The following is a 57,671-nucleotide window of genomic DNA, read 5'->3' as shown; positions in this document are numbered from 1 at the left end:
TCGAAACCGAGGCCATAGCCGGCGTGCTTGCAAGAGCCATAGCGGCGAAGGTCGAGGTAGTACTTGTACTGCTCGGGGTTCATGCCAAGGTCGGCGATGCGCTGCTCAAGCAGGTCGAGGCGCTCCTCGCGCTGGGAGCCGCCGATGATCTCACCAATGCCGGGAACCAGGCAATCCGCCGCGGCGACGGTCTTGCCGTCGTCGTTCATGCGCATGTAGAAGGCCTTGATCTCCGCCGGATAGTCGGTCACGAAGGTCGGGCGCTTGAAGTGCTCCTCGGTGAGGAAGCGCTCGTGCTCGGTCTGGAGGTCGATACCCCAGCTGACGGGATAGTCGAACTTGTGGCCATCGGCGACGGCCTTCTCGAGGATCTCGACGGCCTCGGTGTAGGTGACGCGCGCGAAGTCACTCGTCGCGACGTGGCGCAGGCGGTCGAGCAGGCCCTTGTCGACGAACTTGTTGAGCATGGCGAGCTCGTCCGGGCAAGTCTCCATGACGGTGGTGAGGACGTACTTCAGCATGGCCTCGGCGTTGTCCATGTAGTCGTTGAGGTCTGCGAAGGCCATCTCGGGCTCGACCATCCAGAACTCGGCCGCGTGGCGCGTCGTGTTGGAGTTCTCGGCGCGGAAGGTGGGGCCAAAGGTGTAGACGTCGCCAAAGGCCATGGCGAAGTTCTCGGCGTTGAGCTGGCCGGAGACGGTGAGGCTTGCGTGCTTGCCGAAGAAGTCCTGGCTCCAGTCGACATCGCCGGCGACGAGCACGCCGTTACTGGCAGCAGCCTGCTCCTCGGTCACGAGCGGCGGGTTCTTCGGGTCAAGCGTGGTGACGCGGAACATCTCGCCAGCGCCCTCGCAGTCGCTCGTGGTGATGAGCGGGGTGTTGACGTAGACGAAGTCTCTTCCCTGGAAGAAGCTGTGAATGGCCGCGGCAGCCACGGAGCGGACGCGGAACACGGCGCGGAAGAGATTCGTGCGCGGGCGGAGATGCTGCTGGGTGCGAAGGAACTCGACCGTGGCGCGCTTCTTCTGAAGCGGGTAATCCGCGGCGCAGGCGCCCTCGACGGTGATGGTCTCCGCGGTGAGCTCGAAGGGCTGCTGCGCCTCGGGCGTGAGCTTGACGGTGCCCGTGCAGACGAGGGCCGTGTAGCCGGAACAACGCGAGATCTCGTCATAGTTGGCGAGGGCTTCGCGGTTCATGACGACCTGGAGGTCCTTGAAGCAGCTGCCGTCGTTGAGCGTGACGAAGCCGAAGTTCTTCATGTCGCGGACGGACTTGGTCCAGCCGGCGACGGTGACGGTCTTGCCGTCAAGCTGCTCCATGTTGCGATAGAGCTCGACAATCTTGGTGCGATTCATGTTCTCTCCCTTATTGAGCTCGCTCGAGCGAGCGCCCATTCCGAGAGAAGATGATAGCAGGGTACGGCAATTGTTCGGCGGGGCGCGGGCCGGCACGGGCCGACGCACGGGGCGTCCGCAGCGTTTTGGCCGAGGTGGCCCGCCGGCGGCCACGGACGGCGCCTAACCGTGGTAGCGCTCGAAGAAGTTGAGGGCGTTTTCGTAGCAGAGCTTCGCGGTGACGTCCTCGCCGAAGCGCCTTTCGAGCAGGCCCTGGAAAACGGGCATTTTGTCTGCGCCGTCGAGCAGGTCTGGGACATCCGCGCCGTCGAGATCTCCGCCGAGTGCGATGGCGTTCTCTCCGCCAAGGTCGAGCCAGTGCTCGATGTGGGCGGCGACCTGATCGAACGTGACGGACTTGCCCGTCTCGCCCTTTGCGCCCTCAGAGAGGAAATAACTGCAGTAGTTGAGGCCAACGACGCCACCGCGGGCGCAAATCTCGGCAAACTCGGCGTCTGTGAGGTTGCGCGGGTGGTTGCAGACGGCGCGGGAGTTTGAGTGGCTCGCGACGAGCGGCTCGTCGGTCGCGCGGGCGACGTCTGCGAAGGACTCGTCATTCAAGTGGGAGACGTCCACGGCGATGTTATGGCGGCCCATCTCGGCAAGCGCTTCGCGTCCGAGCGCGGTGAGACCCTCGTGGGTGTCGTTGCCGCTTGCGAGGGGGCCTGCGGCGTTCCATGTCAGCGAGGCCATGAGGAGGCCGTCTGCGGCATAGAGCTCGATGAGCCCGAGGTCCGCGGCAAACATGCGGGCGTTCTCGATTGTGTGAACGGCCGCCACGTGTGGCTCACCGCCGCCCTCGAGCACGCCGCGGAGCTGAGATGCCGATGCCACGGGGGTGACGTGCCCGGCGTTGCGCTCGACCTCGTGCGCGAGGTGGGACATTACGCTCCCGTGAAAGCCCGTGGCCTGCTCGGGCGAGAGGGCATCGGGCACATAGCAGGCAAAGCACTGCGCCCACGGCGTGTCGCCGATTTTGTCAAGCGAGATGTGGCAGTGGCTGCTCGCGAGGTCTCGACACGCGGATGGGTCGTCTGCGTCTCCAGATCCATAGAAGTCCATGCCGCATGTCTGCTTGATGTCATCCGGGAGGAACTGCCAGGTCAGGCGGTCTGCCGTGTCGCAGTGCATGTCAAAGACGGGATAGCTCATCGTGTGCTCCTTTTGTCCGAGCCGCTTGCGAGCTTGCGTTGCGGGCGCGTCCGGCTCGATGCCTGGGACAGTTTTACTCCGTGGGCGCACTCTCGCCAAACAGCGGGAGGATTGCATTGAGATAGTCGGTTGCGAGGTCGCGCGGCGTGGCGGCAAAGTCGTTCCATGCCCACCAGCGCACCATGCCCACGAAGCTCGCGGCTATGTGGTGCAGCAAAAACGAGCGGTTCATGCGTGCTGCCGCGCCCCTGGGGCAGGCGGGGACGGCGGCGTCCGCGCGGGTGACGATGGCGTGGCGCAGACAGTCTGCGAAACGCTCGGAGCCCTCGTCGACGATGAGGGCATGCAGCCCGCCCCTGCGGTCGAGGAGGTTCTCCAGCACACGCTCGGTCTGGACGAGCGGCGAGACGGGCGTTGCCGCGCCCATGTCGAGCGCGTGGTCGCACAGGGCGCAGACCTGGGCTTCGAGCAGGTCGTCTTTGCTGTGGAACTGCGCGTAGAACGTGGCGCGCCCCACGCCGGAGCGCTCGAGGATGTCCTGGACCGTGGTCTTCGCATAGCCCCGCTCGTCGATGAGCTCGACGAATGCGGTCTCTATGGCCTCGCGGGTGCGCTGGCGTCTCTTGTCCATCTCTAGGCCTCTCGTGCGTCGCCGCTATGCCCGGTATCCGTGGCCGCCTGCGTGGCACGGAACACGTCCTGGAACGACGCACCCGTGCGCTCGCACGCCTCGACGACCGAGGAGTACTCGGGGTAGGCCCGTACGTGGCCGTCCGGCATCACGACGAGCTTTGTGGCGACGCGCCCATAGGGCGTCTCGATGCCGTCGGGCGTGCGTGGAAGGGCATGGCGACGCATGTCCATGGAGCGGATGCCGATGGTCGTGGTGTTCTCGAAGATGATGCGCTCGAGCGCGGGCGCGAGCTCCCCATCGCAGATGACCTCGAGCTGGTGGCCCGGGCGCCCCTTCTTCATGACGATCGGGATGGCGTGCGCCTCGCGCGCGCCGGCAGCCATGAGCAGCTCGATGACGCGGCCGAGCGCCTCGCCGGTGCAGTCGTCGAGGTCACTCTCGAGTTTCGTGACGGTGCTGCGGTCGCCGTCGCCCGCGTCGCCGCTGACCGCGGATGCGACGAGGACGGCGCGCAGCACGCCCGAGCAGTTCTCGTAGGCGCGCTTGCCTGCGCCGTAGCCCACGCGCTCGATGGCGTAGCTCACGGGAAGGGCGTTGCCCGTGCGCAGCGCGGCGACGATGGCGGCACCCGTGGGCGTCACGAGCTCGCCGGTGACGGGCGCGGGCACAAGGGCGATGCCGGCCGCCTGGCACAGGTTCACCACGGCGGGCACGGGAACGGGCATGATGCCGTGGGCGCAGCGGATCGTGCCGTGCCCCTCGGCAAGCGAGGGCACGATGACCTCGGTGACGTCCAGGTCGTCGAGGCAGATGGCCACCGAGCAGATGTCGACGATGGAGTCGATGGCTCCCACCTCGTGAAACATCACGGTCTCGGGTGTGGCGCCGTGCGCCTTCGCCTCGGCCTCGGCGAGCTTCCCGAACACGGCGTGGGCGAGCTCCTTGGCGCGCTCGCTCATGGCCGAGGCGTCAATGATCGCGCAGACGTCCGCGAGCGAGCGGTGCTCGTGATGGTGATGATGGTGAGCGTGATCGTGCTCCGCCGAGTGCTCGTGCGCGTGATCGTGTGCGTGATCGTGCTCGTGTTCGTGTGCGTGCTCGTGCTCGTGATCGCTGGCGTCGAGGTGGCCGTAGAGCCATGCCATGTCATGGTCATGGTTCTCGTGCGCGGCATCGAGGCGAACGTCAAAGTCGCAGGCGTCCAGCCCGCTTTTCCTCACGCGGGTTACGGCCACGTCGAATCCGTGGGTGGGCAGCGTGGAGAGCGCCTCGCGCAGACGCTGCTCGCTCGCGCCGAGGTCGAGTAACGCCGCGACGGTCATGTCTCCGCTGATGCCAGAACTGCAGTCAAGGTAGAGGGTCTTGCCCATGGTGCTCCTATCGCTGGGCGTCCGCCGGGCGGGCGTCGTGGGTCTGTGCCGGGGCTCGCCCCGGCAGGTGGTTGATGAGGCTCGCTTGGTAGCCGGCGCCGAACCCGTTGTCGATGTTCACAACGCTTACGCCGCTCGCGCATGAGTTGAGCATCGAGAGCAGGGCGGAGAGGCCGCCGAGGTTGGCGCCATAGCCCACGCTCGTGGGAACGGCGATGACGGGACATGAGACGAGTCCGCCGATGACGCTCGCGAGCGCCCCCTCCATGCCGGCCACGGCCACGATGACCTGCGCGCGGGCGAGCTGGTCGGCATGGGCGAGTAGTCGGTGCAGGCCCGCCACGCCCACGTCGCGCACGCGCTCGACGCGGTTGCCGAGAAACTCGGCCGTGAGTGCGGCCTCTTCGGCCACCGGCAGGTCGCTCGTGCCCGCGCAGGCCACGACGATGGTGCCGTTGCCGCTCTGCGCGGGCATGCCGCCCGCGATGGCGATGCGGGCGTCGGCGTGGTACTCGAGGGGCGTGCCGCTCTCCATGAGCTCGCGGGCCCGCTCGAACTTCTCGGCGGACAGGCGCGTGACGAGCACGTGGCGCTGGCCTGCGGCGATGAGCGCGTCCACGATACCGGCGACCTGCTCGGCCGTTTTACCCTCGCCGTAGATGACCTCGCCCGCGCCGCACCTGGCGCCACGCGTAAGGTCGAGCTGCGCATAGCCGATGTCTGCCACTTTGGGTGTGACGGTTGACCCCGGCACCTTTGTCATCTCCGCTACGCCTTCTCTCGGGCGAGCGCGGCGGCCTCGGCCGGGCTCGGCTCAATGTTGCCGTCCGTGCGCACACGGTCTGCCGCGTCCGGGTGGGAGGCCATGAACTTGTCGACCGTCTTTTTCAGCGACTCAGGCGTGATGGCCTCGCCCCTGTCGAAGTAGGCGCCGTAGCAGGCGTAGCTTGGCTTGTTGGCCGTAGGCAGCCCCAGCTTGGCGGAGTTCTCGCGCACCTGGTCCTTCGTGAGTCCGGCTTCGCGCAGCGGCGAGCGCACGCCAAGCTCGTGGATAGCGCGGAATCCCGGCCTGCGGTCCTCGCGGTCGCTTGCGTTCGTGCCGTCGAGCAGGACGGTGCGGCCGTCTGCACGCATGTGCTCGAGGATGGTGCCGAACACCATGGACTTGCAGCGGTAGCAGCGGTCCCAGGGGTTGGCGCGCAGGTCCTCGTGGCCGTCCCAGATGTTGATGGGGATGATTTCCTGCTCGGCGCCGAGCATCTTGGCGATGGTCACTGAGTCGTCGGTGTCTCGCGTGATCTGAAGGTCGTCGAGGATTGTGTAGGCCTTGACGTCGTAGCCCTCGCGGAGGAGCTCCGCGAGCAGGTAACACGAGTCGACGCCGCCGGAGTAGGCGAGGCCGTAGCGAATGTCCTTGTCGAGATCGAACTGCATGGACGATGCCTCCTGCATGCTAGTTACGGAACAGTCTGTTCAATCCGTTCGGATACCATTGAACGATAGTACTCTTCTGTTCGACAAGACAGACCTTTTATTTCCATGTGCGCGCCGTCGTGGCGCGCGGGGAAGGAGTTTCAAGTGAGCGGTGCGAATGTGACGAGGCGTGCCTTCGTGGGCGGCGGCATAGCGGCGGCGCTTGCCGCGTGCGGTCTTGCAGGCTGCGGCAACGGAGATGAGCGCGCGGACGCCGCGACCGCCTCGGACGTGGACGCCACCCATCAGGTCACGATCGCGATGAGCGCCGAGAACGAGCCGGACGCCGGGTTTGACCCTTGCGTCGACTGGGGCTGCGGCGAGCACGTGCACGAGCCCCTTATCCAGTCGACCCTCATCGTCACCGACGAGGACATGAACTTCACCAACGACCTCGCGACGGACTGGTCATGCTCGCCTGACAAGCTCACCTGGACGTTCAAGATCCGCGACGACGTCACGTTCTCGGACGGCCAGGCGCTCACGGCCGCGGACGTCGCGTTCACCATCAACACGATCCGCGGCTCCAAGAACGCCCAGGCAGACCTCTCCATGGTCGCCGATGCCACGGCGCCCGACGATACGACGGCGCTCATCACGCTCTCCAAGCCCTGCAACACGCTGCTATACACGCTTGCCAACATGGGTATCGTGCCCGAGCACGCCTATGGCCCCGACTACGGCGCCAACCCCATAGGCTCGGGGCGCTACAGGCTTGTGCAGTGGGATCGCGGCCAGCAGGCCATTCTTGAGGCCAACCCGAGTTACTACGGCGAGAAGCCCAACATAGAGCGCGTTGTCGTCGTGTTCATGGCCGAGGACGCTGCCCTGGCTGCCGCGCGCGCCGGCCAGGTCGACATGGCCTACACCTCTGCCACGCTCGCCGACCAGACGATTGAGGGTTACTCGCTCGAGGCCTACGACACCGTGGACTCTCGCGGAATCCAGCTGCCCGTCATTCCGGCGGGTTCCGAGCGTGCCGATGGTGACGCCACCTACCCGGCGGGCAATGACGTGACATGCAACGTCGAGGTGCGCCGCGCCATCAACTTGGGCGTCGACCGCCAGGCGATCGTGGATGACGTCCTGGGCGGCTACGGCAAGGTTGCTTACAGCATCGGCGACGGCATGCCGTGGGCAAGCGACGGCATGCGTTGCGACTATGACCCCCAGGCCGCTAAGGCCCAGCTCGAGGGTGCGGGCTGGGCGCTCGGCGAGGACGGCGTGTATGCGCGTGGGGACTTGCGCTGCTCGCTTGACCTCTACTATCCCGCCAGCGACTCGGTGCGCCAGTCCATGGCCAACGCCTTCGCGAATCAGATGGTCCAGATCGGCATCGAGGTCAACACGCACGGCGGCAGCTGGGACGACCTCTACCCCCATGAGTTCAGCGACCCCATCACCTGGGGTTGGGGCTCCAACTCGCCCTCTGACGTCTACGAGCTCAGCCACAGCTCGGGCACGATGAACTACTCGTGCTACTCAGACGCCACCGTGGACGCCTATCTCGACGAGGCGCTCGCCGCCGATGACGTCGAGGCGTCCTACCCGCTGTGGCAGCAGTCCGAGTGGGATGGCGTGGGCGGCATCGCGCCCGCCGGCGACGCCACGTGGGTGTGGCTCGCCAACGTGAGCCACCTGTACTGGAAGCGCGACGGCCTCACCGTGGCCCGCCAGAAGCTACAGCCCCACGGTCACGGCTGGTCCGTGCTCAACAACGTCGACCGTTGGAGCTGGCAGTAGCCGATGGGAAGGGGACTGCTGGAAAGAGGGTCTGCGGAGACGGGCCCGACGGGGGCGAGGCCGACAAGGGCCCTGCCGAGATGGGCGAGGGCGCTGCTGCGCCTCGCGGCGCTGCTCGTGGCCACGGGCGTCGTGACGTTCGCGCTCGTGGGGGCCTCGCCCGTTGACCCGGTGAGGGCCAACGTGGGGCAGGCGTCCTACGCCCACATGAGCGTCGGGCAGCGCGAGGAGCTCGAGCAGTACTGGGGTTCCTCGACGCCCATATGGCAGCGCTATGCCCACTGGGCGGCAGGCGCCCTTCGCGGTGACCTCGGGGAGAGCCTGCGCTTCGCTCGGCCCGTGACGGAGGTCGTGGGGGAACGTTTCGCGAGCTCGGCCGCGCTCATGCTCGCCGCCTGGCTGCTCGCCGGGGCCGGTGGGCTTGTGCTCGGGATCGCGATGGGGACACGAGAGGGCGGCGCCCTTGACCGCGTGGCCCTTGGCATGTGTTACCTGCTCTCCTCCACGCCGGCCTTCTGGCTGGGCCTTCTGGCCCTCATGGTCTTCTGCGTGTGGCTCGGGTGGTTTCCGCTGGGCTTCTCGGTGCCTGTGGGCGTGGCGGCCTCGCAGGTGAGCTGGGCTGACAGGCTCCACCACCTCGTGCTTCCGGCCCTGGTGCTTGCCGTGTCCAACATGCCCGGCATCGCTCTGCACACACGCGAGAAGACGATTGACGTCATGGCGAGTGACTACGTGCGCTTTGCGCGCAGCCGAGGCGAGTCTGGCCTCGCGCTGCTTGCCCGTCATGGGTTGAGAAATCTCGTCGTGCCCGCGCTCACGATCGAGCTGTCGAGCGTGAGCGAGGTGTTTGGCGGCTCGGTGCTCGTGGAGCAGGTGTTCTCCTACCCCGGCCTTGGCCAGGCGGCTGTCACGGCTGGCCTCGGCGGGGACGCGCCGCTGCTCGTGGCCATCGCGCTCGTCTCGGCGCTCGTCGTGTTCGCGGGCAACGCCCTTGCGGACGTGCTCTACGGCGTCATCGACCCGCGCGTGCGTGGGCAGGAGGCGAGGTCTCGTGGGTAGTGTCGTTAGCGCGTCCCAGGCGTGCGTGGCGTGCCCCGGGCCCCGCGACGAGGATGGGCGCCATGGCGAGGACGGCTCCCGCACCGTGTTCCACACGCCCGAGCGGGGCCGTCTGGGTAATCGGCGCCTCATGCTCGTCGGCCTCGTGGGGGCCTGCGCACTGCTCGCGCTCGTCGTGGTCGCGGGCAGGTGCCTTGCGGGCGTCGCCGTGGCGAGCGACTTTACGGCCAAGAACCTCGCACCGTGCGCCGCGCATCCCTTTGGTACGGACTGGATGGGCCGAGACATGCTTGCCCGTACGCTTGCGGGCCTTTCCACCTCGGTATTCGTGGGCCTGCTCGCGGCGGCGTGCTCGGGCGTCATCGCGTTTGCGCTCGCCTGCGTGGCGGCCCTCGGCGGTAGGGTGGCAGACGCCGCCGTGTCGTGGCTTGTCGACCTCGTTATGGGCATCCCGCACATCGTGCTCCTCATCCTCGTGAGTTATGCGCTTGGCCGCGGCGCCGTGGGCGTCACGGTTGGCGTGGCCCTCACGCACTGGCCGAGCCTCGCGCGCGTCCTGCGAGCAGAGATCGTGCAGCTGCGCGAGCAGCCCTGGCTCGCCTCGGCGTGCGCCGCGGGCGCCACGCCCTGGCAAGTCGTGCGCGGCCACGTGCTGCCGGCGGCGCTCCCGCAGCTGCTCGTGGGTGTCGTTCTGATGTTCCCGCACGCGATCCTGCATGAGGCGTCTATCACGTTCCTCGGGTTTGGCCTCTCGCCGGACGAGCCTGCCGTGGGCGTGATTCTTTCGGAGTCCATGCAGTACCTCTCCGCGGGGTACTGGTGGCTCGCGGCGCTGCCCGGCGCGGCGCTGCTCGTCGTTGTTCTCGCGTTCGCATGTTTGGGCTCGCTGGCGCGCGCCCTCGCGTCGGCGCGTTCGTCGCAGAGATAGGGGAGGCTCATGGACGCTTTGCAGACGGGTGGCCACGCCGTGGCTCACGTGACCGACGAGCTGCACCACCATCACAGCCATGCGGGCTCCTCGTATCATGCCGGCGGGCACCACCTGCTCGCCGTGGAGCACCTGAGCGTGGCGTTCGATGACTACGACCCAACCGCCCCGTACTTCTCCGGCACTCGCTGTCGCGGCGAGGTGCTGCACGACCTCACGCTCTCCGTGCACGAGGGCGAGCTCCTGGCCGTCGTGGGGGCGAGCGGCTCGGGAAAGACGGTGCTCGCAGACGCCCTCATGGGTCAGTACGAGACGAACGCCGAGGTGACGGGCTCCATCTGGTTTGACGGCACCGCGCAGGACGCAGCGTCGCTTGCGCGGCTGCGGGGGCACGGGATCTCGCTCGTGCCGCAGGGCGTGGATAATCTCGACCCGCTTATGCGCGTGGGCGATCAGGTCTGCGGCGTGTCTCGCGGCTCCTCGCGTGCCGAGCGAAGGGCGGACGCCGCGCGCAGGCTGGCCCGCCAACGCGAGCTATTTGCCTCGTATGGGCTCGGCGAACAGGTCGAGCGCCTCTATCCCCACCAGCTCTCCGGCGGCATGGCGCGGCGCGTGCTGCTTATGTGCGCGCTCATGGAGGAGCCGCGCCTCATCATCGCCGACGAGCCCACGCCAGGCCTCGACCTTGACCTTGCGGTGCATGCCCTCGACGATCTGCGCGCCTTTGCGGACGCGGGCGGCGGCGTGCTGCTCATCACGCACGACATCGAGCTTGCGCTGCGCGTTGCGGACCGCGTGGCAGTATTCCGGGATGGCACGGTCGTGGAGGAGACGGGCGTGGGGAGCTTCTCGGCTCCGGAGCTGCTGAGGCACCCCTTCTCGCGTGCCCTGTGGCATGCGCTGCCGGGCCACGACTTTGCGACGTTTGGTACGGTTGGCGACGATTTGGAGGTGACCCGATGAGCCTCGAGGCACGAGACATCTCCTTTCGCTACCCGTGTGGGCGCGAGCTATACCGAGGTCTGAGCCTTTCGGTGGAACCGGGGGAGCGCGTGGCGCTCACGGCCCCGTCTGGCCGCGGAAAGACGACGCTGTGCCAACTGCTTGCTGGCTATCTGGTGCCTGCGTCTGGGTGTGTGCTCGCGGACAGCGAACCCGTGCGTCCCATTGCGCGTCTGCGGGGCGAGGCAAGCCCCGTGCAGCTGCTGCCCCAGCATCCCGAGTTGGCGTTTGACCCGCGGGTGAGACTTGGGCGGAGCCTGGGGGAGGTTGCCGGAGCGGGCGAGGCATGCGCGCGTGCACGTGCGGACGAGCTTCTCGGTTCGTTTGGTGTGCGCGAGGAGTGGCTCGCGCGGCGTCCGCACGAGCTGAGCGGTGGCGAGCTCATGCGCCTCGCCATGGTGCGCGCGCTGTCCGTGCGGCCTCGCTACCTCATCGCCGATGAGTCCACGGCCATGCTCGACGCCGTGACGCAGGCCGAGCTGTGGCATGTGCTGATGGGCCTACAGGAGCGCGATGGCTGGGGTCTCGTGCTCGTCTCGCACTCTCCGGCGCTCGTTGGCCGTGTGGCCACGAGGCGTGTGGAGCTGCGGTGACAAAGGCGGCCCTGCCTGCGGTGACAAAGGCGGCCCTGCCCCATCGTGCCACTCCGCTGCGCAGTGACAAACGACCCCGTCACCATTGCCATGGTGGCGGGGTCGTTGCATTAGGCTTTGTTGTGAGACGTTAGGCCGCGAGTGCGGGGTCGTTCTCGGCGGGCTCTCGACGGGCCGTGGCCTGCTCCCAGTCGCGCGTGCCCTTGAAGACGTCGCTCTTGTAGGGGTTCACGCCGAGCTTCTTGGCGCGATAGACGATGTAGATGATGGCCGCCACGTTTGCCACGAGCGCAAGGACGGAGACCACGAGTGCGGAGGTGGGGTTGAGCGTGGAGTGCGTCACGAAGACGGACTGCTCCTGGAAGTAGGGGAACACCTGCGCGAACATGCACCAGATGGCAAGCGTGAAGGCGCGGTTCTGGATCCAGCCGCCCTTGTTCCAGAAGAAGTTTGCCACGGTGGGGGCCAGCAGCAACGCAAAACCGCAGAACCAGGAGTGCGTGGGCAGGCAGTTGTACGTGTAGCAGAAGTTCCAGATGTCATAGGCGATGATGTAGACCCACGTCATGTCGGGCCAGAGCATATCCGCCTCGTCCTTGGACGCGTAGACGCTCCACCAGCCGGTCATGCAGAAGATGTTGATGATGCCGGCGATGCCGTTGAACACGTTGTTCCATCCGGCGAGCTGCGTGGCGCCCTCGGACGTGACCCAGGTGGTCTCGCCGAGCGCGAAGAAGTGGTAGGCACTCTCGAAGTCGGAGCACACCGCAATCAAGATGTTGATGGCCACGATGACGAACGGCCAGGCGCGGAACCAGTGGGCGCGGCCGAGCCTGCCCCACTTGTACTTGATGACCATGAAGCCCAAGCAGCCGGCGAGCGCCGCGTAGACCTTGGCGTAGTGGAACCAGCTGTTCTGGTAGACGTGCGTGGGGTTGTTGAGCGCCCAATCGGCGCCCTGTGCCACGCCAATGCCGATGGCTATGCAGTAGACGGTCATGGCGATGGGAAGGGCGCCGAACATGATGAGTCCGCCAACCTTGGAGCGGCGCGCGAACTCGTTGGCGAGGATGAGGCCAACGAACACGAGGACCCAGCCAAGCCACTGGAATGGTGCGTTGGTGCCGTAGACGTCGAAGAGCATCGTTTCCTCCCTCTTTTGTCGTGCCGTGGACGGACGCCGTGCGTCGCCCGCAGCACATGAAAAACGGGTCACGGCAACTTCCTATGCCGTGACCCGTCCATCTTATGTGAAATGTGCAGTTGCTGGGCTCATAGCCCGGTGAGGGGCCCGTGTGGCACGCCGGGCGAGTCCTTAGCGGTCGAGTTCCTTGACGACCTTGCCGGAGGTGATGAAGCCGGCGATGGCGAGGACGAGCGAGGCGATGGTCGAGACGCCGGCGCTGCCGATGATGTTCTCAGGGTGAGAGGCGACGGCGACGGCAACGTTGAGGACGCCAAACGCGAGCACGATCACGGTGTAGACGCGGAACGGGCCAATCTTGCGCGGAGAGTTGGCGCCGCGGATGCCGAGGACGACGTAGATGACGAAGGCGATGGCGTCGATGAAGCAGAGGACGCCAAGCTGGCGGAGAACCTCGGGGTTGTCGCTGGAGATGACCGGGACGCCGGCAAGGCAGAGCGCGCCGACGACGATGAAGGCCATGGCGATCGCCATGGCGATGAAACTGAGGATTTTAACGGTCTTCTGGGCAGAGGACATGCGGGCCCCTTTCATTGCGATACGGAAGCCTTAACTATATCAACAGCGTGTTTCCAGTGTGAAGATAAAGAAACGGACATATTGCCCTTTGGTTTACGAATGCTTATGCTACCTGGTCTGAAAACCCTCAGCAGTATTGAGGGCGCCATAGACAGGAGACACGAAATGTCCAACATCGGTAAAAAGGTCAAGGTCAACTACCGTGGCACGCTCGACGACGGCACGCAGTTCGACAGCAGCTACGATCGAGGCACGCCGCTTGAGTTCACGTGCGGCGCCAAGCAGATGATTCCTGGGTTTGACTTTGCCGTTGCGGATATGCAGGTTGGCGAGAAGAAGAACGTCCACCTTGCTCCCAGCGAGGCATATGGCGAGCACGACGATCAGCTCGTCTTTACGTTCCGCCGCGAGGAGGCCCTTGGCATGGAGCGCATGTCCGTGGGCGACCAGGTTGGTCTTCGCGGGCCGAACAACCAGGTCATTCCCGCGCGCGTGGTCGAGGTGACCCCGGCGCAGATCAAGGTCGACGCCAACCATGAGTTTGCGGGCAAGCCGCTCAACTTCGAGATTGAGCTTCTCGAGGTCGAGGAGTAGGGTTACCAAAGCGTGGCCGTGGCTATGCCGCGACTTCGGGACGGTGGCTTTGGGGCCGAGTCTCCGGGGTCGAGGATTCGGACGGTTTGGTAAGAAAAGCGACGCCCCTTCGCCTGGCGAAAGCCGAAGGCGAAGGGGCGCCGTTCCATTTATGGCGGTGATGTGTCGCGGACGTGATGGCGGTGTGGCGCGAACGTGACGGAGACGTGAAGCTTGTGCGGCAACGCTATAACGCCTGGTGGAGGGGTAAGTACCAAGTACCTTCCTTCCTTTGGCCCCCGTCGCGCCCCCTCGCGGCGGGGGCATTGTTGTGCGGCGAGGCCTTCGAACCAGAAAAAGGGACTGTCCCTTTTTCTGGTTCGCGCTGCTAGTTCTCGACGTGCATGGCGCGCATGGCGTTGAGGATCGCGATGATCGCGACGCCCACGTCGCCAAAGACGGCGAGCCACATGTTGGCGATGCCAAACGCCGCCAGCGCCAGAATCAGGAGCTTCACGGCAAGCGCGAAGACGATGTTCTGCCAGACGATCCCCATCGTCTTGCGGGCAATGCGGATGGCTCGCGAGATGTTCGAGGGCTTGTCGTCCATAAGGACGACGTCGGCTGCCTCGATGGCGGCGTCGGAGCCCATCGCTCCCATGGCAATGCCCACGTCCGCGCGGGTGAGAACCGGGGCATCGTTGATGCCGTCGCCAACGAAGGCGAGCTTGTGCTTGGCATCCTCGTTCGAGAGCAGTGTCTCGACTCGCTCGACCTTGTCCGCGGGCAGGAGCTGTGCGTGGAACTCATCGATGCCGAGCTGCTCCGCCACGGCCTTCGCAACCTCCTCGCGGTCGCCCGTGAGCATGACGCAGCGGCGGACGCCGCAGGCGTGGAGGTCGCGGATGGTCTGCGCGGCGTCGTCCTTCACGACGTCCGCGATCACGATGTGGCCCACGTAGCGCCCGTCGACCGAGACGTGCAGGATGGTGCCGGTGAGCGAGCAATCGTGCCAGGTCTCGCCGTGTGCGCGCATGAGCTTGTCGTTGCCCACGAGGACCACGTGTTCTGCGGCCTGGGTCTCCTCGACCACGCGAGCCACGACGCCGTGGCCACTCTCCTCCTGGACGTCGCGAATGCGATTGCGGTCGATCTCACCCGTATACGCAGCCTTGACGGAGAGCGCGATGGGATGGTCCGAGAAGGCCTCCGCATAGGCGGCATGGCTGAGGACGTAATCTGGGTCGACGCCGGACTCTGGGTGAATGGCGACGACGTTGAAGGTGCCGTTGGTAAGGGTGCCCGTCTTGTCGAAGACGACCGTGTCGACCTCCGCCAGGGACTCGAGGTAGTTCGATCCCTTTACGAGAACGCCGATGCGCGACGCCCCGCCGATACCGCCGAAGAAGCTGAGCGGCACGCTGATAACGAGGGCGCACGGACAGGAGACGACGAGGAAGGTGAGGCCACGGAGGATCCAGTCGCTCCAGGCGCCGGTGATGAGGCCGCCGCCAAGGGCGAGGAGGGCCGCGGCACCAGTGACCGCCGGGGTGTAGACGCGGGCGAAGCGAGTGATGAAGTTCTCGGTCTTGGCCTTCTTCTCGCTGGCGTTCTCAACGAGTTCGAGGATGCGCGAGACGGTCGACTCCCCAAAGGGTTTGGTGGTCCTGACTTTGATGAGGCCGGTCATGTTGATGCATCCCGAGATGACATCCGCGCCCGTCTCGGCATGGCGCGGGACGGATTCGCCCGTGAGTGCGGCGGTGTCGAGCTGGGTCGCGCCCTCGATGATGGTGCCGTCGATGGGGATGCGCTCGCCCGGCTTGACCACAATGACGGATCCCATAGCGACCTCGTCCGGGTCGACCTGCTCGAGCTCGCCGTCCTCACCCTCGATGTTTGCGTAGTCGGGGGCAATATCCATCATGGCGGCGATGGACTTGCGGCTCTTGTCGACGGCGTATGCCTGGAACAGCTCGCCCACCTGGTAGAAGAGCATGACCGCCGCGCCCTCGGCCATATGTGGGTCAGTGTCGGGGAAGAGGACCATTGCGAAGGCGCCGATCGTGGCGACGGCCATGAGGAACGACTCGTCAAAGGCCTTGCCGCGACGGATGTTGCCATAGGCCTTCCTGAGGACATCGTGGCCAGCGATGACGAAGGGCACGAGATAGAGTACGAAGCTTGCATAGACGCATCCCGGGTCGCCAAAGGCGGCCTTGAGTGCGCCAAGCTCATCTATCGCGAAGATAACGGCAAAGATGACAAGCGCGATGAGGATGCGACGGAGCTTCTGCTCTTGCGTCTCCTTCTTGCGACGCTTCCTTTTCTTTTGGTCTGCCATTGTGCTCCTTCTCCCAAATCGATGAACGTATGCGCAGCCGTTCATATATTAGCATTTAAAAGACCCCCGCCGCGAAAAGTAGGGCCAGCGGCAGGGGATGGCTTGCTAACGGATGATCTCGCAGTCGGGCTCGGCATCGGCGGTGAAGTCGACGACGCGCTCGAGGACCTCGTCAAACTCCGCGTCATCGGCCTCGAGGGTGAGCTTCTGGGTCATGAAATTGACGGAGACGGACTTGACGCCCTCGAGCTTGGAGAGCTCGTCCTGCAGCTCGCGGGCGCAGTTGGCACAATCGATCTCGTCGAGCTTGAACGCCTTCTTCATGATGGGACCTTTCTCTCAAGGGCCGTGCCCTCGCTTGTGTATTTACGATAGCCGGAACATCTGAACAATCATTCATATGCCAGGCTAGAACTAATTATATGAGCGCGTATTCATATGTCAACGAGAAATAGGCGAATGGCTGGTTTGCATGAAATAACGGACGCGCGACGTATGTCGCTCCCCTGGAGCGCCGGGGGAGAAACTGTCCGTTAATAGCATGTGTCTGCGATCGTGGTCAAAATACCCATCTTGGCGTACACCCGGTAGCCCGAAATTGGCTCCGAGGCGTCTCCATTTGTCCGTCAGGGTGCACAACGCATGTCTGCTAATAGCAATCCGTCCTGAATGAGGACCAAATTGCTGTGTTGTTCGGCTGGTTGCTTGATTGCAGTCAATTAACTAGTCCCATGCGGCGGTCAACCCGTACGCCAAGATGGGTATTTTGACCGCTCGCGCCAGGATATGTCCTCGAGTGCCGAATCCGGGGCGTCCAAACGCCGCCTCAGGCGCGGATGCTACTCGCAGATGTGGTTGAGGCCGACGTTGAGCATCGTGTAGACGTGGTCGTCCGCGAGGGAATAGACGATGTTGCGTCCGTCGCGCACGAACTTCACGAGGTGCGCCTGCTTGAGTGTGCGCAGCTGGTGAGAGACGGCGCTCTGCGTGGTGTCCGTCTCGTCTGCGATATCCGCCACGCACAGATCGCGCCCCATGAGGGTGAACAGGATCTTGATGCGCGTCGTGTCAGAGAAGACCTTGAAGAGGTCCGCGAGGTCATAGAGAAGCTCCTCGTCCGGCTCGCACTCAGGTGCCTTGCCAACGGGAATGATGCTGCTCTTGGGCTCGTCGCTGCTCGCGAGGGCCGTTTCCTTGTTCGTCTCCGTCATGGGCGTTCCTCCTTGGGACTAGTCCGAGAGCGTGATCTGGCGATAGCCAATGCCGCATCGATCGAGGATGCTCTTGGAGACGAGGTTGTCCGTCGTGCCCTCGTACTTGTCGCCCAGGTAGACGACCTCGCCAATGCCTGCTTGCACGAGGGTCTTGGCGCACTCGTGGCAGGGGAAGAGGGTCACGTAGACGCTCGCGCCGTCGAGGTCCTTGAGCGAGCCGCGGTAGTTGAGAATCGCGTTCGCCTCGGCGTGGATCACGTAGTTGTGCTTGTCGAGCAGGGGATCAGCGTCCGTCTCCCAGGGGAAGTCGTCATCGTTGAGGCCGGTGGGGGTGCCGTTGTAGCCCACGGACAGGATGCGATGGTTGGTGTCTGCGATACAGGCGCCCACCTGGGTGTTTGGGTCTTTGCTGCGCAGGCTCGCCGCAACGGCGACACGCATGAAGAACTCGTCCCAACTGATGACATCGGTGCGCTTACCCGGCATGCTGGCTCCTTGGTCTCGTTTCCTTCGTGAATCTTACCCCACGGGCGGCTTGCGCATCCGGGCGCGAATCTCGGGCTCGTTGGGGATGGCGCGAGCGACAATCACGTGGAATCGAGCGTTGTGGGTTGGCTCGAGTAGGTGCGCGAGCTCATGCGCGACAACGTAGGAGAGACACTCGGGCGGGTATGCGGCGAGGCGCGCGTTGATGCGGATGGCACCGGTCTTAGGGGTGCACGATCCCCAACGCGTCGCCATGGCGCGAATCTTCCAGGAGCTTGCGTGGGCCCCTACCTGCGATTCCATCCACATGACGATCTCTGGCAGGCGATGGGCGAGCTCTTCTCGGTAGATCTCGTCGACCTCGTCCAACGTGAGCTTGTCGCCATTCGGAACCTCAACGGACTCACCCCAGAGCGGATAGGTGGAGGCACCCTGACCCGCCAGGAGATCTTGCACCGCGGCACGCTTGAAGCGCGAGTCGACGTTCTTGCGAATCCACGCCGCGCGCCTGTCGAGGAACTCCTGGGCGCGACCTGCCGGCATGGCCATCGGCATGCTCAGCACGACCGAACCGTCACGGTGGATGCGCAGATTGAGATTGCGCACGTGCTTGCGCGTCACGGAAACGGGGATGGCGTCGCCAGCGCGTACGCCATCCCCGTCGTTCACGTAGAGAATGAAGCTGCTCACGGATTTGCGCTGAGCCTAGGCGAACTCGATCTCGCCGGTAGCGGCGTCCATCGACTGGACGATGGCGAGACTCTCCACCTGGTAGCCACGCTCGCGCAGGCTCTTGCCGCCGGGCTGGAAACCCTTCTCGATGGCGATGCCGATGCCCTCGACCACGACGCCCGCCTCCTCGCAGATCTCGAGGAGGCCGTTGAGGGCGCAGCCCATGGCCAGGAAGTCGTCGAGGATGATGACGTGCTCGCCACGCTCGAGGAAGCGCTTGGCGACGATGACCTCGTAGGTGCGGCCCTTGGTGTAGCTCCTGATCTGGGTGCGGTACTGCTCGCCGTCGAGGTTCTTGGACTCGGTCTTGCGGGCGAAGACCACGGGCACGTCGTTGAAGTGGGTGGCGGCGACGCAAGCGATGCCGATGCCCGAGCTTTCGATCGTCAAGATCTTGTCGATGTGCTTGCCGGCGAACAGGCGGGCCCACTCGGCACCCATCTGGTCATAGAGTGCGACGTCGCACTTGTGGTTGAGGAAGCTGTCCACCTTCAGGACGTTGCCCTCGCGAACGATGCCGTCCTGGCGAATGCGATCCTCGAGTTCCTTCATGCGGCGCTGCCTCCTGAACTAGTGGGATGGGCGCGGCGTTTGGGTGGGACCGCGCGAACTTTTCTGACCATTATGCCGCGTATTCGCCCGTTTGTCGTGCGATATCGAGCAACGCATCCGAGATACGTTAATTCGAGAAACGAAACGGCAACCTATGGCGCGTATCGTGGCTCCCTACAAACTGGCGGCGCGAAAGAGGTTCGCATGGTGCAAGTCAGACCCTTTACCTCGGAATACGAGGAATACGTTCGCGATGAGTCGCGCAGCGCGGGAGAGGCGGAGAGCATTTCCTTTCCCGTGAGTGAGGACGAGATTCGTGCCGTCTTGCGCGAGGCGTCCGTCGCGGGAGGCCCCGTGACCGTCCAGGGTGCGAGGACCGGTCTTGCCGCTGGTGCCGTCCCGCACGGCGGCCATGTCATGAGCCTCGCGCGCATGGACGGCTATCTTGGGCTTCGGCGAGATGAGGACGGCAGGTTCTACCTGCGCGTCCAGCCGGGCGTCGTCCTCGCCAACCTGCGCAAGGCCCTAGCGAACAAGGCCATTCCCACGGCGGGCTGGGACAAGGAGGGCCTGGCGGCGCTTGAGGAGCTCTATGCCGGTCCCGAACAGTTCTTTCCCACGGACCCAACGGAGACGAGCGCCTGTATCGGCGGCATGGTGGCCTGCAACGCCTCTGGAGCCCGCAGCTACGGCTACGGTCCCGTGCGTCCTCACGTGAGCGCCCTGCGCGTCGTGCTCGCGGATGGCGATGTCGTCGCGCTGCGTCGCGGCGAGGTGCACGCGTGTGGTCGCACGCTCACGCTCGTGACGGAGGGTGGCCGCGAGATCGCGCTCGACCTCCCCACGTATGAGATGCCCAAGACCAAGAACGCCTCCGGCTACTTCGTGGAGGATGACATGGACGCCGTCGACCTGTTCGTAGGGTCTGACGGCACGCTTGGCGTGGTGAGTGAGGTTGAGCTCGCCCTTACACCGGCGCCGGCAGTCGTGTGGGGCGTGAGTTGCTTCTTCGAGAGCGAGACGGCAGCGCTCGACTTCACCTGCGCGGTGCGCCCGCGTCTCTCGTGCGCGAAGGCTATCGAGTACTTTGACGACGGTGCCCTCTCGATCCTGCGCTCCCAGCGCGAGAACAGCGCCGCCTTCTCGAGCCTTCCTTCCGTGGAGGAGCGCTTTGCGTGCTGCGTCTACGTCGAGCTCGATTGCAACGACGAGGCAGAGGCGGCCTCCGAGCTCTACACGATTGGTGATGCCATGGCCGAGGTGGGGGCGAGCGAGGTTGACACTTGGGTCGCGCGCACGGACGTGGACCGTGAGTGCCAGCGTTTCTTCCGTCACGCCGTTCCGGAGAGCGTGAACATGCTCATTGACGAGCGCCGCAGAATCGATCCCTCCATCACGAAGCTGGGGAGCGACATGTCCGTGCCGGACGAGCGCCTGCATGACGTCGTGTCGCTCTACCGTCGCACGCTTGCCGAGGCGGGCCTCGAAAGCGCCGCGTGGGGGCACATCGGTGACAATCACCTGCACGTGAACGTGCTGCCTCGCGATTCACGCGACTTTGCCGCCGGCAAGAAGCTCTTCGCCGACTGGGCGGCGGAGGTCACGCGCATGGGTGGCGCGGTCTCTGCCGAGCATGGCGTGGGCAAGATCAAGCGCGGCTTCCTCGAGACGATGTATGGTCCCGCGCACATCCGCGAGATGGCGCGGCTCAAGTGCCAGCTCGACCCCAAGGGCCAGCTCGGTCGTGGCAACCTCTTTGGTGAAGAGCTGCTGGATGAGATGGTCGCCGCGGGGGCAGCTCGAGCCAACGCGCGCGAGCGTGGAGGCGCCGGGACGAATGTCGCGCCTGCCGATGCCGAGAAGGGCGGTGAGCGCGCATGAGGATGGTCGTCTGCATGAAGGCCGTGCCCTCCACCACCGAGGTGCGCATGGATCCCAAGACCAACACGATCGTGCGAGACGGGCGTCAGTCCGTCGTGAATCCGTTTGACACGGCGGCGCTCGAGGTCGCGCTCGAGCTCAAAGAGCGCCTCGGCGGCACGGTTCGCGCGCTCTCGATGGGCATTCCCGATACGGCGCGCCTCCTGCGCGATGCCGTCGCCCGTGGTGCGGACTCGGCGACGCTCCTCTCGGACCGCGCGTTCGCCGGAGCGGATACGCTTGCCACCTCCTATGCCCTCTCGCTTGCGTTAGGGGAGGGTGACGAGCGTCCCGACCTCGTTCTTTGCGGCAAGATGGCGGTGGATGGCGACACGGCGCAGATTGGCCCGGAGCTTGCGGGCATCATGGGCGTTCCCTGTGTCGCTGGCGTCTCGGAGGTCATCGACGCCAGCGAGGGTTCGCTTGTTGTGCGTCGCGACACGGATGAGGGCGCCGAGGTCGTCGAGGTGCCGCTCCCTGCGGTCATTACGGTGACGAAGGACATCGCGACCCTGCGCATGCCCAGCATCGCCGGCGTGCGAGCGGGCGAGGCGGCGGAGGTCGAGATTCTTGATGCCGTGGCAGCGGGAGCCGATCGCGCCCGCTGTGGCCTTGACGGGTCGCCCACGCAGGTGGTCAGGTCCTTCGTGCCGGAGCGCTCGAACGAGGCCGTCGAGCTCGAGGGATCCGTCTGCGAGCAGGCCGCGGGCTTGCTGCGTGTCATCGAGGAGGTCGCGCGATGAGCGGTCTGGTCGTTACTACCGAGAAGTGCGTGGGGTGCCGTCGCTGCGAGCGCGTGTGCGCGAACGCGGGCATCGAGGTCGTCGATCGCAAGGCGCATGTCCTGGACGGCTGCGTGAGCTGCGGCATGTGCGTCGACGCGTGCCCTGTTGGCGCCCTTTCGATCGAGAAGGACGCCGTGGGCGTCGACCTCTCTGAGTACGAGAACATTTGGGTGTTCGCGCAGGTGGATTCTGCGGGCGCGGTGTTGCCCGTGGCATGTGAGCTGCTGGGCAAGGCGCGCGAGCTCGCCGACGAGCGCGGCTGCGAGCTCGTGGCCGTGCTCGGGGAGCCCCTTGGCGCGGGTGTCGCTGCCGATGACGAGGCCACCGCCGACGGCGCCGCCGAGGTGGACGCGAACGTCGTCACCCTCCTCGCCGCCGGCGCGGACGAGGTCATCCGCACGCGCGACGAGCGCCTCGCCGAGAATGACGCCGAGGTCTACGCCGCGTGGCTCTGCGATCTTGCTCTCGAGCGCAAGCCCGAGGTCATCCTCTACGGTGCCACCAACTTTGGCCGCGAGCTCGCGCCACGCGTCGCGGTTCTCCTCCAGACCGGTCTCACCGCAGATTGCACGATTCTCGAGATGGATACCGAGAGGGGTCTCCTCCAGCAGACGCGTCCGGCGTTTGGCGGCAACCTGATGGCAACCATCGTCTGTCCGAGTCGCCGCCCGCAGATGGCGACCGTGCGCCCGGGGATCTTTCCGGCTCCTGAACCCCGCGAGGTGCGGAGCGTTGTCGTCGAGGACGTTCCCTTGGCGGAGGGGGTCGAGCGCCGCGTGCGCGTGCTCTCTCGCGAGACGGCGGGTACCGATGGCTCGATCACCGATGCTGACGTCCTCGTCGTGGTGGGGCGTGGCGTTGGCAGCAAGAAGGCGCTCGCGCCCGTGCGAAGGCTCGTCGAGCTTCTGGGCGAGCGCCTGGGTTGCAAGGTCGAGATCGGCTGCACACGTCCGGTCGTCGAGGCCGGCTGGCTCGACTACTCGCACCAGGTTGGCCAGACGGGCGTCTCCGTGGCGCCGAAGCTCTTGCTGAGCCTTGGCGTGAGCGGTGCCATCCAGCACCTCGCGGGCATCTCGGGCGCCCAGACCATCGTTGCTGTGAACGATGACCCCGACGCCCCGATCTTCGGCGCCGCGCAGTACAAGGTGGTCGGGGACTGCCATGCCGTCATCGACGAGCTTATCGAGAAGCTCGAGGCCTAACGATTTCGGATGTTGTGTAGAAATACGTTTTGCCGAGTGCCGCATGCGGCGAGGCGAGGTGGATGCGAGGCTAAGGGAGCTCGCGAGGCGATATGTCCGGGCGAACGCCCCGTCCCGCCCCATGCGGGCCTATAAAAACAAAAAGCGACCCCGGAGCCGTGAGGCTTCGGGGTCGCTGGCGTACTAGTGATGCCGTGAGGGGCGCTTAGCCCTCCAGGACCTCCATCATGGAGTGCGCGGCCTTCTTGCCGGCACCCATGGCCAGGATGACCGTGGCGGCACCGGTGACGATGTCACCGCCGGCCCAGATGCGCGGGTCAGACGTGCGACCGTTCTCGTCTGCCTTGATGTAGCCCCACTTGTTGAGGGCGACTTCCTCGGCGGCGAGCTTCGGGAAGGGGTTGGCGTTCGTGCCGATGGCCGTGACGGCGACGTCGCACGGAATCTCGAACTCGGAACCCTCGACCGGGTGCGGACGACGACGGCCGCTCTCGTCGGGCTCGCCAAGCTCCATCCTCTCGAGCTTGACCTTGGTCACGAAGCCATTCTCGTCAGCCTCGAACTCCAGCGGCGAGACGAGCGGGAGGATCTTGACGCCCTCCTGCTTGGCGTGGTGGAGCTCGGCCTTACGGGCGGGCATCTCTTCCTCGGTGCGGCGATAGGCGAGGGTGACGGTGCCGGCGCCGAGACGGAGCGCGGTGCGCGCGGCGTCCATGGCGACGTTGCCGCCGCCGAACACGACGACGTTCTTGCCGTGCTTGGTCGGGGTGTCGTACACCGGGAACTTCTCGGCCTTCATGAGGTTCACGCGGGTGAGGTACTCGTTGGCGCAGAAGACGCCGGGGAGGTTCTCGCCCGGGACGTTCAGGAACTTGGGCAGGCCGGCGCCCACGGCGAGGTACATGGCGTCAAAGCCCTGCTCCTCGAAGAGCTCCTTGGCGTCGGTGATGCGGCCCACAACGCTGTTGTACTCGAACTTGACGCCGAGCTTCTCCAGGCCGTCGATCTCGCGCTTGACGATCGCCTTGGGAAGACGGAACTCGGGGATGCCGTAGGTCAGGACGCCGCCGCCGGTGAAGAAGGCCTCGAAGACCGTGACCTCATAGCCGTTGCGGGCGAGCTCGCCGGCGCAGGCGATGCCGGAGGGGCCGGAGCCCACGACGGCGACCTTCTTGCCGTTGGACGGCTTGATCTCGGGGTCATGGGCGAGCTCGGTGGCGTTGTCGCCGAGGAAGCGCTCGAGCTGGCCGATGGCGATGGCGCGGTCCTTGTTGTTAAGGACGCAGTTGCCCTCGCACTGGTTCTCCTGCGGGCAGACGCGGCCGCAGACGGAGGGAAGCAGGCTCGCCTCGCGAATGATGTCGAGGCCGCCACCGAAGTCTCCCTCGCGGATCTTCTCGATGAAGCCGGGGATGTTGATGTTGACCGGGCAGCCCTGGACGCACTTGGGGTTCTTGCAGTCGAGGCAGCGGTTGGCCTCGGCCACGGCGTCGGCCATGGAGTAGCCACGGTCGACCGGACGGAAGTCCTGTGCACGCTCCTCAGGAAGCTCCTCGACGTAAGGGGTGCGGGGAGCCTTCATGTTGGGCTTGTACTTACCGTTTACCTGTGGCATGCGCAGCTCTCCTCCTTGTAAGCCTCGAGGGACTCGCCCTCTTCGGTGCGGTACGAACCCTGACGGGCGCGAAGGTCATCCCAGTCGACCTGGGTGGCGTCGAAATCCGGGCCGTCGACGCAGGCGAAGCGGGTCTTGCCGCCAACCTCGACGCGGCAGCAGCCGCACATGCCGGTGCCGTCGACCATGATCGGGTTCAGGCTGGCGATGATCGGGAGGTTGTACTTCTGGGCCGTAAGGGCGGAGAACTTCATCATCGGGACGGGGCCAACGCAGAAGGCGCCGTCGACGGCACCCTCCTGGCAGAGGCGCTCGAGCGGAGCGGTGACAACGCCCTTCTCGCCCTCAGAGCCGTCGTCCGTGGTGATGTAGAGACCCTCGAGCGGGAGCGCCTTGAACTGGTCGGTCAGGATGAGCAGGTCCTTGGTGCGCGCGCCCATGATGACGGAGACCTTCTTGCCCTCCTCGCAGAAGGTGCGGGCAACGGGGTAGGCGATGGCCAGGCCGACGCCGCCGCCGAGCACGACGACGCGGTCGCCCTCGATCTCGGTGGGGTTGCCCAGGGGACCGGTGACGTCCTGGAGCTCGTCACCCTCGTTGTAGGCGGAAAGCATCTCGGTGGTCTTGCCGATCACCATGAAGATGAACTCGACCCAACCCTCCTCGGCGTTCCAGCCGGCGAGGGTGAACGGGACGCGCTCGCCCTGCTCGTTCGCGCGGACCATGAGGAACTGGCCGGCGTGAGCCTTCTTCGCCATCTGCGGCGCCTCTACGCGAAACTCGAACACCTTCTCCGAGAACTGCGTCTTTTTGAGGATCTTGTACATGCAGATCTCCTCTCCTGTCTTGCTTCGTGCGCCCGAGCGCCGACCTTTTGCCCCGAGTCGACGTGCGTTGGCGCGTGTTTGCACACACGACGTAATTCTATCGCGCTGCGTGCGTTCGGATATCGGAATTGTCTTGACAATAATGCCTGTGACCTGCGGGTATTTGGCTAAATGACCATGCGTTAGAGGTCAACTTTTTGGCCGGCGGCGCGCTGACCTGCGGTGGTGCCCGGGCGTTGCGCCGGTGGAGAAAAAAGCCCGCGAGCAGCGTCATGCCGCTCGCGGGCGAATACCTACCGTTTACGGCTCAGCGGCCGTGCGCTATCTGCTGCCCGGCTTGCCGGCCCCGTTGATGTGGTCGCGGGCAAAGATGACGCCTCGCTCGAGGCACGTCTCGACGGCGTCCGCCGCGTCAACGGCGGCGAGACGGACGTCTTCCATCTCGCCGGTGCGGTACTCCTTGAGCACCCAGTCCACGACGGGCATACGTCCCGGGGGCATACCGATGCCCGCGCGGATGCGGGAGAAGTCCTTGGTGCCGAGCTTGTTGATGATGGACTTGAGGCCGTTGTGGCCGGCGTGGCCACCGCCGAACTTCACGCGGACCACCCCGGGGTCGAGGTCGAGCTCGTCATGGATGACGAGGACCTCGTCGGGGGCGACGTGATACTCGGCGCAGAGCTTGGAGATGGGGCCGCCGCTCGTGTTCATGTAGCTCTGCGGCTTTGCGAGCACCACCTCGCGCGGGCCCTCCTCGCCGCGGACGCGCACGATGGCTACCTCGGCTCCGCACTGGCTCTTCCAGTAGCCGGCTCCCAGGCGCTCGCCCAGCACGTCGATGGCGCGGAAGCCTGCGTTGTGGCGGGTGTTCGCGTATTCGTCGCCGGGATTGCCGAGGCCTGCGACCAGGCGGATGGTTCCGGGTTGTGCTTGCGGCTTTGCGGGCATGATGCTCCTTCATGAGAAAGGCCGCGCGCCCAGGTGAGCGCGCGGCCCTGTTGCTTGCTTGGGGACGCCTTAGAGCGCGAAACGGCCGCCGACCATGCCGGAGACGCTCGTCTCGGTGAAGACATGGTAGATGCACTCGGCGATCTCGTTGGCGACGCTGATCGTGGAGACCTTGCCCTGGAGGTTCTCCTCGGGCTGGGGCACGGAGTCGGTCACGACGCACTCGACGATGGGGGCGTCATTCAGGCGCTCGATGGCCGGGCCGGAGAAGATGCCGTGGGTGGCGCACACATAGATGTCGCCGGCGCCCATGGACTTGAGCTCGCGGATGGCGGCGCAGAGCGTGCCCGCGGTGTCGATCATGTCATCGTTGATGATGCAGGTCTTGTCCTTGATGTCACCAATGATGCCCATGACCTCGGCCTGGTTGTGGTGCGGACGGCCCTTGTGGGCGATCGCGAGGTCGCAGCCGAGCTGATCGGACAGCTTCTTGCAGGCCTTGGCGCGGCCCACATCGGGGGAGACGACGACGGTGTTCTCCCAGTCGAAGTTCTTCTTCATGAAGTACTGGCCGAAGAGCGGGAGCGCGGTGAGGTGGTTGACGGGGACGTCGAAGAAGCCCTCGATCTGGCCCTGGTGCAGGTCAAGCGTGATGACGCGGTCAACGCCGGCGCACTCGAGCAGGTTGGCGACGAGGCGAGCGGTGATCGGCTCGCGCGGGCCGGCCTTGCGATCCTGACGGGCGTAGGCGTAGTGGGGGATGACCGCGGTGACGGAGCGGGCGGAGGCGCGGTGCGCGGCGTCGGCGACGATAAGGGTCTCCATCATGAGGTCGTTGACGTTCTTGCCAACGATGGACTGGATGAAGAACACGTCGCAACCGCGGACGGTCTCGTCAAAGCGAGCGTAGATCTCGCCGTTGGCGAACTGCTCGAGCACGAGGCCATCAACCTCGACGCCCAAAATCTTCGCGATATCTGCAGCGAGCTTGGGGTTGCTCGATCCGCTGTAGATCCTCAGGCGCTTCTTGATGGTAACAAGCTGGTCGAGGTCTTCGTACATCTGAGTGCCGCCCTTTCGTAAGAGAGTACGTGGCCAAAAACTGCCGGTGGGGGAATCCGGCTACGGCGTCGAAACGTCGCATGCCCCTCTATGGTACTTCATACAAACCGCCGCGGGTGCTTGCCGCGGCGGTCGATTGCCTTATTTCTGTGTGCGAAGGGCTTCGAAGTGCTTCGAAGCCCAGCCTGCGATCTCGGTCTGGCGGGCGCGGCCGATGGCGAGCGCGTCTGCGGAGACGGGCTTGGTGATGACGGATCCGGCGGCGACGAGGGCACCGTCGCCAATCTCGCCCGGGGCCACGATCATGGTGTCCGAGCCGACGAAGACGTCGTTGCCGATGACCGTCTTGTGCTTGTGGACGCCATCATAGTTGCAGGTAATGGAGCCGGCTCCCATGTTGACGCCGCTGCCCATCGTGGTGTCGCCGATGTAGGAGAGGTGCGGGACCTTGGAACCCTCGCCGATCGTGGACTTCTTGATCTCGACGTGCGTGCCAGCCTTGGAGCCGTTGAGCATGTGAGTGCCGGGGCGCAGGTAGGCGCGCGGGCCGCAATCGACGGCGTTCTCGAGCTTGGCGTCGATGGCGACGGTCTCGTCGATGACGCAGCCGTTGCCGGCGCTCGTGTTGGTGAGGCGGCTGTTGGGGCCGAGCTGGCAATCCGTGCCGATGTGGCACTCGCCGATGAGGTGGGTCTGGGGCCAGACGACGGTGTCGCGGCCGATGGTGGCGTCCGGGCCGATCCAGGCCTGGACGGGGTCGATGAAGGTGACGCCCTCGGCCATCCAGTGCTCGTTGATGCGGTCGCGCGCGATGGCGGTGAGCTGGGCGAGCTGGGCGCGGGAGTTCACGCCGAGGCCCTCGCGATAGTCGTCGCAGTGGAAGGCGCGAACGGCCTGGCCGTGGGACTTGAGGATCTCGAGCATGTCGGGCAGGTAGTACTCGCCCTGGGCGTTGTCGCACCCGACCTCGCCGATGTGGGCGGCGAGCTGGGCGCCGTCGAAGGCGTAGCAGCCGGCATTGCACTCGAGGAGCGTTGCCGCCTGCTCGGGCGTGCAGTCCTTCTGCTCGATGTTGCGCTCGATGGTGCCGTCCTCTGCGAGGACGATGCGGCCATAGCCGAACGGGTCGGGCGGGGTGATGGTGAAGGCGGTCGCCGCGGCGTTGCCGGCGGAGACGGACTCGGCGAAGGAGCGAACGGTCTCGGCGGTGACCAGCGGAAGATCGCCGTTGAGGACCACGACGGGACCCTCGTCGATGCCGGTGGCCTCGAGGGCGACCTTGACGGCGTGGCCCGTGCCCTTGCGCTCGGCCTGCTCGACGCACTCGACCGCAGTTGCGGAGCCGGCGTAGGCGGCGTCGACGATGGCACGGACCTCATCAGCGTGACTGCCGACAACGATGACCACGCGGTCGCAGCCGCCCGCGATGGCGGCGTCCGCCACCCAGCGGATCATCGGCTTGCCGAGAATCTCGTGGGAGACCTTGGCGTGACTGGACTTCATGCGCGTGCCCTCGCCGGCGGCGAGGATGATTGCGGTGGCGTTTGCCATGGAGTTGCCTTCCGTTGGGGTGGGATCCGCCTTGGGGCGCGAACCTCGTCATGATAGCGCACGGATGTGGAGAGTCCGGAAAGGGCTGCGTGAGCGGATGAGGAAGGCAACGTGCCTTCTGTCGCGTTCGCGGCGCTGTGCCGGGCGTGCGCGCCCTTTGCCGGTGCATTCGCGCTGCCCGGAAGCAAGTGGCGGCATATCCGTGCTGCGTAGAAGCGAAAGGCCGCACATCCGTGCTGCGTGGAAACAAAAAACCAGCGCATCGCTGGGGTACTAGGATTCGAACCTAGGTAACGGGAATCAAAATCCCGGGTCCTAACCACTGGACGATACCCCAGCGACACGCTGGCCGGTTAAGTGTAGCAGCTTGCGACGACGTTGAGTGCGGAGAGCCGCCTGCGGCTGCGATTGCCCCGCGGGCTACTTGCCCGGGGCGTGCAGCCGCCCCCGGTTACTTGTCGAGGAGGAAGCGCTCCACGAAGTCGGCGAGGCCGTCCTGCTCGTTCGTGAGGTCGAGCGTGAAGTCCGCTGCGTCGCGGGCGACGTCCGAGGCGTTTCCCATGGCGATGCCCAGGCCCGCCGCCTCGAGCATCTCGACGTCGTTGCCGGAGTCGCCGATGGTGCACACCTGCTCGAGGCCAAAGCCCAGGTGATGGGCGAGCTCCTCGAGGCCGCGCGCCTTGCTCACGCCGAAGGCGTCCCACTCGATGTTGCTCACTGCGGCGGGATTGACCGTGAGACCGGAGTTCGCGGGGAGCGAAAGGAAGTCCTCCTCGCGCCATGGGTCGATGAAGTTGATGCCGACCTTGAGCACGCCCTTGCCCAGCCGTTCGACCTTATCGGCGATATCCGCCGCGCCGTCATAGCCGTTACGCGGGGTAAACGCGGCGGCGACGCGATCGAACTCCTCGCGGTTCACGGCGCAGCCATAGCGAGTGCCGGGCTCGTCGTCGATACAGACATAGGCGGAGATGCCCGGCTTCATGAGGGTGCGGAGGAGGTTGGCCGCGGTCCTCGCGTCGATGGTCTTGCGACAGAAGAACTCGCCCGTTCGCAGGTCCCGGACGATGGCACCGCAGGCGGCTACGAGGTAGTGGAAGTCATCCATGCCGATCTCGGGCATGGGAAGGCCCTGCCAGGCACGGCCCGTGGTGGGGACGGCCTCGATACCCCGGGCGAGAAGCTCGCGAATCGCGTTCTGCGTGCGTTCCGAGACGCTCTTGTCGTTTCTCATCAGGGTGCCATCAAGGTCGAAGGCGAACAGCCTGATGCCCTTGGCCTTCTCGGCCAGCTCTTGTTCTGTGAGTGTCATGCGATGCCCCCGTTTCGCGCGCGCCGTCGCGCACATGATAACCGCTTGGGGGAGTTGACGGCGAGAGAGGTTGGTGGCTGTTCGGCTAGGCCTCGCCCATGCGTGCGTGTGGTACCTTACATGCGGTAATAGGCTGCGGAGGAGGGCTGGGGCTTGTCGCGATTCGTCGCAACCGAAGTTAACGAGCGCGCGGCGTGCAACCCGCTTGCCGTCGCGGACTCACTGTGTCTGGGCGACGTCGTCGCCTTCGGCTCTAGCGCCACGGCCCATCTCGCCGACGCCTCGGGCAAGAAGCTCCTCGTTAAGGTCTTGCGCAGCAATGCTGTCTGCGAGCAGCGGGCGCGCGACGAGTACCGTCTGCTTGCCGAGCTTGGGGGCGCTGCGGGACATGCTCCGGTTGTCTACGCGCTTGGTGTCTGCGGGGGCGATGAGCCTGCTGCTACGGCCGCCGCGCCGTCGCGTGCCGTTGACGGAAGGCATCATTCCGCGGCTACGCCCGCCATCGCGATGGAGTACGTCGAAGGGCTTGACCTCTTTGGCCTTCGTGCGCTTATCTCGGATGAGTGCGGGCGCGTGGCGAGCGTCGACGCGCTCGGCGTGGCACGTCACCTTGTGTTGGCTCTCCTCTGTTGTTCGGTGGAGTCGCGCTCTGACGCACGCTATCTCTCGACGGTTTCTCATCGCGACGTGAGCGCGGGCAACGTGCGCTTTGTTCTTGATGGCTCGGGTTCGATTTCGCGAGCCGTCCTCATCGACTTTGGCCAGGGCGTCGAGTCCGATGATCCGGACGTTACGGCGACGAACCCCCTCGAGCGCTCGACGACGCCCTTCGTGGGCGCCCCGGAGATGTTCGATCAGCGCCCGGAGGGTAGCCGTCTACTCAGAAACAGCAGTTACACCGATACGTATTCGGTCGGCTGCCTCCTGTATTACCTGCGCACGGGCGAATGGGCCCTGCGCCGGCAGGTGGAAGACGCCATCGCCAGGCTTGGTCTGGGCCGAGAGGGCAGGCAGGCGCTGTGCGATTTCAAGATGCGCTCGGCCATCCTTCTCCCCTCTGAACTTGTGACGACCGAGGAGGACCGCGAGCTCGACACCCTGATCGCGCGCTGCACGGAGCCGGGCGTGGGCAAGCTCGGCGGCCGCTTTGACCTCGTGCGCCTCGCAGAGAGGCTCGGCATTTCCGAGGAGGAGGCGATCGAGGCCCGGCGCGCGTCGGGCGCGGCGCCCGCTACACAGGTCGACCCTGGGGCGGCAACTGTGCCCCCAACGCCCCTCGTTGAGGGGGACGTCGCAGACTCCATCGAGCGGCGAGAGGACGGGCGAGGCGCCCGGCCGCGCGCTGTCCCCGCTGGGCGCCCACACGCTGGGGAGCCGGATGCACCGTCGGCGGAGCATCCGGGCTCCGGGCGTCCCTCGCGCCTCCGTGAGGTTCTGAAGAAGACGCGCTGCACATCTGCGGTGCCGCTCCCGCTGAAGGTGGCGATGCTCGTGCTCGTCGCGGTGGCGCTCGCCGTGACCGTCTACGCGAGCGCTCCGGCGTGGTTGCCCGTTGCGGGTACGCCTGCCAGCTCGAGCGCGCAGACGCTCGTGCTTTACCCTAGCTCGGAGTTCCTCGCGACCTCCCAGCTCAAAGACACCGCGGACCTTGTCCAGGCGCGTCTTTCGAGCGTGGAGGGAGCGTCCGCGGCGCTGCTCGACTCCTCTGACGGCATCTCCGTTTCCCTGGCGAGCCCCCTTGCGGATGCGGATGAGCTCGAGGGCGCCATCGCCGGCGATGACGTCACGGCGGAGAAGCTCGCCGCGTGGCTCGAGGGCGATGTGAAGAACCTTCTCGCAAACCCGCTCGCGCTCTACCTCGTGGATGACTCGAGTGAGGACGCGGTTTTTGACGGCACCGCCCCACGCGTGCGCGTCTATCGAAGCGAGATCGCCTCCGCCGAGGCTTGTACGGGACGCGTCGACGGCCTCGAATCCGCTAGCTACCTTAATGATGATTTCGCCGCTTACGTGCGCCTGACGCTTACGGATGAGGGTGTGCGCAGGCTTGAGGAGGCGTGTGGGGACTGGTTCGACCATGCCGTTTTCGCGTTCGACCTCGAGAGTAGCTCCTGGTCCACCACCTCGACGGTACGCCTGGCCAGCGGCTCCTACGCCATCTCCTCGATGCTTGCGCCCATGGAACCCGAGGCAAAGATGCTTGCGGCGGCGCTCGCCACCGAAGAGTACCCGGCCTCATTCAGTTGCGAGGCCGTTCCCAGCATCGACTGGGACGAGCCGGATGCGTCGAGCCAGAACCAGGTGGCGGAGGCGAACGTGGGACCCGGGGACGCATGGGTGGTTGAGGCAAGTACCGCGGATGGCCTTACCGAGGGAGAGGCCCTCGACGCTCGCACGATGCTCGTCGAACGCTGCGAGGCCATGGGAGTCCCGTACGCCCTCGGAACGGTGAACGACGGCGATGGCATTGCCGTGAAACTCGCTCCAGAGGGGTTCGACGCGCTCGCGGCGGAGGCGCTCGTGCAGGGACGTTCGATCACGCTTTCATGGGGGATGGAGAAGCGCTCGCTTACCTCCGAGAAAGTCGAGGTTGTGGAACAGGACGGCCGTGTGTCCCTGTGCATCTCGGGCGGCTCTGACAACGGCGCGGTCGCGCAGGCGTCTCGTGCCGCGGCGGACTCGCTGGGCGTGTGGATGTACGCCGAGGTGGCGGGCATCCCGCTCATGCGCGGCTGGGTTGACGCGAACTCGAATGGGAAGGTCGTCCTGGACCAGACGTGTGCCACAAATGCCGAGATAGACGAGGCCGGCGCCTGGCTGCCTCGCCTCATCGCGTCCGTTTTCGAGACGGACGGACCGAGCGCCACCGTCGTCTACAGCGGTAAGGTGGACCTCTCGTGGCCTGGCTCTGCCCGCGCGACCGAGGGCTCCGTTTCTGAGGCCCGGGCCGCCGCAAAGGCGGTAAACCCCGCCACGACGGTTGGCACGGACCCCTACGATGCCAGTGGTTTGCTCATGTACCTGCAGCTTGATGACTCGCGTGGCTCAGATACGCCTGTTTCTCTCGCCGCGGACGCGCTCGATGCGGCGCGCACGACGTACGAGCGCATGGATTTCGAGTCTGGTCCGTTCGCGACCCTGTCGTTCTATTTTGGCGGCACAGACACGGAGCCCGCGGGGATGATCAGGTTCCGTAAGCAACGCTCTCTTTGGAGCGGGGAAGAGCCCGCCGTGGAAGTCGCGTTCGTGTCGTATGGCGGAGAAGACGGGCTCGAGGAGCGCCTCTCTGCGGATGCCGCGACTGATGAGTTCTACGCGAGCAAGTTCGGGCGGGCGTAGCAGGCCCTGCTTAGCCGCGCGTCCGAGACGGCGCGAGGCTCCTTCGCCATGCTCCTAATCCAGCTTGTCTCTAGCCCAGCATGCCCTAGCCCAGCTGTGCGACTTCAACCACGAAGTCGACCTCGCTTCCGATCACGGTGACGGCGTCGCCCGGCTCGAGCTGGAGCGTGGCTCCCTTTTCTTGCCGGCTTCCGCGCAGGTAGGTGTTCTGGTTGATGATCTCGAGCTCAAGCGCGTCCTCAGTGCGCAGCACCAGTGCGAGGCGCGAGACCGCGGGGTCTGGCAGCGCGAGGTCGGCGACCGCTGCGTGTGCATCGTCTGCTGCCGTTCTGCCGAGAAGGGCCGGCGTGTCGGCGTAGCTCGGCGCGCGCCCGATGCGCACGACGGTGCCAAGCTCGAACGCGTAGCTTTCGACCGACGCCGCGCGCCCGCTGCCCCGCTCCGCAACGGGAATCTTTGAAACGCGAAGGGTGACGTACTCCGCCTTCCTCGCGGGGGCCTCCGGCTCGAGAGGGCTGTCGCCTGAGGTTCCTGGCGCGGGCAGCGTGCCCAGGCCCGCCTCCACCACGACGGCGTCGAAGCCCGAGGAGGTAATCCCCGAGCGAAGCGCCACGCAACAGAGCAGGCTCGCGAAGAGTGGGGTCAGAAGCTCGTTGACCACGGCGTTCGTAGGTGCGAGTGCGTCTTTCGCGCTGCCGTGCGCGATCGTCCATCGGCGACTGAGCGCATCGGCAAAGAAGGCCAGCTCACGGGCGGCTTGTGCCGAGCCGTCGCGCTTGCATTGGCTTATCACGGCATCGACGATTCGCTGGGCCTCGCTCGCGAGGTCGGAGGGAGTGCCACCCCGCCCGCACGTCTCGGAAAACCAGGATGCTAGGACGTGGCCGGAGGCGATCCACTTGGCATGATCGTGGCCAACCAGTCCTAGGCGTTCGCGGGCGTCTGTGCGGTTGCCCTGGGCGAAGCCCCAACGCCAGGCGACGGGCGTTGCCGTGCGGTCCTTGAGCGTGGCGGAGGCGTGCACGATGTCTAGATGCGTCTCCACCGCCTGAAAGAGCACCCGCCTCGCACGGTACTGGACGTATCGCGGCGATGAGGGGCCTTCCTCCTTCGGCGAGGACGGAATCGAGCCGCTGGGGTTGGCCAGCGGCAGCTCGGCGTCCTTCTCGCTATAGCCCACATAGCCCATGAGCTGGCCGATCTTCGCGCCCGTGCTGGCAAACGAGCGGTTCTTCTCGATGGGGGAGAAGCTCGCGATGGGGGAGGACGCCCCCGCCTGCGCCAGAAGGCGGCCCTCGGTCTCGAGGATGGCGTACTGGGTCAGGAGGTCGCCCACGTGTCCGGTGAGCAGCGTCGCCGCGTGGTCCCTGCCGTGGTCGAGGCAGAGCAGGCCGATCGCGTGCGGGTCGCGCAGCGCCTTGGCCTCGATGTCCGCGTCACCCGCGGCAATGATCCATCGGATGCCAGCCTCTTCCGCACGCATGCGCAGGTAGGAGGCAAGCTCGTCGAAGACGGCGACCCCGATGCGCTCGCAGCCCTCGGCCGCCTGCGAGAAGTTCGTGTGCGTGGCATAGCCGACCGCCTCGCGACCGCCGAGCGCGCACCACGCGCCAAAGGGCATCGTGGTGGCGCGGGCGAGCTCTACGCAGAGGGTCTCGTAGGCGTTTTCGGGGAGTTTCTTGAGCTTGGGCATGGATCCTCCTTTGCTGCCGCGAGTCTATCAGAGGCCGGGCGTTCCCCGCGAGTGGAGTCAGCTGAATAGCCCCTGCGCATTCGAGATGCCTTGGATAGCCTCGCCTTGAGGAGGGGCGCCTGCGTCGGCGCCCCGTGATGCGTATGCCGGCGGGAGGTTGTCCATGGTTGGGGCGCTGCTGGGAAGGTTTCTGAGAGTTCTGCTGAGAACGTTCGTGTGGGTCGCCTGCGTGGCAGTTCCCAATATCGCGCGCAAGCTGGCGCGCGTGGCCTTGCTGCTCGCCCGAGGACTGGCGCGCGCAGCCCGGGCGCTGGCCCGGGATCTTGTGCATTCTATCTGGGAGTTCGCCCGTGAGCTGGCGTGCCTCGTCCGCGGTCTTCCGCGAATGGCGACGTGTGCCGCCCAGGCGCTCGCTCGCGCGGCAACACGCCTCGACTTGCGCCTGCGCCGTCGTGACGTCTCCCTGCCCCGCCTCGGGGCGGCCACCTGGCCCGACGTCTCCGCCCCTCCGCTCGAGCAGATCTACCCGTCGCCGGGAGCTAGCGCGGAGACGCGCCTCGTGCGCATGGGGGAGCGTGTCGGCAAGCTGGCGCTCACGCCCGCCGCCGAGGAACGCTTGCTCGTGGAGCATCGAGTGCTTGGCCTCCTCGCTCCCGCCGGGTTCTTCCCGCGGGAATACGGCCTGGAGCGCGTGCGCGATGGACACGCGTCGGGAGGCGAGGCCCTGTGCCTTCGCGAGGAGTATGTCGAGGGCGAGAGCCTCGCCTGCTATCTCGGGCGGGTCGAGGCGGACGAGTGCCGTCTCGAGAGCCTCGACGCCATCGCTCTCCTCGCGCAGCTGCTCTTCGCCCTCTCGCTCGTCCATGGCGCGGGGTGGATCCACCGCGACCTCCACCCCCGCAACGTCATCGTCGCGCCGGATGGCCGCATGCGCGTCGTCGACTTCGGGTGCGCGGCGCTGGCTGAGGAGTGTGAACGGGGCCTTCATCGCGAGAGGATCATCAGCCTCGGGTTCGAGCCGCCGGAGTCCGCGAGCTACGGGCCGTGGTCGCCTGCCTCAGACGTGTATTCGGCCTGCGCCATCGGAGTGCGTTTGCTCTATGGGGAGGCCGGTGTTCCCGCGTCCGACGACTCGCCGCTCGGCTGCTTCCTGCGCCGCGGCACATCCATTCCGCCATCTTGCCGCTATCCCGATGCCGGCGCCGCCTACCGCGCCTTGGCCGCAGCGGTTCCCGGTCTGGGCGTCGCCGCGTAGCCCCGTCGCTATTCAGCTGATAAGCGCGAGCGGCGAGGTGCGCTTCCGCCGATTCTGTAGCCAAGGAAAAACGGCCGCGGCAAACGTACCCGATCGCGGCCCGAGGAAAGGAAGCGCCATGACCACCAACGATGCCGCCAAGACCCAGGTCCTCAACCGCCCCGTCGACCAGACGTCGACGTCCGATTTCCCCGGCTTTTCGGCGGGCTCCTCCGCCCAGACCCAGGTGCTTGAGCCCACGAGGCTCGGTCGCGTCGCCACGAGCGGCCTCACCCGTCGCTTCGCGAGCGTCGAACCCACCAACATCATCATCGCGGCGGACTGCAGCAGCTCGGTGCATGGCTCCATGGACTCCATCAATGCAGGTCTTGCGGGCATCAAGAGCTCCATCTGCAAGGACCCCGTGTCCGGACAGACCGCGCATGTCTCGGTTATCTCGTTTAGCAGCGAAGTCAAGGTCTGGCGCCTGCGTGACCAGGACTCTTCCCAGGGTCTCGACGAGGTCGACGCCGCCTTCGTCCCCGCTGCCGAGATGCCCGAGGTCGTTCTTCGCGCCAAGGGGGCCACGCACCTCAACGACGCCATCCTCAAGGCCGTTGAGCTCGAGCGCGAGCAGGTTCACCGCCAGGTTCGTCTTCATGGGCAGAACCCCCGACGTTCCCTGCTGATCATCCTCTCCGACGGTGCCGACTACCCGGGCAAGAACATCGACGCCGCGGCAGCGGCCCTCTCCACGGCCGTCGCCAAGGGCAAGATCAAAGTGATGTTCCTGGGATTTGGCGACTACAAGCCCGAGATCGCCGAGCGTCTTGCGGGTAGCGACGGCTGGTTTGCCGCCGATGACGGCGCCTCGATCGACGACTTCCTCGAGCTCGCCGGCAAGTACGCCCGCGTCCTCTCCTCGGAGGAGCCGGGCAAGGTCCCCGCGGTGGGCACCAAGGTTGGAACTCCCGACAGCCCCATCAGGTTCTGCTCGCCCGCGGGCATGACCCTGCGCGAGTACCTCGCCTCCTAGGCGCCTCGTCGGCGGCCCGAGATTGGCCGTCGGCGTGTCGAGACCATCGATTGAGAGAAGGGCATATCCATGAGTTTGATGTGCTATCAGGCCTCCGTTCCCGGGACCTCCCACCTCGCCCTCGGCATCCCCAACCAGGACTCGTTCGCCGTTCGCATCGTGCGCTCGGGCTGGTCGAGCACGTGTGTGGCTCCCGGCGGCACCCGCGTCCGCCGTGTTCGCGGCGACGAGTTCGTTGTGGCGGCGGTGGCGGACGGGCTCGGCTCGGCGGAGCTTTCGAACCTCGGGTCCGCCGCCGCGGCGACGGCGGCGGTGGAGGCGCTCTCGCTGTCCGCGGCTACGTATCCTGGCCTTGCCGGGATTGACGACCTTAAGCTCGAGGGGGTCGTGCATCGCGCCCTTACCGCCGTTAATCGCAAGGCGGCCGAGGTCGGGGCCGATCCCGCCGCGCTGGCGACGACCCTCGCCCTGTGCGTCTGGGATGGCTATAGCGTGGCCTGGGCCTGCGCCGGGGACTCCGGCATCGTGGGTCTCTTCGCGGATGGCTACCACCCTCTCTGCCGCATGGACCGAGCCGGGCATCGCAACACGGTCTTCTCCCTGAGCGCGGACGACCACTGGCGGTTTGGGATGGCCGAGGGGGTTGAGGGCCTCGTCCTCGCCACGGACGGCATGCTCGAGCAGTTCGTGCCGGGCTTTGTCGTGTCGGCGTCCGAGGCGGATGGGGACCTGGCTAACGTCGAGGTTAATGACCCGTTGCTTGACCTGCTGCTGCGCCTCGATCCAGCCGACGCCGCTCGCCCCGAGGACCTGAGTGCCGCCGCCGAGAAGTTCCTCGGGGACCTCGACCCGATCGACGTCTATGACGACAAGACCGTGGTGGTCCTCTACGAGGCCCCTGACGCCTGTGGGTGCGATGCGGACGTTGCCGCTGATCGCCCCGCTTCCGAGAGGGTCATTGAGGACGGGGGACCCATCGGCAAGCAGCCGTTCGACGAGCCTGACGATGACGAGAGGTCCGTCGGAGGCCCCGGGGGCGAATCCAGTTTGGAGCCTGACGCCGATTCTGATGCCGGTCCCGAGCTGGTTGGCGCTGGCCCTGCCGAGCCGGCTGCCGAGCCCGCGCCCGAGTCTGCTTCCGCCGAGCCCGCGCCCGAGCCTGTTCCCGAGCCCGCCGGCCCCGCACGCGAGCCCGAGCACGCCGGTCCCACGTCCGAGTCCGCGCCCGCGCCCGCGCCGCGCCCCTCCATCTCCGTCGTCATCGACCGCGCCGTTCCCGCCGTCGAGGTGCGTGACGGCAGTCATCGCGCGGAGTGCTACGCCCAGCCCCGCTCGCTCTCCCCGCATGCCCTTGTCCCTGGGCCAAGCGTGGGGCTCAGGCCCTATCGTCACCTTAACTAGCAGGTGTTTGTTTGATTCGGCCCGGCGCGGTGCCGTCGCCCGCTCCGTCCGAAGGAAGGAATGGCAATGGTTGTCTACACGAATGCCGGCTGCCCCGTGGTTCTCGCCGACGCCGGCTCAAGTGGTTCCGAGGGCGTCGTCTACGATGTCGTCGACGACCCGTGCTCGGTTGCGAAGATCTATCACGCCGATGACCCCGACATGTTCATCCATGAGGTCAAGGTCGAGGCGATGGCCAGGTGCCACCTCGCGCTCTGCGACAAGGCCCCCGACGCCATGGCGGCTCTCGCCTGGCCTTCCGAGGCGCTCTATAGAGATCCGGCCGCTACGGAGTTCGCGGGCTTCGTGATGCGACGCTTCCAGGGTGATCCGCTTCCCGTGGCCTGCGAGTATCCGGGTGCCGACGCCGCCGCCACGCGTCGCTCGCTGGTCGCCCTTAAGGAGCTGTGCCACGTCGTGGAGTTCCTGCACCACATCGGCATCTGTGTGGGAGACTGGAACCCCTATAACTTCGTGGTGGGGGAAGATGGCCATGTCGGCCTTCTTGACGTCGATGGCTTCCACCTGGCGTATGACCGCAGCCTGGTCTATCCTTGCGGCGTCTGCGCCGAGGGCTACGTCGCCCCCGAGCTCGTCCGCGCCCAGCGCGAATGCGGCCTCGGTTATCGAGAGATGGCGCTGAAGGGCATTTCCACGTTCACGCCCAAGACCGATGACTTCGGCCTCGCGGTGGCGATCTTCCGCGCCCTCGACAACTGGGTCCATCCCTTCTCTGGTTCAGTCGACATCGGCCCCGACGACTCCTACGAGCGCCCAAGGCCCGTGGACGAGCTGGTGGCGGAAGGCGCTTCCCCGTTCGTCGGCACCGCGCCCGGTCTCAAGCTCAAGCCCTGGGCCCTGCCCCTGGAGTATCTCCCGCCACTCTTCCAGGAGGCCTTTCAGTGGAGCCTGTTCGACGATGACCCGAGCCGTCGCCTCGCGCCGGGCCAGTGGGAGCGCCTGCTGGGCGACTACCTCGACCAGCTTGTCGATTGTCCCTGCGGGCACGCGTACCACCGTGGCTTCAGCGCGTGCCCGTACTGCTACGTCGAGGCCGAGATGGCCAAGGCCACCCCTGCGGCCGAGGCGGCATGAGGATGGTCGCGCAGCTACATCGCTCGACCTTGGGGCCGGTCTCGCGTGCCTACTACGAGGAGATCCTCGACGCGCTTGCCACCTTCTCGCGCGAGGCGACGCTTCCCGGCGGCCTCGACCACACCGCCGCGTTCGAGGTGTTCCGTCTGGTGATGCACGACAACCCGCGTATCATCTGGGCGAATTCGTCCGCGACGACGGTTGAGCGCGGGTCGCAGGGGGTAACGAGGATGTCCTTCTCCTACCTGCGCGACGAGGCCGAGGCGCGCTCGGAGCTCGACGCGATAGCCCGCAGCGCCGACCCGATCCTCGAGGCGGCTTCTGCGCTTCCTGTGGGGCTGGCGCGCGTCGCCGCCATCCATGACGGGCTGCTCAGCCTTGGCGCTGGCATCGAAGGCGGTACCGACCTGCGAAACGCGGTCGGCGCGCTTGGCCGCGGGCACACCGGGGCCGTCTGCACGGGTTATGCCCGCGCGTTCAAGCTGCTGTGTGACGCGGCGCATGTGCCGTGCGCCGTCGTGAGCGGGTGGGCTACGGGCGGAGACCGGCCCCCGAGGCGCGGTCGCGATGGCGAGACCAGCCATGCCTGGAACCTCGTCGACGTGTCCGTCGAGAGGGGCGCGCCGCCTCGCTGGGTGCATGCGGACACCTACTGGGACGCGGAGCGCGACGGCTGGACTTGCAGCCATGCCTATCTCGGCCTGTCCGATGCCGAGGCCGCGCCAACCCACCTCGCCGCAGGCGTTGGCTTTAGCTCCGCGTGCGATGTCTCGGCGGGCTACTACGACGCCTTTGACCTTGATGCGTGGGACATGGGCGGGGCGAGGACGATCCTGCGGCGAGCACGCGGCGCCTCTTCCGTCGAGATGCGCCTGCCCTCGGGTGACGAGGGCGAGTTCAGGCGCTTCGCGCACGAGGTGGTCAAGCTGGCCACGAAGACCTGGCACCATGACGTCGCATATCGGCTCGTCCCCGGGCGCAACGTGCTTCTCTGCCGCAAGAAGTAGGGGCTGACGGGATGCTTCCGCCAGCCCCTTGTTGTTGGGGTATGGGTTGTTGAGGTATGGGTCGCCCGCGCTCGTCGGGCGGCGGTTCTCCAGTCGCACTGGCCCCCGCGGGGTTGCTGGCGGGTGCGGGTGAGCTCAGATGCTCGGCGGCTTTGTCTCGCCGACCGCTTCGTCCCTACAGGAGCGAATCGTTGCGGCTCAGGAAGAACTTCTTCATGCCGGAGACGATGACCGCGTAGCCGAGCACCATCACGGCGAGGACGCCCCAGAACACCGGCGGCAGGCTGCAGAAGTCAAGCGCCGCGCCCAGCGCGCTCGCTGGCAGGAGCGTTGCGACGGCGATGCCCATCGATCCGAGCATCACGAGCGGCAGAGACGCGCAGCTGCCGATGAACGGGGTCTTCTCGGTACGGATCAGGTGCACCACGAGCGTCTGCGTCCACATGCTCTCGACGAACCAGCCAGCCTGGAAGGTGCCGACGAACAGCGCCTGACCCGCGGTGTCGAGCGTGCCCCAGGCGCCGCCGGCGACGGCGGGGCACACGAAGAAGAACAGCGCTGCGAAGGTGAGGATGTCGAAGATCGAGCTCAGGGGGCCAAACGCGACCATGAAGCGGCGCACGGAGGCCGTGTCCCAGCGACGCGGGGTGCGGATGGCGTCCTCGTCGACGTTGTCCCAGGGGATGGCCGTGCAGGTGAGGTCATAGATCAGGTTGAGCAGGAGCAGCTGGACGGCCGTCATGGGGAGGAACGGTAGCAGCGCCGCCGCCACAAGGACGCTCGCGATGTTGCCGAAGTTCGAGCTGACCGTCATCTTCACGTACTTGATCATGTTCGCGTAGGTGCGACGGCCGCACTCGATGCCGCGCTCGAGGACCATGAGGTCCTTCTCGAGCAAGATGATGTCGGCGGCCTCGCGGGCTACGTCAACGGCGGAGTCGACCGAGATGCCGCAGTCGCTCTCGCGCATGGCGGCGGCGTCGTTCACACCATCACCCATGTACGCGACGGCGTGGCCGAGGCCGCGGAGCGTCGCGACGACGCGCGCCTTCTGGGAGGGGGAGAGCTTGGCGAAGATGGACGTCTGCTGAACGGCAACCGCCAGCTCCTTGTCGCTCATGGCCTCGACGTCGGTGCCGGTGAGGACGTTGTCGGCAGGGATGCCGATGGCTCGGCAGACGTGCGCCGCGACGCGGGCGGAGTCTCCCGTGAGGACCTTCGTCTCCACGCCGTGCTCAAGGAGGGCCTTGATGGCGGCGGCGGAGCTCTCCTTGGGTGGATCGAGGAAGGCGAGGTAGCCGATGAGGACCATGTCCCGCTCGTCATCGACCGTGAGGATGCCGGTGCCGGCGGGGTTGTCCTTGCGGGCGACGCCGAGGACGCGCATGCCCTCGTCGGCGAGGTCCGCGCCGCGGGAGATGACCTTCTCCGCGAGCTCGTCGGTTAGGGGAAGGACCTGCCCGTCGACCTCGACGCGCGAGCAGATGCCGAGAATCTCCTCGAGGGCGCCCTTGGTTACCATGCGCGTGCGGCCCCTGGCGTCGCCCACGACAACGGAGAGGCGACGACGCTCGAAGTCGAACGGAAGCTCGTCGATGCCGTGGTAGTACTCGGCCAGCTCCTCTGCCGTGACGGGGGTTCCCTCCGTCACGGCATCGACCTCGTCGGTGCCCTCCGAGAGGGCGCGCTCGATGATCGCGTTATCGACGAGGTTCTTCACGCCGGTCGAGAAGTAGCTGTTGAGGAAGGCGTAGCGCAGGACGCGGGCGTCCTCGCGTCCGTTGACGTCGAGGTGGCGCTCGAGGACGATGCGGTCCTCGGTGAGGGTTCCGGTCTTGTCGGTGCAGAGGACGTCGACGGCGCCGAGGTCCTGGATCGAGTCGAGGCGCTTGACAATGACGCGGGAGTGGCTGAGGTCGACGGCGCCCTTGCCGAGGCAGGTGGTCACGAGCATGGGCAGCATCTCGGGCGTGAGGCCGACGGCGACGGAGAGCGAGAAGAGCAGGGCGTCGACCCAGTCGCCCTTGGTGACACCGGAGATGACGAAGACCACCGGCAGCATGACGAACATGAGGCGCATGAGCAGGCGGCTCGTCGACTTGATGCCCGTGTCGAACGAGGTCTCGCGCTTGCGGCCGACGAGCGTGCCCGTCGCCTCGCCGAACATCGTGCGGGCGCCCGTGGCGACGACGACGCCGCGCGCGTTGCCGGAGATGACGGTGGAGCCCATGAAGGCGAGGTCGGGGAGATCGGTGATGACTGTCGCGGCGACGTCTAGGTTTTCGAGGCCCGTGACATCGAGGCTCGCGCGCTTCTCGATGGGCTCGGACTCGCCGGTGAGCGATGCCTGACTCACGAAGAGGTCGCGGGCGGCAAAGATGTGCAGATCGGCGGGGACGATGTCGCCTGATGAGAGGTGGATGACGTCGCCGACGACGATCTCGTCGATCGGGGTCTCGTTGCCGCCGTCGCCGTCGCGCTCGACTTCGGCGGTGGACTCGACCATTTCCGCCAGGGACTCTGCGGCGACGGTGCTCTTCTCGTCCTGGACGAAGCGCAGCACGCCGGAGACGAGCACCATCGCGCCGATGATGAGCGGGGTGGAGAGGTCGCGCTCGGTGCCGGTGGCGAAGACCCAGTCGGTCAGGACCGAGACGATGGCGATGAAGACGAGGATGTAGGTGAAGGGGTCCGCGAAAGACGCAAGGAATCGGACCGGCAACGGGCGCTTGGCCGCCCGGGCGACGGAGTTCGCGCCGTAGAACTCGCGGGCGGTGTCGACCTGGTCAGACGCGAGGCCTTCTTCGGAGCTGTTGATCTCGCAGAATAGCTCTGAAGAAGGAGCCGCGGCGGCGTGTCGCAGCCACTCCTGCTGTGCCTTGGCCTGGGACTCCCTCTTGGCGGAGGGCTTCTGCTTCTTGACGTCCGCGTGCATGCGAACGAAGAGGTCGCGCAGCATCATGGCGCACCTCGCAATCCCGGGATACTAAAAAGGGCCCGGCGCTTTGCCGGGGACCCCGGAGGCACAACGTGTGCGTGCGCGATTATCTAGCTATCTAGCGTTTGGCCGTTCAGCTGTGCGGTTGTCTTGCTGACAAGCTGTCTAGCTGACGCTATGCGCGACGGGCGGCCGCCATCCCGAGGGCGGGCGCCTCCTCCATGGACTTGAGGGTCTTGGGTTCGTGGCTGTTGTTGCGACTATGACTGGAACCGTCGGACATGACGCACCTCCTTGGTGCCGGGGGCGGTGCCCATCGTTGCTGTATCGGCTAGATGATAACAAATAGGGGGAGTTGGGTTATGTAAGGTTGCCGTAAGTCTGTCATTCCTAATTGTTACCAACCAGGGCGCGTTTATGCGTTGGCATGGGTGATAGGATGGGGCGGCTAGATAAATGGTAAGGATTGGGGCCTTATGAACGTTACCGACAACATTGCATACGTTGGCGTAAACGACCACGACATCGACCTGTTCGAGGGGCAGTACGATGTGCGCGCCAATGGCATGTCCTATAACTCCTACGTCATCTTTGGCGACGAGAAGATCGCCGTAACGGATACCGTCGACACCCACTTCACTGACGAGTGGCTGGCGAACCTCGACTCCGCGCTTGCGGGTCGCACGCCTGATTACCTCGTCGTTCATCACATGGAGCCCGACCACTCTGCGAGCATTGCCGCCTTCATGGAGCGCTACCCCGAGGCGACCGTCGTTGCCTCGGCGCCGGCGTTCAAGATGATGGTTGCCTACTTCGGCACTGACTATCCGGAGCGCAAGCTCGTGGTCAAGGAGGGCGCCACGCTCGAACTGGGTGGGCGTAGCCTCACCTTCGTTGGCGCGCCCAACGTGCACTGGCCTGAGGTGCTCTTCTCCTATGTGCCCGAGGACAAGGTGCTCTTCTCCGCTGACGGCTTCGGCAAGTTCGGTGCGCTCGACTCCGAGGACCCGGAGGGCTGGGCGTGCGAGGCGAGGCGCTACTACTTCGGTATCGTGGGCAAGTTTGGCAAGAACGTCCAGGCTGTGCTCAAGAAGGCTGCGAAGCTCGACATTGCGCACATTTGCCCGCTTCATGGCCCTGTGCTTTCTGAGAACCTTGGCTACTACCTCGACCTTTACAACACGTGGTCAAGCTATGAGCCGGAGGATAAGGGCGTGACCATCGCCTACTCCTCCGTCTATGGCAATACGAGGCAGGCGGCGCTTGAGCTCGCGGATGCGCTCAAGGCCCGCGGCCAGGAGGTTTCGGTCTTCGACCTCGCCCGTGACGACATGTCCGAGGCTGTAGAGGACGCCTTCCGCTATGATCGCCTCGTGCTGGCGAGCATCACCTACGCGGGCAGCATCTTCCCGCACATGAGCACGTTCCTTCACACGCTCGCCGAGCACGCCTACCAGAACCGTCGCGTCGCTCTCGTCGAGGCCGGTTCCTGGGCGCCGATGGCCGCCAAGGTCATGCGCTCCCAGCTCGAGGCGATGAAAGATATCGATATCTGCGAGAACGTCGTTACTGTCAAGGGCGCCGTCAACAATGAGACGCGTGCCCAGATCGAGGCGCTTGCCGAGGAGCTCGCGCGATAGGAGAGCAAGTGGAAGAGATGACCAAGACGGCGGGGGCTTCCGCGCTGTCGCCTGCACGTCGCCGTATCTGCGTGGCCCTGCTCGTCGTCCTCGGCTTCTCTTTGGGTTGCTCTGAGTTCGCCGTCATAGGCGTCGAGCAGGAGATTGCCGACGCCTATGGCGTGACGCTTGCGGAGGCGGGCCAGCTTATCAGCTTTTTTGCGATGACGTATGCGTTCTTGACCCCGCTGCTCACCCTTGCGACGGGCCGCTTCAAGCGCTTTCATCTCGTCGTTGCCTACTCGGCGGTGTTCTGCGTCGCCAATCTCGTTCAGTCGCTTGCCCCGACGTTTGACATTCTCCTCGCGAGTCGCGTGCTTATCGGTGCCGTCTCTGGAACGTTTTTGGGCGTGGGCATCACGTTCATCCCCGAGCTCGTCGACCCGAAGCGGACGTCCGCGATGATCAGCGTGGTTTACGCTGCGTTCTCCGTGGCGATGGTTGTCGCAACCTCCGTCGGCAAGGCCCTGGCCGCTCTCTCCGACTGGCGCATCATCATGTGGGCCGCGCTTGCGCTCGCCCTCGTGACGTGTGTCGCTCTCGTCGCATTGCTTCCGCGCGAGGGTGCCACGGACGAGCCCGCGACTGCCGGCGAGCAGGTGCGCCTCCTCTTCGAGCCGCAGGTCATGACGGGTATCGCCATCTTTGTCTTTGGTGTGGGCTCGATTTACGTGCTCTACGGGTATGTCACGCCTTATCTCGAGACGGTCCTCGGGATGTCTCCGCTTGCCGCGAGCGCCACGCTGATGGCGTATGGCGCGGGCACGTTTGCGTCGAACCTGCTTTCCGGCTGGGTTGACTCTCGCTTTGGAATTCGAGCGCTGTGCGTGACCTTCCCCATGCTTTCCGTCGTGCTGTTCACGCTCTGGCTCGCGGGTCCCTCGCAGTCGCTGGGCCTTGCGTGTGTCATGGCGATATCGCTGCTCATGTACATTGCGTCCGTGCCCTGCATCTCGATGTTCATGAATACGGCAATACGCAAGCACCCCAAGGCGCTTACGCTCGCGAGCTCGCTCGAGGCGACGGCGTTCAATATCGGCATCGCATTTGGCACGGCGGTTGGCGGAGTCATCGTGAGCAACCTCGGGCTTGCGAACGTTGGCGCCGTGGGCGCCGTGTTCGCGCTGGTGGCGCTCGGGCTCGTGCTGGTCACCATTCCGCTCGAGCGCCGTTCGAGGGCGGAAGCCTAGCATGAAGGAGCGCTCGACAGACGCCTGTCGCCGCGCGCCGGGTGTGGGCGGGCCCGGCGCCGAGGGCCGTTGGCCCTCGTGGCTGCCGCGCCCCGTTCGCCTCTCGAGTGGGTGGGGCTTCGTGCGCCAGGTCCGCGACCACGATGGCGAGTCCGTGCGGGTGCTGCAGATAGGAGGCGTCTACCAAAGCGCCACCTACCTCGACGAGCGTCGCATGGAACCCGTGTTTTCCTACTACCGCGCCTTTGACCACGCCTTCACGCTGCGCCCCGACACGCGTCACGTCCTCATGATCGGCGGCGGTGGCTACGCGTGGCCCAAGCACGTGCTCGCGACGCGCGATGATGTTTCGCTCGACGTGGTTGAGATCGACGCGTCCGTGACCGAGGTCGCACGCCGTTGGTTCTTCCTCGACGAGGCGATGTCCGCCCATCCGGGTCGCTGCCGCCTCATCACGGGCGACGGGCGAGCCTTCCTCGAGGACGGTGCCGCCTCTGGGAGCGAGCCGTATGGCGCGGTCGTGCTTGACGCGTTCGACGGCTCCGAACCCGTGCGCGCACTTGCGACCGTCGAAGCCGCACGGGCGGTGCGTGCCAACCTTGTGTCGGATGGCTTGGCGCTCGCAAACGTCGTCTCCGCGGAGGCGGGTGCGGACATCGAGTTCCTCCGAGACATCGCCTCATCGTTTGCCGAGGTATTCGCCCATGTGCACGTGATACCCTGCGAGGACGACCCCTTTGCGGTGGAGGACAACTACCTGCTCGTTGCGACTGATGCCAACTGGCCAGCCCCGGATGCGATCCCCTTCGACGAGGAGTTCCTCGGCGAGCCGATGTACGACTAGCGGGACCCGTCCCGTCTGATGTTGGGCTTGCGCCTGGATGTTTCGACTCCTAGCTGAACCAAGGGAAATCGACGCCGGGGACCCCACCGCCTGACGGAAGCTCCGCGCTCGTGGCGTAGGGCTCCCATTCGTTGACGCGGCTTCTCATGCCTTGGACGTCGAGGACGCCCTCCGCAAAGCCCTTTCGTACGAGCTCGGGTGGGAGCAGGCTGTCGTACTTCTCGAAAACCGGGACCTCCGTCGGGCCGAGGAGGTCGAGGGGGTCGAAGGGCTTGTTCGCCTCGTCGATGAGGGTTCGGAAGAACTCGCCGGGGCCCGCGCTCATGTGGAACTGCAGGTAGTAGGGGCGAGTCGGGTCAAGGCCCTTGATGCCGAGCTGTTTTGCGCACTTGTGCTTGATGAGGCGCTCGAGGGCGAGGAACGCGTAGCTTCCAAGCCAGGGGAAGAGTGCCCACGTGTCCTCCCCCAGGTTGATGAGGGGCGAGCGATCTATGTCCGCGCCGGCGGCTGCGCGGCGCGCGACGGCGAGACGTACCGTTGCGTTGCGCATGAGGAACGGATAGTTGCAGCGCTCCTCAAGGACGCGACGCATGCGCTCGAGCACGTGCGTGTGGATGTCGCCGGCGCACTCGCCAAAATAGGCGGGCACGCGGCCCTTGATCTTTGTGACGTAGACGACGAGACGCTTGTGATCGACCTCGTCGACCATCCAGGTGGCGCCGGCGATGGCGACCTTGCCGCCCGGGGGCGGCGGCGCGACGAGCGTGCCAAGATCTGCTGAGTCGCTGCGGACGGTGTACTCGATGTTCTCCTGAAAGACGCCGTAGAACTTGTACGAGTTGACGACGCGTTCTCCGGCCAGGCCGACGATGAGCGCTCCCGCCTCCGTGAGCTCGAGGTAGTCCGTCTCGAGGAGATGGCGGAGCAGGACCTTGAAGTCATCCGGACTCACGCGCCTGAACACGGTGAGGTTGAGCACCCTGCCCGCAAGCTCGCTCGCGGAGAGTTCGCCCTCGCTGGCGAGCGTGGCGAGCGTCTGGTGAAGCAGGAGGCTGTAGGGGAGGCGGTCGAGGCGAGGCGGCTCGACCCAGCGCTCCTCGAGGTAGAGTTGGACGAGGGCGATGCCCTGGAGGAGTTTCCACGGGATGGTCTCCGGGAGGAGAGCCCTGACGTCAGGGTGATCCTCGCGCATGACGAACCACATCTCGGGAGGGCGCTCCCGGCGGCCGGTACGGCCCATGCGCTGGAGAAACGCGCTCACCGTGAAGGGGGCGTCGATCTGGAAGGCGCGCTCGAGACGGCCGATGTCGATGCCGAGCTCGAGAGTTGCCGTGGTGACCGTGGTCATGCACTGCGTCTCGTCGCGCATGAGATCCTCCGCGGACTCGCGAATTGAGCTCGAGAGGTTGCCGTGGTGGATCAGGAAGCGATCCGGCTCGTGCACGAGCTCGCAGTAACGACGGAGCTCCGTGCAGTAGGCTTCCGCGTCCTCACGGGAGTTGGCGAAGAGCAGGCATTTCTTGTTGCGTGAGTGCTCGAAGACATAACCGAGTCCGGGGTCGGCCTCCTTGGGGGCAGTGTCCGTGGCGACGTCGAGCGTGGGACAGATGAAGAAGTCGTCGTCGATCTCATCGGGCTCGATGGGGGATGGGGCGGCGAGGGAGGTTTCGTCGTCTCTTGAGGCGACAGCGGGGCCAGACGCGCGGCCGCCGTCTTCGTTTGTGGCCTCGATGCCGCTCTCGTTTTTGGAGTCAGTGCAGGCGTTGCTTGCGAGGCCGGTGCTGTTGCTTGCGGAGCCGGCGTTGCTTGCGGGTCCGGCGCTACTGCTTGACGCCTTGCGAGCGTCTGCTGCCCTTCTCGAGGCGTCGAAATCGCGAAGCGAGCGCAGCGCCTCGGCGAGCGAGGCGTCTCCCGCCTGCTCTCCATCAAGGTAGAAGTGCTCCATCGAGAGATTCCATACGCGCTCGGGCTCCTGAACGCGCGGAACCACCCACCCGCGGCCCGTGTCCGCGGAGAGGAATGCGCCAACGGCGTCTGGGTCGCCGATCGTGGCAGAAAGTCCGATGCGGCGCGGGTTGACGCCTGCGATGCGACCGAGGCGTTCGATGAGCGAAATCGTTTGGCCGCCACGGTCTCCGCGCAGAAGCGAGTGGACCTCGTCGATTACGACGAAGCGAAGGTCGCTGAACAGATGCGGGATGGCCGAGTGCTTATGGAGTAGAAGCGCCTCGAGTGACTCTGGCGTGATTTGGAGGATGCCACTCGGCTTCTTGAGGAGCTTGGCCTTGTGGCTCGAGGAGACGTCCCCGTGCCAACGCCAGACGGGGATGTGCTCCTCGTTGCAGAGTTCCTCCAGGCGGAGGAACTGATCATTGATGAGGGCCTTGAGGGGGCCGATGTATATGGCGCCCACGCTCGCGGGAGGGTTCTCGTCGAAGAGCGTGAGGATGGGGAAGAACGCTGCCTCCGTCTTGCCGGACGCGGTCGACGCGGTGAGCAGGACGTTGTCATCCGTGTTGAAGATCGCCTCGGCAGCGGCCACCTGGATGCCACGGAGGTTCTCCCACTCATGGTCATAGATGAAGTCCTGGATGAAGGGCGCATAGCGAGAGAAGGTGTCCATCAGAGCTTGAACCCGGAGAAGTCTCTGCTGGATGTGCCTTCGGCGGGACGGCTCGCGCCCGCGATGGTGGAGGCCGTGCCAGCGGCTGCCGAGCCCGACGGCGCAGCACCCGCGAGCGTCACGCCCCCGTTCCGCGCTGCCGCGTCCGCCGTGTTGCCGGCTGCCGACGTGGTGGCGACCAGTGCGCTGGCACCACTCGGCGTATCGCCCACGCCGGACCCGTCGCCCGCGAGAATGCTCTCGATCGTGGTACCGGGGTTCTGGTGGAGGATGTCGAGAAGCTCGACGAAGTCGCGGATGACCTCGCGCGGGGTGAGATGGGTATCCGCGCCGACGCGCCCGTACTCGAGCTGGAGGAACCTGACGAGGTCCTCCGTGCCAAGCGTGCGCTCATACCCAAAGTAGCCCGCATGAATGTCCGAGAGTTTCTCCGTCAGGACGAGAAGCTCCTCATAGGTGAGGGGATTCAGCTTGATAACGGGCGCGAGCATGTCATACATGCCCTCGCGCGCGAAGCGGCCCTCTGCCAAGCGCGAGCGCAGGGCTTCGTACGAGTAGACTCCGCGGCGGCGGTCCTCGATTGATTGCGGAGTGCCGCCCATGATGATGCCCAGGTGGTGCGCCTTGCCCTGGAGCGTGTCGTTGTACATCGTGAGGATCTTCTCGTAGTTGTACTGGCGGGTGATGGCGTTTGGGATCTTGTAGAGGTTCACCAGCTCATCGATGAGGACGAGCATGCCCTGATAGCCGGCGCCCACGAGGAACTGCGCGAGGAGCTTGAGGTAGTCATACCAGTCGTCATCGCCGATGCAGCAGGAGATGCCGAGCTCGCCACGGGCCTCGGTCTTGGTGCGGTACTCGCCACGGAGCCACCTGAGGACGGCGGCGCGGCGCTCGTCATCCCCCTGGATGCTGGCCTCGTGGTAGGCTCGCAGGATGCGGGCGAAGTCGAACCCGTGGACCATCTCCTCGAGCGGAGCGCATGCTGCGGCGAGGGCTGCCTCTGCGCCGGCGGGGGAGGCATCAATGGTGGCGACCCAGCGATCGAGCACGAGCTGGAGCGCGCCGCCCTCCGGACGCGTCTTGGTCGAGAGGTTGCGAATGAGCTCGCGGTAGGTGGCGAGGCCCTGCCCGGCGGTGCCTTGGAGGCGACGCTCTGGCGAGAGGTCTGCGTCCGCAACGACGAAGCCCTTGCCCATCGCGTGCGTGCGGATCGTCTGGAGCAGGAAGCTCTTGCCCGCGCCGTAGCGACCTACGAGGAAGCGGAAGCTGGCGCCGCCGTTGGCGATAAGGTCGAGGTCATGGAGGAGGGCGCGAATTTCAGTCTCGCGGCCGACCGTTACGTAGGGCAGGCCGATGCGCGGCACCACGCCACCCTTGAGCGAGTTGATGATGACGGCAGCGATGCGCTTGGGCACGCGTGGCTTGGTGGCGGGCGCATCAGCGGATAGCGCCATCTGACTTGTGTTCTCACTCATAGGAGAGGGCCTCCCTCACGTCTTCTGCGTAGTCGTCGATGATAGTGGGCATGCCGGACACTAAACCGTCGAACTCAAGCGCGGTATCTCCAAGCAAGTCGAAGAGCTTCTCGTTGATGGAGTCCACGAGCATGTCGAGCGATGTGCCTGTGGGAACCTCCCATGGGGTGCCATCGAGAAGTGACTGAAGAAGCTCGAGCTCAATGGCAGTGAGGCCGTAGGGCGCCGGCGCTGTTTCCGCGGAAGACGCTTCAGCGGGTGCTATGGCTCGCTCCGCCGAAGGGCGGCCAGTCGTTGGGCCCTCGTCGGCGAACTCTCCCGTTCGGGCGGTAGGCTTTTCAGTCTCCGGCACAGCTGCGCCTGCCGGGACTTCAGGTGCCATGGCTTCGAGCGTTTTGATCCGCAGCGTGGGCGCCACTGCCGCGGCCGACATCGCCTCTCCCGCGTCCGACACAGCCTCATCCTCTCGCTCTTCATCGATGAGGAGCGAATCGCACGTGGCGTTTGCCGCGACGCGAATGCCGGCGAGCTGGGAGAGGTCGACCCGAACGGCCCTTGCCTCGCGGTCCGCCTCCCAGGCGAGGCGGGCCTCAATCTGCTCCGCCACGATCTTGTCGAGGTACTTCGGTGCGTCCTTCTTGGTGAGCGGATGGGGATAGCCAATCGCGACGCGCAGACGCTGGTCGATCAGGCGGAGAATGGCTCCGAGCTTGGAGCTGCGTCTGGCGGTGGTCAGGAATCCCTCGTGATACCAGCGCCCCTTGGCGCAACCGTAGCGATTACATGGGCTTATCTCGTAGATCGTGTCTTCGTGGGGGCTACCCGTCCAGAAGACGGCGTTCATGAACATGACGTAGGGGAAGGCCTGCGAGCTGCCGAAAAGATCTTCGACAAGGCCGGATTTGCGGTGCTTCTCGTAATAGAGGGCAAGCTCAGCGATAACGGAGCAGGTCACATGGCGGAGCGTCTTCGGACGGTCGCGATAGAGGCGGCTTACGCGTGGCCGGTAGGTTGACAGCGGGTCGAGTGCGGCGAAGAACCGCTCCTCCTCCGGCCTGTCTGCGCCAGCGAGAGCCATTGCCCGTGCATCTTGTTTGCGAGGCTTTTTCTGGGGCGTCGCCGCCATCCAAGAGCCGAGGGACTCCGTGAGGCTGACGAGTGCTTCGTCAAAGGCGGTATTTACGTACGGAGCGAGGTAGGACGCGTCAAGCCCATGCCAGACCGCGTAATCGCGGAGCCAACGCGTCACGTAACGTTGCAGCTCGGGGTAGGTGTCCTCGTGAGTCTTCCAGAAATGCTCGATGGCAAGGAAACCCTGCTCAGCCCTAGTGAGGCCTTCGCGGCTGCGCCCGATGGGCTCGAGTTCGATGCCAATGCTGCCGATTAGCTCATAGAGGTGAACGAACGCAAAGGAGAGGGGCGCCTTAGGGGTCTCCTCTCCGCGACGGACGGCGCTTCTCCATGAGAAATAGCCTCTGAGCTGGCGATCATTCATATCCACGTAAGTGGGGAAATAGCGCTCGAACGAGCCGTGATATTCGACGTCGTCCTCGTAATCCTCCATAAAGAGCGCTTGCTTGGTGAAGAGCTGGGCGCCAATCATCCCACGACCCTCAGGCGAGAGCGCCATCTCGCGCATCTCCTGTATGCGCGGGGGGATGTAGCTGGCCATTTGGGAGCCGCGCATGAGGATAGGCTCATCCGTGAAGACGCGGTCCACGAAGTCGCTGCGGCGGAGGCTGGGACTCTGGAGGAGCATGTCGAGCACTTCTTGAGCGGTAGATCGCATCATGCCTCCCTCCCGAGCCAGCCTTAGGGACGCCTATGATAGCACTGATTGCGAACATCTGTTTGACTTGCTTCTCCCGGGCAGCACGGGTGGAGCCAGGCTGCGGGCCGGAGCCGGGCTTTGGACCGCTTGAGCTTAGAACCAGGGGAGTCCCGCGCATACGGCGGCGATGACCACGGCAGGCAGCATGTTTGCCGGCTTGAAGGTACGAGGCCAGATGAGGTTGATCCCTACGCAGAAGATGAGGACTGAGCCTACGAGGGTGAGGTTGGCGAGCGCCGCGTCGGACAGGACCGGGGCGATGAGTGTGGCGAGCGCCGTGACGAGTCCCTGGAAAACGCCAACCGAGAGCGCGGAGAAGATACAGCCCTTGCCCATAGACGCCGCCATCGCGCAGACGATGATCGCGTCGATGGAACCTTTGAGCGCGAGGGCGGACCAATCGCCCGCAAGGCCGTCTTGGATGGAACCCACAATGGCCATCGCGCCGACCGAGAGGGTGAGCGATGCGGTGACGAAGCCGTCGACGAAGCGGGGGTCGCCGGAGCTGCCAGTGTGGTCGCGCAGCCATTTTCCGAGGTCATCGAAGCGAGCGTCGATGTCGATGACCTCGCCGATGACCGTACCGAGCGCCATCGACACGACAAGCATCATCGTGCCCGTCGTGGAGAGGAGAACGGCTCCGTCTTCCGCAACGGTGGCGACGAGCATGTGCTGGAGCGTGCCTGCGATGCCAACGAATACGATGCACGCGCCGCATGCGCGGAGAAGCGCGTCTTGCAGGCGCTCCGTGACGAGCGAGCTGGCGGCGAGGCCGATGAGCCCGCCGATAGTGATCAGGGTGACGTTGATGAGGGTACCGAGGCCGGGCATTGGGCTCCTTAACTGGTTTGTGCGGTCCTTTAGTATACAGGCGGCCGACAAGCGGCATCTGCGCTCGCGCCTCGATTCTTGCGATGCGTGCGGTATGGATGGCGCGTATAGTAGCCTCAAACCCGAGAAACGGAGGACGCATGGTCTACCCTGACAGGATTGTCGACTTCGCCTTCTGTCCTTATCCCTGCTACCAATACCTGGCAGACCTGGCTGATCCCGAGGATTGGGGCCCGGATAACAGGATATTGCTCAACTACATCGACTTCACGTACCGTCGTGCCGCGTACCTGCAGGAACGCGTCGATGAAGAGGGGAGAGGGAAGTCCTTCATCGTGTTGGATGGCGATTTCGCCTGTTTCAATACGGGGTTATTCACGCCGCGCTTCGAGGCGATATACGCATTGTTCCAGCCCAACAATCGCCCGGATGCCCAGCCATGGTTCCTTAAGGGCTTCTTTAAGTCGAGCGACTTGGCGCTGTCAGAGGTTGACGTGCTTCCTGCTCGCGTTCATTACACCGATAACCCCGCAGACCTCATTTATGATTTCCACCTGCGGGTTCGTCCGAATATCGATCATATTCTGGGCGATGAGAACAACTTGGCTCGCATCCCGGAGCAACTTCGTGGCAAGGGAAACGAGTGCTTGCTGCGTCGGGCCTTTGAGGGCGCTGTTGCGGAGGCCGAGCGCCGCGCGGCTGCGAACTACACCATTGCGGTGCCGCAGTATTACAACGGTCGTATCCAGCTGCTTTTGCCGCTTTGCCTTACGGGCAGCCAGCCGGAGCTCGCATTGACTATCTGCCGTGAGGACGGGTTCTATTCTGCGCGAACGTGTCTTACGCTCGATATGGCATATAACAATGCGCGCCAGATTTGCCGTCCGATGGCGAGCTGGCTGGCAAAGTAGGGCCAGGAAACTGAGCTTGACTGGACCTGGTACGGGAGAGGACGTCATGGCACGCGTAAAGAAGACCATGCTTTGGCGTGACGTCCTCGCCACGTTCAAGAAGTCAAAGGGGCGCTTCTGCTCCATCGTCTGCCTTATCGCCCTGGGCTCCTTCGCTCTCGTGGGCCTCAAGGTCGCGGGCCCGGATATGCGCGCGACTTCCGCCCGATTCTTCGACCGCTACGACATGGCAGACGTTACCGTTATTGGCGACCTTGGCCTTGATGCCGATGACCAGGCGGATATCAAAGCGACTCCCGGCGTTCGCGAGGTCGAGTTCGGCTACCTCAAGGACGTTACGATTGCGGACACCAATGACTCCATTCGACTCGAGTCGGTCCCTGAGCGCGTAAGCCAGTTTGAGATTGTTGGCGGTCGCATGCCTTCGGCTCCTGACGAAATAGCCGTCGACTCCTTCCTCGTGGATCGTTTTCCGCTCGGTTCGATGGTCGACCTGGTCGAAAAGGACGGCATGGGTGGCAGCGCGGTGCTGACGCAGACGCATTTTCGCGTTGTGGGACACGTGAGCTCGACGGAGATCATCGCGAGCGTGAACAAGGGCAAGACAACGGTGGGAACGGGCGACCTTACGGGATATGCCGTGGTAACGCCCGACGTCTTCAATGCGGACTATCGCATGGTTGCGCGCCTTACGTTTGATGACACCGAGGGTCTCGACCCGTATAGCGCGGAGTACCTCGCGCGCGTCGCGGCTCATAAGGAGGAACTTGCCACCGTGCTCGCATGTGCGCCGCCGCGCCGTCTCGCTGCGGTACGCGCGGAGTTCGACGACAAGATCGCTGACGGTCAGGCGACTCTCGACAACGCTCGCCAGCAGCTCTCCGATGCCAAGGCAGCGCTAGATGATGCTGCCGCGAGACTCGCAGATGGACAGCTGACTCTCGATGACACTTGGTCACAGCTTGAGGTGGCTGCCGCGCGGCTGGCGGGTGCGCGCGAAACGCTTTTCGCTTCCCGCGATCGCCTTGCAGACGCCCGCGCCCAGCTAGACGAAGGAGAGCGGCAGCTTGCCGAGGCGCGCTCCCAATACGCGGCGTCCGTCCAAGCCCTCGATGACGCCAAAACGGCAGCGGAGCAGCAAACGGCTCAGGCGCAAGCGCAGATTGACGCCCAACGTGCGGACGTTGCGCAAAAGAGGGACCAACTCGAGCAGGCACACGCCGCTGGCCTCATCGATGATGCGAGCTACGCCCAGCAATCAGCGCAGCTCGATGCCGCTGAGCAGCAGATTTCCGCGGCTCAGGTGGCTCTTGACCAGCAAGTCGCGAACGGTCAGGCGGAGTTTGCCGCCAAGCAGCAGGAGCTCGATGCCGTCTCCGCGCAGATTGGCGCAAGTGCCGAGAGGCTATCCGCAAGCCAGGCTGAGTACGCCGCCGGTAAGGCCACCTATGACGCCGGCATGGCCGAGTACAACGAGGGGTTTGCTGCCTATCAGCAGGGCCGCGCCGCGTATGACGAGGCGGCGGGCGCGCTTGCCCAAAAGCGTTCCGAGTACGAGTCTGCTCTCGCGGAGTACAACGACGCCTTGCCCGATGCCGAGCGGGAGATCGCCGATGGCGAGGCCTCCCTCGCCGATGCGCGCGAGCAGCGAGATTCCATCGACCAACCGGCTTACGCTGTCGACTCGCGTCGAGAAACCCCGGGCTCAGAAGGCTATAAGACCTACAGCAGCGTGAGCGAGATCGTCGATTCTCTCGCGGACGTCTTTCCCTACTTTCTCTACCTGGTGGCGGCACTCGTGGCATCGACCACGATGACTCGCATGGTGGATGAGGAACGCGTGAACTCCGGCACCCTCAAGGCCTTGGGATATCGCGACCGCGACGTCATGCTTAAGTTTGTGGTCTATGGGGCTACGGCGGGAGGCATTGGCGCGTTTGTCGGCATCGCGCTCGGTCATACGCTGATGCCATTCATCGTCTATAGCGCCTATGGTTCGAAATTCGTGCTACCACCCATCGAGATGCACTTCCGCCCGCTGGTGAGCGCGGCTGCCTTTGCGCTGGCCCTGGCCGTCTCGGTTGGCCCGGCGGCAGCGGTGGCCAAGCGAAGCCTGGCGGAGAAACCCGCCCAGCTCCTCCTCCCCAAGGCTCCGGCCGCCGGCTCGAAGATCATCCTCGAGCACATTTCGCCGGTGTGGAATCGCCTTAACTTTACGCAGAAGGTCACCTGCAGAAACCTCCTTCGCTACAAGAAGCGCATGCTCATGACCGTCGTTGGCGTGGCGGGCGCCGTATGTCTCATGTTC

At 65.4% G+C, this 57,671-nt stretch carries 46 protein-coding genes and 1 tRNA gene (2 of these 47 cut by a window edge); 20 read left to right on the top strand and 27 right to left on the bottom strand.

Annotated features, from left to right (window positions below; translation table 11 throughout):
• The 6 genes from asnS to Q0H23_RS04120 all read right to left on the bottom strand — a co-directional run.
• On the bottom strand, positions 1-1,355 hold the 5' portion of the coding sequence (gene asnS / locus Q0H23_RS04145) for an asparagine--tRNA ligase (RefSeq protein ID WP_293836019.1). The gene continues 85 nt to the left of window position 1, outside the view; 1,355 of the gene's 1,440 nt are visible here — the first part of the coding sequence; it begins with the start codon at positions 1,353-1,355; the stop codon falls past the left edge of the window.
• A 162-nt stretch (positions 1,356-1,517) separates the two neighbouring features.
• Positions 1,518-2,546, bottom strand: a complete 1,029-nt coding sequence (locus tag Q0H23_RS04140; protein WP_293836015.1) for a membrane dipeptidase — start codon at positions 2,544-2,546, stop codon at positions 1,518-1,520.
• Positions 2,547-2,619: 73 nt separating this feature from the next.
• Positions 2,620-3,177: a TetR/AcrR family transcriptional regulator gene (locus Q0H23_RS04135; RefSeq protein WP_293814453.1), complete on the bottom strand. Its 558-nt coding sequence runs from the start codon at positions 3,175-3,177 to the stop codon at positions 2,620-2,622.
• 2 nt (positions 3,178-3,179) lie between these two features.
• Positions 3,180-4,550: a nickel pincer cofactor biosynthesis protein LarC gene (gene larC / locus Q0H23_RS04130; protein ID WP_293814454.1), complete on the bottom strand. Its 1,371-nt coding sequence runs from the start codon at positions 4,548-4,550 to the stop codon at positions 3,180-3,182.
• 7 nt (positions 4,551-4,557) lie between these two features.
• On the bottom strand, positions 4,558-5,313 hold the full coding sequence (larB, locus tag Q0H23_RS04125; RefSeq protein ID WP_293814455.1) for a nickel pincer cofactor biosynthesis protein LarB: 756 nt from the start codon (positions 5,311-5,313) through the stop codon (positions 4,558-4,560).
• Between the two features lie 5 nt (positions 5,314-5,318).
• Entirely contained in the window at positions 5,319-5,984 is a 666-nt protein-coding gene (locus Q0H23_RS04120; RefSeq protein ID WP_293814456.1) for a hypothetical protein, read from the bottom strand.
• Between the two features lie 144 nt (positions 5,985-6,128).
• On the opposite strand from Q0H23_RS04120, the gene Q0H23_RS04115 reads away from it, so the two are divergent.
• The 5 genes from Q0H23_RS04115 to Q0H23_RS04095 are packed head-to-tail and all read left to right on the top strand — an operon-like array spanning position 6,129 to position 11,348.
• Entirely contained in the window at positions 6,129-7,766 is a 1,638-nt protein-coding gene (locus tag Q0H23_RS04115; RefSeq protein WP_293836011.1) for an ABC transporter substrate-binding protein, read from the top strand.
• 3 nt (positions 7,767-7,769) lie between these two features.
• Entirely contained in the window at positions 7,770-8,825 is a 1,056-nt protein-coding gene (locus tag Q0H23_RS04110) for an ABC transporter permease (RefSeq protein WP_293836009.1), read from the top strand.
• The gene (locus Q0H23_RS04105; RefSeq protein ID WP_293836006.1) at positions 8,818-9,753 is read left to right on the top strand and encodes an ABC transporter permease; all 936 of its coding nucleotides are present in this window, start codon (positions 8,818-8,820) and stop codon (positions 9,751-9,753) included. Before Q0H23_RS04110 ends, Q0H23_RS04105 begins: the two co-directional genes overlap by 8 nt.
• Before the next feature lie 9 nt (positions 9,754-9,762).
• The gene (locus tag Q0H23_RS04100; RefSeq protein ID WP_293836004.1) at positions 9,763-10,716 is read left to right on the top strand and encodes an ATP-binding cassette domain-containing protein; all 954 of its coding nucleotides are present in this window, start codon (positions 9,763-9,765) and stop codon (positions 10,714-10,716) included.
• Positions 10,713-11,348, top strand: a complete 636-nt coding sequence (locus tag Q0H23_RS04095; RefSeq protein ID WP_293836000.1) for an ATP-binding cassette domain-containing protein — start codon at positions 10,713-10,715, stop codon at positions 11,346-11,348. The genes Q0H23_RS04100 and Q0H23_RS04095 overlap by 4 nt, the downstream gene beginning before the upstream one ends.
• A gap of 130 nt (positions 11,349-11,478) precedes the next feature.
• Here the strand turns inward: Q0H23_RS04095 and Q0H23_RS04090 are convergent, their stop codons facing one another.
• Both Q0H23_RS04090 and Q0H23_RS04085 read right to left on the bottom strand, forming a co-directional pair.
• Positions 11,479-12,492: a DUF5692 family protein gene (locus Q0H23_RS04090; RefSeq protein WP_293835996.1), complete on the bottom strand. Its 1,014-nt coding sequence runs from the start codon at positions 12,490-12,492 to the stop codon at positions 11,479-11,481.
• A gap of 171 nt (positions 12,493-12,663) precedes the next feature.
• Positions 12,664-13,071, bottom strand: coding sequence for a hypothetical protein (locus Q0H23_RS04085; protein ID WP_293835993.1), 408 nt, complete (start codon positions 13,069-13,071; stop codon positions 12,664-12,666).
• A gap of 165 nt (positions 13,072-13,236) precedes the next feature.
• On the opposite strand from Q0H23_RS04085, the gene Q0H23_RS04080 reads away from it, so the two are divergent.
• Positions 13,237-13,665, top strand: a complete 429-nt coding sequence (locus Q0H23_RS04080; RefSeq protein WP_293814464.1) for an FKBP-type peptidyl-prolyl cis-trans isomerase — start codon at positions 13,237-13,239, stop codon at positions 13,663-13,665.
• A 367-nt stretch (positions 13,666-14,032) separates the two neighbouring features.
• Here Q0H23_RS04080 and Q0H23_RS04075 read toward each other — a convergent pair whose 3' ends face one another.
• The 6 genes from Q0H23_RS04075 to Q0H23_RS04050 all read right to left on the bottom strand — a co-directional run bounded on the left by Q0H23_RS04075 (position 14,033) and on the right by Q0H23_RS04050 (position 18,972).
• On the bottom strand, positions 14,033-15,988 hold the full coding sequence (locus Q0H23_RS04075) for a heavy metal translocating P-type ATPase (protein WP_293835990.1): 1,956 nt from the start codon (positions 15,986-15,988) through the stop codon (positions 14,033-14,035).
• Between the two features lie 105 nt (positions 15,989-16,093).
• Entirely contained in the window at positions 16,094-16,312 is a 219-nt protein-coding gene (locus Q0H23_RS04070; RefSeq protein WP_293835986.1) for a heavy metal-associated domain-containing protein, read from the bottom strand.
• A 515-nt stretch (positions 16,313-16,827) separates the two neighbouring features.
• A complete protein-coding gene (locus Q0H23_RS04065) occupies positions 16,828-17,199 on the bottom strand; it encodes a metalloregulator ArsR/SmtB family transcription factor (RefSeq protein ID WP_293814467.1) in 372 nt (123 codons plus the stop codon).
• An 18-nt stretch (positions 17,200-17,217) separates the two neighbouring features.
• The gene (locus tag Q0H23_RS04060; RefSeq protein WP_293814468.1) at positions 17,218-17,688 is read right to left on the bottom strand and encodes a dCMP deaminase family protein; all 471 of its coding nucleotides are present in this window, start codon (positions 17,686-17,688) and stop codon (positions 17,218-17,220) included.
• Between the two features lie 33 nt (positions 17,689-17,721).
• A complete protein-coding gene (locus tag Q0H23_RS04055; RefSeq protein WP_293835982.1) occupies positions 17,722-18,378 on the bottom strand; it encodes a SprT family zinc-dependent metalloprotease in 657 nt (218 codons plus the stop codon).
• Between the two features lie 15 nt (positions 18,379-18,393).
• Positions 18,394-18,972 (bottom strand): xanthine phosphoribosyltransferase, encoded by a 579-nt coding sequence (locus Q0H23_RS04050; RefSeq protein ID WP_293814470.1) that lies wholly within the window; start codon positions 18,970-18,972, stop codon positions 18,394-18,396.
• A gap of 204 nt (positions 18,973-19,176) precedes the next feature.
• Here Q0H23_RS04050 and Q0H23_RS04045 point away from each other — a divergent pair, with 204 nt between their 5' ends.
• The 3 genes from Q0H23_RS04045 to Q0H23_RS04035 are packed head-to-tail and all read left to right on the top strand — an operon-like array spanning position 19,177 to position 22,879.
• Positions 19,177-20,853 (top strand): FAD-binding oxidoreductase, encoded by a 1,677-nt coding sequence (locus Q0H23_RS04045; RefSeq protein ID WP_293835978.1) that lies wholly within the window; start codon positions 19,177-19,179, stop codon positions 20,851-20,853.
• Positions 20,850-21,635 carry an electron transfer flavoprotein subunit beta/FixA family protein gene (locus tag Q0H23_RS04040; RefSeq protein ID WP_293835975.1) on the top strand — a complete coding sequence of 262 codons (786 nt, stop codon included), beginning with the start codon at positions 20,850-20,852 and terminating at the stop codon, positions 21,633-21,635. The genes Q0H23_RS04045 and Q0H23_RS04040 overlap by 4 nt, the downstream gene beginning before the upstream one ends.
• A complete protein-coding gene (locus tag Q0H23_RS04035; protein WP_293835971.1) occupies positions 21,632-22,879 on the top strand; it encodes an electron transfer flavoprotein subunit alpha in 1,248 nt (415 codons plus the stop codon). Before Q0H23_RS04040 ends, Q0H23_RS04035 begins: the two co-directional genes overlap by 4 nt.
• Before the next feature lie 205 nt (positions 22,880-23,084).
• On the opposite strand, the gene gltA is transcribed toward Q0H23_RS04035, so the two are convergent.
• The 7 genes from gltA to Q0H23_RS04000 form a co-directional block, all read right to left on the bottom strand.
• Positions 23,085-24,494 carry an NADPH-dependent glutamate synthase gene (gene gltA, locus Q0H23_RS04030; protein ID WP_293835966.1) on the bottom strand — a complete coding sequence of 470 codons (1,410 nt, stop codon included), beginning with the start codon at positions 24,492-24,494 and terminating at the stop codon, positions 23,085-23,087.
• Positions 24,482-25,321, bottom strand: coding sequence for a sulfide/dihydroorotate dehydrogenase-like FAD/NAD-binding protein (locus Q0H23_RS04025; protein ID WP_293835962.1), 840 nt, complete (start codon positions 25,319-25,321; stop codon positions 24,482-24,484). The genes gltA and Q0H23_RS04025 overlap by 13 nt, the downstream gene beginning before the upstream one ends.
• A gap of 321 nt (positions 25,322-25,642) precedes the next feature.
• Entirely contained in the window at positions 25,643-26,269 is a 627-nt protein-coding gene (pth, locus tag Q0H23_RS04020; protein WP_293835960.1) for an aminoacyl-tRNA hydrolase, read from the bottom strand.
• Between the two features lie 69 nt (positions 26,270-26,338).
• Positions 26,339-27,331 (bottom strand): ribose-phosphate pyrophosphokinase, encoded by a 993-nt coding sequence (locus Q0H23_RS04015; RefSeq protein WP_293814477.1) that lies wholly within the window; start codon positions 27,329-27,331, stop codon positions 26,339-26,341.
• Positions 27,332-27,472: 141 nt separating this feature from the next.
• Positions 27,473-28,882 carry a bifunctional UDP-N-acetylglucosamine diphosphorylase/glucosamine-1-phosphate N-acetyltransferase GlmU gene (glmU, locus tag Q0H23_RS04010; protein WP_293835957.1) on the bottom strand — a complete coding sequence of 470 codons (1,410 nt, stop codon included), beginning with the start codon at positions 28,880-28,882 and terminating at the stop codon, positions 27,473-27,475.
• A gap of 265 nt (positions 28,883-29,147) precedes the next feature.
• A tRNA-Gln gene (locus Q0H23_RS04005) sits at positions 29,148-29,219 on the bottom strand.
• Positions 29,220-29,333: 114 nt separating this feature from the next.
• Positions 29,334-30,194, bottom strand: coding sequence for an HAD hydrolase family protein (locus tag Q0H23_RS04000; protein WP_293835954.1), 861 nt, complete (start codon positions 30,192-30,194; stop codon positions 29,334-29,336).
• Positions 30,195-30,347: 153 nt separating this feature from the next.
• Between Q0H23_RS04000 and Q0H23_RS03995 the strand changes: the two genes are divergently transcribed.
• Complete coding sequence (locus tag Q0H23_RS03995) at positions 30,348-33,533, top strand: hypothetical protein (RefSeq protein WP_293835951.1); 3,186 nt, start codon at positions 30,348-30,350, stop codon at positions 33,531-33,533.
• A gap of 85 nt (positions 33,534-33,618) precedes the next feature.
• Here Q0H23_RS03995 and Q0H23_RS03990 read toward each other — a convergent pair whose 3' ends face one another.
• Positions 33,619-35,226: a hypothetical protein gene (locus tag Q0H23_RS03990; RefSeq protein ID WP_293835948.1), complete on the bottom strand. Its 1,608-nt coding sequence runs from the start codon at positions 35,224-35,226 to the stop codon at positions 33,619-33,621.
• A gap of 325 nt (positions 35,227-35,551) precedes the next feature.
• On the opposite strand from Q0H23_RS03990, the gene Q0H23_RS03985 reads away from it, so the two are divergent.
• From Q0H23_RS03985 to Q0H23_RS03965, 5 genes are all read left to right on the top strand, one after another.
• Positions 35,552-36,481 (top strand): protein kinase, encoded by a 930-nt coding sequence (locus Q0H23_RS03985; RefSeq protein ID WP_293835945.1) that lies wholly within the window; start codon positions 35,552-35,554, stop codon positions 36,479-36,481.
• Positions 36,482-36,599: 118 nt separating this feature from the next.
• Positions 36,600-37,496 (top strand): VWA domain-containing protein, encoded by an 897-nt coding sequence (locus Q0H23_RS03980; RefSeq protein ID WP_293835942.1) that lies wholly within the window; start codon positions 36,600-36,602, stop codon positions 37,494-37,496.
• Between the two features lie 69 nt (positions 37,497-37,565).
• Positions 37,566-38,897 carry a protein phosphatase 2C domain-containing protein gene (locus tag Q0H23_RS03975; RefSeq protein WP_293835939.1) on the top strand — a complete coding sequence of 444 codons (1,332 nt, stop codon included), beginning with the start codon at positions 37,566-37,568 and terminating at the stop codon, positions 38,895-38,897.
• A 66-nt stretch (positions 38,898-38,963) separates the two neighbouring features.
• Positions 38,964-40,031: a hypothetical protein gene (locus Q0H23_RS03970; protein ID WP_293814485.1), complete on the top strand. Its 1,068-nt coding sequence runs from the start codon at positions 38,964-38,966 to the stop codon at positions 40,029-40,031.
• Entirely contained in the window at positions 40,028-41,038 is a 1,011-nt protein-coding gene (locus Q0H23_RS03965) for a transglutaminase domain-containing protein (protein WP_293835935.1), read from the top strand. The genes Q0H23_RS03970 and Q0H23_RS03965 overlap by 4 nt, the downstream gene beginning before the upstream one ends.
• Positions 41,039-41,213: 175 nt before the next feature.
• Here the strand turns inward: Q0H23_RS03965 and mgtA are convergent, their stop codons facing one another.
• On the bottom strand, positions 41,214-44,000 hold the full coding sequence (mgtA, locus tag Q0H23_RS03960) for a magnesium-translocating P-type ATPase (protein WP_293835933.1): 2,787 nt from the start codon (positions 43,998-44,000) through the stop codon (positions 41,214-41,216).
• 452 nt (positions 44,001-44,452) lie between these two features.
• On the opposite strand from mgtA, the gene Q0H23_RS03955 reads away from it, so the two are divergent.
• From Q0H23_RS03955 to Q0H23_RS03945, 3 genes are read left to right on the top strand one after another with little or no spacing between them, the layout of a single operon-like run.
• On the top strand, positions 44,453-45,616 hold the full coding sequence (locus Q0H23_RS03955) for an FprA family A-type flavoprotein (protein ID WP_293835931.1): 1,164 nt from the start codon (positions 44,453-44,455) through the stop codon (positions 45,614-45,616).
• 17 nt (positions 45,617-45,633) lie between these two features.
• Positions 45,634-46,845: an MFS transporter gene (locus Q0H23_RS03950; RefSeq protein ID WP_293836031.1), complete on the top strand. Its 1,212-nt coding sequence runs from the start codon at positions 45,634-45,636 to the stop codon at positions 46,843-46,845.
• Position 46,846: 1 nt separating this feature from the next.
• Entirely contained in the window at positions 46,847-47,689 is an 843-nt protein-coding gene (locus Q0H23_RS03945; protein ID WP_293835929.1) for a fused MFS/spermidine synthase, read from the top strand.
• A 49-nt stretch (positions 47,690-47,738) separates the two neighbouring features.
• On the opposite strand, the gene Q0H23_RS03940 is transcribed toward Q0H23_RS03945, so the two are convergent.
• From Q0H23_RS03940 to Q0H23_RS03925, 4 genes are all read right to left on the bottom strand, one after another.
• Complete coding sequence (locus Q0H23_RS03940; RefSeq protein WP_293835927.1) at positions 47,739-50,312, bottom strand: DEAD/DEAH box helicase; 2,574 nt, start codon at positions 50,310-50,312, stop codon at positions 47,739-47,741.
• A complete protein-coding gene (locus Q0H23_RS03935; protein WP_293835925.1) occupies positions 50,312-51,790 on the bottom strand; it encodes an ATP-binding protein in 1,479 nt (492 codons plus the stop codon). Before Q0H23_RS03935 ends, Q0H23_RS03940 begins: the two co-directional genes overlap by 1 nt.
• Positions 51,783-53,582 (bottom strand): TerB N-terminal domain-containing protein, encoded by a 1,800-nt coding sequence (locus Q0H23_RS03930; protein WP_293835922.1) that lies wholly within the window; start codon positions 53,580-53,582, stop codon positions 51,783-51,785. Before Q0H23_RS03930 ends, Q0H23_RS03935 begins: the two co-directional genes overlap by 8 nt.
• 132 nt (positions 53,583-53,714) lie before the next feature.
• Complete coding sequence (locus Q0H23_RS03925; RefSeq protein WP_293835919.1) at positions 53,715-54,452, bottom strand: DUF554 domain-containing protein; 738 nt, start codon at positions 54,450-54,452, stop codon at positions 53,715-53,717.
• A gap of 140 nt (positions 54,453-54,592) precedes the next feature.
• Between Q0H23_RS03925 and Q0H23_RS03920 the strand changes: the two genes are divergently transcribed.
• Both Q0H23_RS03920 and Q0H23_RS03915 read left to right on the top strand, forming a co-directional pair.
• A complete protein-coding gene (locus tag Q0H23_RS03920; RefSeq protein ID WP_293835917.1) occupies positions 54,593-55,363 on the top strand; it encodes a DUF3825 domain-containing protein in 771 nt (256 codons plus the stop codon).
• A gap of 46 nt (positions 55,364-55,409) precedes the next feature.
• Positions 55,410-57,671, top strand: partial view of an FtsX-like permease family protein gene (locus Q0H23_RS03915; RefSeq protein ID WP_293835914.1) — the 5' portion only. 1,047 nt of this gene lie beyond the right edge of the window; the window shows 2,262 of its 3,309 coding nt (coding positions 1-2,262); the start codon lies at positions 55,410-55,412; its stop codon lies off the right edge, out of view.

The organism is uncultured Parolsenella sp., from assembly GCF_934660935.1.
Taxonomy (GTDB): Bacteria; Actinomycetota; Coriobacteriia; order Coriobacteriales; family Atopobiaceae; genus Parolsenella.
The sequence above is the reverse complement of the archived record's forward strand: the minus strand, read 5'-3'. Positions and strand labels throughout refer to the sequence as shown.

Bases quoted from the DNA above. Each gene is read 5' to 3' on its own strand.
- Q0H23_RS04140 (WP_293836015.1), bottom strand. From the start codon at position 2,546: ATGAGCTATCCCGTCTTTGACATGCACTGCGACACGGCAGACCGCCTG.
- Q0H23_RS04135 (WP_293814453.1), bottom strand. From the start codon at position 3,177: ATGGACAAGAGACGCCAGCGCACCCGCGAGGCCATAGAGACCGCATTC.
- larC (WP_293814454.1), bottom strand. From the start codon at position 4,550: ATGGGCAAGACCCTCTACCTTGACTGCAGTTCTGGCATCAGCGGAGAC.
- larB (WP_293814455.1), bottom strand. From the start codon at position 5,313: ATGACAAAGGTGCCGGGGTCAACCGTCACACCCAAAGTGGCAGACATC.
- Q0H23_RS04120 (WP_293814456.1), bottom strand. From the start codon at position 5,984: ATGCAGTTCGATCTCGACAAGGACATTCGCTACGGCCTCGCCTACTCC.
- Q0H23_RS04110 (WP_293836009.1), top strand. From the start codon at position 7,770: ATGGGAAGGGGACTGCTGGAAAGAGGGTCTGCGGAGACGGGCCCGACG.
- Q0H23_RS04100 (WP_293836004.1), top strand. From the start codon at position 9,763: ATGGACGCTTTGCAGACGGGTGGCCACGCCGTGGCTCACGTGACCGAC.
- Q0H23_RS04095 (WP_293836000.1), top strand. From the start codon at position 10,713: ATGAGCCTCGAGGCACGAGACATCTCCTTTCGCTACCCGTGTGGGCGC.
- Q0H23_RS04090 (WP_293835996.1), bottom strand. From the start codon at position 12,492: ATGCTCTTCGACGTCTACGGCACCAACGCACCATTCCAGTGGCTTGGC.
- Q0H23_RS04085 (WP_293835993.1), bottom strand. From the start codon at position 13,071: ATGTCCTCTGCCCAGAAGACCGTTAAAATCCTCAGTTTCATCGCCATG.
- Q0H23_RS04080 (WP_293814464.1), top strand. From the start codon at position 13,237: ATGTCCAACATCGGTAAAAAGGTCAAGGTCAACTACCGTGGCACGCTC.
- Q0H23_RS04075 (WP_293835990.1), bottom strand. From the start codon at position 15,988: ATGGCAGACCAAAAGAAAAGGAAGCGTCGCAAGAAGGAGACGCAAGAG.
- Q0H23_RS04070 (WP_293835986.1), bottom strand. From the start codon at position 16,312: ATGAAGAAGGCGTTCAAGCTCGACGAGATCGATTGTGCCAACTGCGCC.
- Q0H23_RS04065 (WP_293814467.1), bottom strand. From the start codon at position 17,199: ATGACGGAGACGAACAAGGAAACGGCCCTCGCGAGCAGCGACGAGCCC.
- Q0H23_RS04060 (WP_293814468.1), bottom strand. From the start codon at position 17,688: ATGCCGGGTAAGCGCACCGATGTCATCAGTTGGGACGAGTTCTTCATG.
- Q0H23_RS04050 (WP_293814470.1), bottom strand. From the start codon at position 18,972: ATGAAGGAACTCGAGGATCGCATTCGCCAGGACGGCATCGTTCGCGAG.
- Q0H23_RS04045 (WP_293835978.1), top strand. From the start codon at position 19,177: ATGGTGCAAGTCAGACCCTTTACCTCGGAATACGAGGAATACGTTCGC.
- Q0H23_RS04040 (WP_293835975.1), top strand. From the start codon at position 20,850: ATGAGGATGGTCGTCTGCATGAAGGCCGTGCCCTCCACCACCGAGGTG.
- Q0H23_RS04035 (WP_293835971.1), top strand. From the start codon at position 21,632: ATGAGCGGTCTGGTCGTTACTACCGAGAAGTGCGTGGGGTGCCGTCGC.
- gltA (WP_293835966.1), bottom strand. From the start codon at position 24,494: ATGCCACAGGTAAACGGTAAGTACAAGCCCAACATGAAGGCTCCCCGC.
- Q0H23_RS04025 (WP_293835962.1), bottom strand. From the start codon at position 25,321: ATGTACAAGATCCTCAAAAAGACGCAGTTCTCGGAGAAGGTGTTCGAG.
- pth (WP_293835960.1), bottom strand. From the start codon at position 26,269: ATGCCCGCAAAGCCGCAAGCACAACCCGGAACCATCCGCCTGGTCGCA.
- Q0H23_RS04015 (WP_293814477.1), bottom strand. From the start codon at position 27,331: ATGTACGAAGACCTCGACCAGCTTGTTACCATCAAGAAGCGCCTGAGG.
- glmU (WP_293835957.1), bottom strand. From the start codon at position 28,882: ATGGCAAACGCCACCGCAATCATCCTCGCCGCCGGCGAGGGCACGCGC.
- Q0H23_RS04000 (WP_293835954.1), bottom strand. From the start codon at position 30,194: ATGACACTCACAGAACAAGAGCTGGCCGAGAAGGCCAAGGGCATCAGG.
- Q0H23_RS03990 (WP_293835948.1), bottom strand. From the start codon at position 35,226: ATGCCCAAGCTCAAGAAACTCCCCGAAAACGCCTACGAGACCCTCTGC.
- Q0H23_RS03980 (WP_293835942.1), top strand. From the start codon at position 36,600: ATGACCACCAACGATGCCGCCAAGACCCAGGTCCTCAACCGCCCCGTC.
- Q0H23_RS03975 (WP_293835939.1), top strand. From the start codon at position 37,566: ATGAGTTTGATGTGCTATCAGGCCTCCGTTCCCGGGACCTCCCACCTC.
- Q0H23_RS03970 (WP_293814485.1), top strand. From the start codon at position 38,964: ATGGTTGTCTACACGAATGCCGGCTGCCCCGTGGTTCTCGCCGACGCC.
- Q0H23_RS03965 (WP_293835935.1), top strand. From the start codon at position 40,028: ATGAGGATGGTCGCGCAGCTACATCGCTCGACCTTGGGGCCGGTCTCG.
- mgtA (WP_293835933.1), bottom strand. From the start codon at position 44,000: ATGATGCTGCGCGACCTCTTCGTTCGCATGCACGCGGACGTCAAGAAG.
- Q0H23_RS03955 (WP_293835931.1), top strand. From the start codon at position 44,453: ATGAACGTTACCGACAACATTGCATACGTTGGCGTAAACGACCACGAC.
- Q0H23_RS03950 (WP_293836031.1), top strand. From the start codon at position 45,634: ATGACCAAGACGGCGGGGGCTTCCGCGCTGTCGCCTGCACGTCGCCGT.
- Q0H23_RS03945 (WP_293835929.1), top strand. From the start codon at position 46,847: ATGAAGGAGCGCTCGACAGACGCCTGTCGCCGCGCGCCGGGTGTGGGC.
- Q0H23_RS03940 (WP_293835927.1), bottom strand. From the start codon at position 50,312: ATGGACACCTTCTCTCGCTATGCGCCCTTCATCCAGGACTTCATCTAT.
- Q0H23_RS03935 (WP_293835925.1), bottom strand. From the start codon at position 51,790: ATGAGTGAGAACACAAGTCAGATGGCGCTATCCGCTGATGCGCCCGCC.
- Q0H23_RS03930 (WP_293835922.1), bottom strand. From the start codon at position 53,582: ATGATGCGATCTACCGCTCAAGAAGTGCTCGACATGCTCCTCCAGAGT.
- Q0H23_RS03925 (WP_293835919.1), bottom strand. From the start codon at position 54,452: ATGCCCGGCCTCGGTACCCTCATCAACGTCACCCTGATCACTATCGGC.
- Q0H23_RS03920 (WP_293835917.1), top strand. From the start codon at position 54,593: ATGGTCTACCCTGACAGGATTGTCGACTTCGCCTTCTGTCCTTATCCC.